The following is a 55,157-nucleotide window of genomic DNA, read 5'->3' on the forward strand; positions in this document are numbered from 1 at the left end:
GGTGGTTTCGACGCAGATCTACAACCACGTCGAATCCCTGGAATACACCCAAGCGCACTGGCTGGCCGGCGCCATGCTGGTGTTCTCCTTCCTGGTTCTGTTGGCGCTCTACTCCAGCGGCAAGACCAAATCGGCCTGGAGTTGACCCATGAACACGGCACTCGAAGTACGCCTGAAGGTGGACTTCCCCGAATTCTGCGTAGATGTCGAGCTGAACCTGCCCGGACGCGGCGTCACCGCGCTGTACGGGCATTCCGGCTCCGGCAAGACCACCTGCCTGCGCTGCATCGCGGGGCTGGAAAAAGCCTCCCAGGCGTTTATCCGGGTCAATGGCGAGGTCTGGCAGGACAGCGACAACGGCATCTTTCTACCGACCCACAAGCGCCCGCTCGGCTACGTGTTTCAGGAAGCCAGCCTGTTCCCGCACCTGACCGTGCGCAGCAATCTGGAATTCGGCCTCAAGCGCATCGCGGCCAGTGAACGCAAGGTCAAGCTCGAACAGGCCAGCAGCCTGCTGGGCATCGATCATCTTCTGGAGCGCCAGCCGGACAAGCTCTCCGGCGGCGAGCGTCAGCGCGTCGGCATCGCCCGCGCCTTGCTCACCAGCCCTCGCCTGCTGCTGCTCGACGAGCCGCTGGCGGCACTGGATGCGCCGCGCAAGCGGGAGATCCTGCCGTATCTGGAGCGGCTGCACGACGAGCTGGACATCCCCATGCTCTACGTCAGCCACTCTCAGGACGAGGTCGCTCGGCTGGCCGATCATCTGGTCTTGCTCAGCAACGGCAAGGCACTGGCCAGTGCACCGATCGGCGAAACCCTGGCGCGGCTGGACCTGCCATTGGCGATGGACGACGACGCCGGGGTGATCGTCGAAGGCACGGTGAATGCCTACGACGATGCCTACCAGTTGCTGACGGTCAATCTGCCGGGCAGCGATCTTGCGATCCGCGTGGCCCACGCCCCTCTGCAAGGCGGCAAACCGCTGCGCCTGAAGGTCCAGGCGCGGGATGTCAGCCTGACCCTGGAGCCTGACAGCCAAAGCAGCATTCTCAATCGCCTGCCGGTGACCGTGATCAGCGAAGCCAACGCCGACAATGCCGCTCATGTACTGGTGCGGCTGGACGCCCAGGGCACTCCGCTGCTGGCGCGCATCACCCGCTATTCGCGGGATCAGTTGCGGCTGCATCCGGGGCAGCGTCTGTGGGCGCAGATCAAGTCGGTGGCGTTGCTGGCGTAGCGACACGCCCTCCCGCCCTGGGTCGCGTCCGACCGAAGCGGCAGTAGCACCAGGCGATCGGGCCGTGTCAGACTAATCGCGTACGAATGGAGAGCAAGATCAAAGGCGCTCTTCCTAACGTCAGATCTGTTTCGACTTCGTCGAGTTACTTGGAAAAGACACCCAAGTAACCAAGGTGTCCTGCTCCTGGTTTGGGTCCTCCTTCGTCGGACTACCTTCACTCCGGCCTCGCTCCGTGGGCCCGGCGCGAAAGGGCCATCCATGGCCCACGCGCCTCTCGCGACATCCTGTCGCTCGTCCCACTCCGCGAGACCTCCGTTCAGCCTGCACCCAAGTCGCGTTTGGCGGCGTCTGGGCTATTGCGCACGAAAATCAAAAGCCAGATCAAAAGCGACCGGCTAACGTGATCGCCCAGCTAACGCCGTCCCCGTAGCAGTCCGGCTTGCCGGCGTCCTGGCGCGCAGCGGCAGTAAAACCATCCGTCTTGGCCGTGTCAGGCACACCGCATGCACAGGGTTTGCTGCCGCTGCGCACCAGACCGCCGGCAAGCCGGACTGCTACGAGGGAATCGTCGATCTCGGGAGAAAAAGATAATCGGCACTGCCGAGCGGCATCATGGTCAATGCAAGGACCAGCCCCGGAGATTGCCACCCATGCCCGATGCCACCTTGATCGAGGACCTGCCCAAGGATCTGCACTACGTCGACGACAGCCAGCCGGGCCTGACACGCAAGATCCTGCGCGGCAAATTCGTCTATTTCGATACACGCGGCGAACGCATTCGCGACGAAGCCGAAATCAAGCGCATCAACGCACTGGTCATCCCGCCCGCCTACACCGATGTGTGGATCTGCGCCGACCCGCGCGGCCACTTGCAGGCCACCGGCCGCGATGCCCGGGGGCGCAAGCAGTACCGCTACCACCCGCGCTGGCGCGAGGTGCGCGACGAGAACAAGTACTCGCGCATGATCGCCTTCGGCCTGGTCCTGCCCAAGGTGCGCAAGCAATTGGAAGCGCAGTTGGCCATGCCCGGCATGGGTCGGGAGAAGATCATGGCGGCGGTGGTCTCGCTGCTGGACCAGACGCTGATCCGCATCGGCAACAGCCAGTACGCCCGCGACAACCGCTCCTACGGCCTGACGACCCTGCGCAACAAGCACGTCGATGTGCATGGCAACAAGATCCTGTTCGAGTTTCGCGGCAAGAGCGGCGTCGAGCATCGGGTCAGTGTTACCGATCGCCGCCTGGCCAACATCATCAAGCGCTGCATGGAGCTGCCTGGGCAGAACCTGTTCCAGTATCTGGACGCCGACGGTGAGCGTCACAGCGTCAGTTCATCGGACATCAACCAGTACCTGCACAACCTGACCGGCGCGGACTTCACCGCCAAGGACTACCGCACCTGGGCCGGCAGCGCCATGGCTCTGGCCACCTTGCGCAAGCTGGACTGGGAACCGGAGGCCGACGCAAAAAAACACATCGTTGCCATGGTCAAGGAGGTCGCGCGCCTGCTGGGCAACACCCCGGCGGTCTGTCGCAAGTGCTACATCCATCCGGCGGTGCTGGAGGCGTTCGTGGTCGGGGAACTGGCTAAACTGCCTCGCTCGCGCCAACGCAAGGGCCTGCGCCTGGAAGAAGCGGCGCTGGCGGGTTTTCTCAAGGGTCTACAGGCCGCCGAAGCCCTGCGCGAGGTGGCCGAAAAGAAAACATGAGCCTGCAACCCGCAGCGCCAACCGTTAAGCTGGCTTCTGAATTCATTCGACCCCGGGCCCCCCGATGACAACTGCGCCACACCTGCCGGACTCCGTCACCGTCACTGCTCCTGCGAACCAACCCGGCTTCGTCAAGGTACGGGGCGCCCGCGAGCACAACCTCAAGGAAGTCGACGTCGATATCCCTCGCGACGCACTGGTGGTGTTCACGGGGGTATCCGGCTCGGGCAAATCATCGCTGGCCTTTTCCACGCTGTATGCCGAAGCCCAACGGCGTTACTTCGAGTCGGTGGCGCCCTATGCCCGGCGGCTGATCGATCAGGTCGGCGTGCCGGACGTCGATTCCATCGAAGGCCTGCCTCCGGCCGTGGCCCTGCAACAGCAGCGCGGCACGCCGAGCACGCGCTCATCGGTGGGCAGCGTGACCACACTGTCGAGCCTGATTCGCATGCTCTATTCCCGCGCAGGCAGCTATCCCGCGGGCCAGCCGATGCTGTACGCCGAAGACTTCTCACCCAACCTGCCACAAGGCGCGTGCCCCGAGTGCCACGGCCTGGGCCGGGTCTATGAGGTGCCGGAAGAACTCATGGTGCCGGACGACTCGCTGACCATCCGCCAGCGCGCCGTGGCGTCCTGGCCGCTGGCCTGGCAGGGGCAGAACCAGCGCGACATCCTGGTGACCCTCGGCTATGACGTCGACATCCCGTGGCGCGACCTGCCGAAAAAGCAGCGCGACTGGATTCTGTTCACCGAAGAGCAACCCACCGCGCCGGTCTACGCAGGCCTGACGCCGGAAGAAACCCGCGTCGCCCTCAAGCGCAAACTCGAACCCAGCTATCAGGGCACCTTCATCGGTGCGCGGCGCTACATCCTGCACACCTTCACTCACTCACAAAGCGCGCTGATGAAAAAGCGTGTCTCGCAGTTCATGCGCGGCAGCCCCTGCCCGCTTTGCGAGGGCAAGCGCCTGAAGCGTGAGGCGTTGTCCGTGACCTTCGCTGGCCTGGACATCGGCGAGCTGTCACAGATGCCCTTGCTGCGCCTGGCCGAAGTGCTGCGCCCGGTGGCCATGGAAAGCGCCTGTGACGATCCGGCCAACCCCGACCTGTCGATCGAGAAACGCCTGGCCGCGCAACGCATCGCTCAGGATCTGCTGGCCCGGGTCAGCACCCTGACCGACCTGGGCCTGGGCTATCTGGCACTGGACCGCAGCACGCCGACGCTGTCCTCAGGCGAATTGCAGCGCCTGCGCCTGGCCACCCAACTGGGCTCGCAGCTGTTCGGGGTGATCTACGTGCTCGACGAACCTTCGGCCGGGCTGCATCCGGCCGACAGCGAAGCGCTGTTCGCTGCGCTTCAGCAACTCAAGGCCGCTGGCAACTCGCTGTTCGTGGTCGAGCACGATCTGGAGACCATGCGCCGCGCCGACTGGCTGGTGGATGTCGGCCCGGCAGCGGGCGAGCACGGAGGACGCGTGCTGTACAGCGGCCCGCCGGCAGGACTGGCGCAGGTCGAAGCCTCGCGCACTCGCCTGCACCTGTTCGCCGAACACAGCCACCTGCGCACCCAGCGGCGCCGGGCCAGGGACTGGCTGCGCCTGTCCGGCATCACTCGCAACAACCTGACCGACCTCAGTGCCGAACTCCCGCTGGGCTGCTTCACCTCGGTGACCGGCATCTCAGGCTCGGGCAAATCCAGCCTGGTCAGCCAGGCCTTGCTCGAACTCGTCGGCGCAGGGCTGGGAAGCCCCAGCGCCACCAGCGATCAGGAAGAACCGAGCCTGGAAGACGATGCGCCACAACCCACTGGGGGCCACATCGCCGGGGGCCTTGAGTCGATCAAGCGCCTGGTGCAGGTCGATCAGAAACCCATCGGCCGAACGCCCCGCTCCAACCTCGCCACCTACACCGGCCTGTTCGACAACGTGCGCAAACTCTTCGCTGCCACCGATGAAGCCAAGGCCGCCGGTTACGACGCCGGCCAGTTCTCCTTCAACGTCGCCAAGGGACGTTGCGAAGTGTGCGAAGGCGAAGGCTTCGTCAGCGTCGAATTGCTGTTCATGCCCAGCGTCTACGCGCCCTGCCAGACCTGCCACGGCGCCCGCTACAACCCGCAGACCCTGGCCGTGCACTGGCACGACCTGAACATCGCCCAGGTGCTGCAACTGACCGTCGACCAGGCCGTCGAGGTGTTCGCCGAGCAACCGGCGGTGCTGCGATCACTGACCGTGCTGCGCGACATCGGCCTGGGTTACCTGCGACTTGGCCAGCCCGCGACCGAGCTGTCCGGCGGCGAGGCCCAGCGCATCAAACTCGCCACCGAGCTGCAACGCAACCCACGCGGCGCCACGCTATACGTACTCGACGAACCCACCACCGGCCTGCACCCCAGCGACGTCGACCGTCTGCTGGTGCAACTCAACGCACTGGTCGACAATGGCCACAGCGTGATCGTCGTCGAACACGAAATGCGCGTCGTCGCTCAGAGTGACTGGGTCATCGACATGGGCCCCGGCGCCGGGGAAGACGGTGGGAAGATCGTTGCCAGCGGGACGCCGGAGAGCGTGGCGAAGAGCAAGAAAAGTAAAACCGCCCCGTTCCTGCGCGCGGTCTTGGCAGGAATTTGAGTGGTTTTTCGGGCAGCTCATGTGAATCACTAAGAAACAGCGCCATTAGACGCCGGCCACCTCAAACCAGCTTGCGGGCGCGCCTGCGCGGTAGCGGATCGGGGCTTGCCGGGCTGGGCCGCGCGATACCGCGGGGGCCCAGCAACTCTTTCGCTCGATCGACGCCCCAGGCGATCGCCTGCGTCATCGTCTCGCCGGGGCGCGACGAGTAGGCCTCTTCAAAGAGCATCACACCCTTTGCGCAATAGACGCCAATGAACAGCTGCGTCGCCAGTTCGGCGCAGTGCCGCACCTGGACGTTGATCAGCGTGCCATCGAGCAGCCTTTCATCATGATCGCGGACATGCACATCGTTTCGCGCCCAGTCCCAGTACTTCTGTCCGCGTGTGCGCATACAACCTCCCGTCCCGAAACCGCGAGTATGCGGGTTGTACGAAGTTAAACGAACAGTTATTTGAAATAATTATGACGTCAGAAGATCGGCGGCACGGTGCGCGGTGGAAAAATGGGCAACCCATTCGAGACGAATCGGCGAAGATCATTGAAACGAGGAAGCCTCAGCAGCACCGGCAAATGGTCTGAATTCAGGTTTAATTTAGACCACTGCTACGCTATGCTCTTGACCAACCACTGGCTGCGCTGCCAGCCACATGTCAAACCGATCGGGCGAAGGAGTGATACCAATGAGAGTCGAGACGATCAGTTACCTGAAACGCCATGCCGCCGATCTCGATCTGGAAGAGCCCATGGTGGTCACTCAGAACGGCGTACCCGCTTATGTCATCGAGTCCTACGCCGAACGTAAAAGCCGCGATGAGGCCATTGCGATCGTCAAAATGCTTGCGATCGGGTCCAGGGAATATGCAGAAGGCAAGCACAGCACTGCGGATGAACTGAAAGCGCGCCTGGCCCAGAAGTTTGGCCAGTGATCAGGTAGTCAGGAAGCTCAATGGTCGATCCACTTACACGCTACACCATACGTTTCACCAACGTCGCCTACCAAAGCATTGAAGACCAGATCGTTTACCTGGCAGCTTACCAGGACCAAGCCGCAGCGCTGTCTTCTGTCAGTGAACTACTCGACGAAATTACGTCCAAGCTCAGCGAGCTTCCCATGCGCTGGGCGGTTAGCGATGAAGCAAGCGCACTGGGGATCCTGCAGTATCGCAAGATGATCATCGGCCGGTACCGCATTTTCTTTGAGATTCACGAAGCACAACGCGACGTCGCCGTGCACCTGGTACTCCGGCAAAAACAAAGCTCAGAACAAGCACTGATCCGCTACTGCTTGATTGGCCCCACTTTCTAAAACTCCCTATGGTTTCCTGTCGTCTTTTGACGATCTGAATTCAGCCCCGGTGCGCGAACGACCTTCGCAATGACGCAGCACGGCGTTCGAAAATACAGGGGCAAGCAGTCGTGCCAACGAAGTGGTCTGAGGAAGGATGGGTGAGTCAAGGAAGCGGAAAACGACTCAGGCGCTTCGGATTGCTCCGTAAGCGCCTGATCTAGATGGTGCCCCGAGCCGGAGTCGAACCGGCACATCCTTTCGGACGACGGATTTTAAGTCCGGTGTGTCTACCAATTTCACCATCAGGGCGGTGTTGCGTATCGATGTTCCGATCAGCATGAGTGCAGACCGTCAGTATCGACAAGAGCTGGGAATATATACATCCCTACCCGGCGAAGCAAGCTTGCAGGGTGTCTAAATGCATCAGAAAACAAATGCTGGCACAAATAAAAAAGCTCTGTAAATCAGTGATCTACAGAGCTCGTTTATAGTGGAGGCCGAGGTCGGAATCGAACCGGCGTAAGCGGATTTGCAATCCGCGGCATAACCATTTTGCTACTCGGCCCCAAACGCTAAATACCCTGACAGCTGACATTTAACGCATTACAAACTGGAGCGGGAAACGAGACTCGAACTCGCGACCCCGACCTTGGCAAGGTCGTGCTCTACCAACTGAGCTATTCCCGCTTGGTGTGGGCGCCATTCTATAGATTCCAGTGACGCCGTCAACCCCTTGATTTAAAAAAACTTATTTTTCTTCTGCAGTGGTACGCAGATGCGGCCATGCAGCCCGCAGGTATTGCACCATCGACCACAGCGTCAGCCCCGCCGCCACCATGAGCAGGATGTAGCCCAGTACCACCCAGAAGGTAAACGCGGGCGGGTTGGCCAGCAGGATCACCAGCGCCAGCATCTGCGCGGCGGTTTTCCATTTGCCCAGGTTAGACACCGCCACCTGGGCGCGGGCGCCGATTTCGGCCATCCATTCGCGCAGTGCGGAAATCACGATTTCGCGACCGATGATGACGGCCGCCGGCAGCGTCAGCCAGAAATTGGCGTGGGCCTGCACCAGCAGCACCAGGGCGACGGCCACCATCAGTTTATCGGCCACAGGATCAAGAAACGCGCCGAATGGCGTGCTCTGCTCCAGGCGTCGCGCCAGGTAGCCGTCGAGCCAGTCGGTGGCGGCCGCCAGGGCGAACACCGAACTGGCTGCCATATAGCTCCAGTGATAAGGCAGGTAGAACAACAGAATGAAGATCGGAATCAGCAGGACACGTAATACGGTAATCAGATTAGGGATATTCATCGGCACAACTGGCTACGAGGTGAGCGGGCATTCTACTCGCTGTGCAGGTTTGCATAAATCGACTCTGCAAGCTTTTTGCTGATTCCAGGCGCCTTGGCGATTTCTTCGACGCTGGCCCGGGACAATTCCTGCAACCCACCGAAGTGTTTGAGCAGGTCGCGGCGCCGGGTCGGGCCCACGCCCGCCACGCCTTCCAGGGTCGAAGTACGTCGTGTTTTGCCTCGCCGTGCGCGGTGGCCGGTGATTGCAAAACGGTGGGCTTCATCGCGAATCTGCTGGATCAGGTGCAGCGCGGGTGAATCGCCCTTGAGCGTGAATTCATGGGCGGCGTCGTTCAGGTACAGGGTTTCGAAACCCGCCTTGCGCGTCGTACCCTTGGCGACACCCAGCAGAATCAGGTCCGGCACCGCCAGTTCATTCATCACGTCGCGCGCCATGTTGAGCTGGCCTTTGCCGCCGTCCACCAGCAGGATGTCCGGCAACTTGCCTTCGCCGTCCTTGATCTTGCCGAAGCGCCGGGTCAGCGCCTGATGCATGGCCGCATAGTCGTCGCCTGCGGTCACGCCTTCGATGTTGTAGCGCCGGTAGTCGGACTTGATCGGCCCTTCCGGACCGAACACCACGCAGGACGCCACGGTGGCCTCGCCGCTGGAGTGACTGATGTCATAGCATTCGAGGCGCTGCGGCGGTTCATCGAGCTTGAGCACGTCGGCCAGGGCCTCGAAACGCGCGGCGATGTGCTGCCGGTTCGCCAGGCGCGCCGCCAGTGCCTGCTCGGCGTTGGTCACCGCCAGTTGCTGCCAGCGCGCCCGTGTGCCGCGCACCCGGTGGCTGATGCTGATTTGTCGTCCGCGGGAAGCGTCGATGGCGTCGATCAGCGCCGGGAAGTCCTCGTTGACCACGTTGACGATGACCTCGCCCGGCAGCTCCCGCTCGCCGCCCCCCAGGAAATACTGAGCCAGGAAGGCCGACATGACTTCACCGACCTCCTCTTCGATGCCCACCTGCGGGAAGAAATTCTTGCTGCCCAGCACTCGCCCGCCACGCACGCTGATCAGGTGCACGCACGCACCACCCGGGTTGACGAAGGCGGCCACGACATCGACATCGCCGGTGCCGCTTTCCATACTCTGCTGATCCTGCACCCTGCGCAGCAGCGCGATCTGGTCGCGCAGTTCGGCGGCGTGCTCGAAATTCAGTTCCATCGCGGCCTTTTCCATCAGCGTGTTCAGTTCGTCACTCAGGGCATTGCTGCGCCCTTCGAGGAACATCACCGAGTGGCGCACGTCGTCGCCATAAGTCTCTGGCTCGACCAGCCCCACGCACGGCGCCTTGCAGCGCTTGATCTGGTACTGCAGGCACGGCCGCGTGCGGTTCTTGTAGAAGCTGTCTTCGCACTGGCGCACGTGAAACGTCTTCTGCAGGATCGCCAGGCTCTCGCGAATCGCACCGGCGCTGGGATACGGCCCGAAGTAGCGCCCTTTGGCCTTCTTTGCACCGCGATGGATGCTCAGGCGCGGGAACAGGCCATCGGACAAATGCACGTACGGGTAGGATTTGTCGTCACGCAGCAGGATGTTATAGGGCGGACGCGATTCCTTGATCAGCGTCTGTTCCAGCAGCAACGCCTCGGTTTCGTTGGCGGTGATGGTGGTCTCGACCTGGGCAATGCGCCCCACCAGCGCGCTGGTCTTGGGTGCGTGGCCGGTCTTGCGAAAGTAGCTTGCAAGGCGCTTCTTGAGGTTCTTGGCCTTGCCCACATAAAGAAGCCGCCCCTCGATATCGAACATGCGATACACGCCGGGTCGGCCACTGCAGGTTGCCAGAAAGGCACTTGGATCGAACGGTTGGGTCATTTCAGTCAGATCGGTCAGGCGCTGGCATCAACCATGCCGTGACGGACAGCCAGCAAAGCCAGTTCGACATCGCTGCCGATGGAGAGCTTTTCGAAGATGCGGTAACGGTAGGTGTTCACGGTCTTGGGCGACAGGCACAGCTTGTCGGAGATGGTCTGCACCTTCTGGCAGCCGACGATCATCAGCGCAATCTGGATTTCCCGCTCCGACAACAGCTCGAAGGGTGAATTGCTGGTCTGCGGCTGGAAGGACTTGAGCGCCAGCTGCTGGGCGATCTGCGGGCTGATGTAGCGCTGCCCGGCGAACACCAGACGGATGGCCTGGACCATCTCGGTCAGCCCTGCGCCCTTGGTCATGTAACCGGCGGCGCCGGCCTGCAGCAAACGGGTCGGGAACGGGTCTTCTTCACAGACCGTCACGGCGACCACCTTGATTTCGGGATGGCTGCGCAGCATCTTGCGGGTGGCTTCCAGGCCGCCGATGCCGGGCATCTTCACATCCATCAGCACCACGTCGGGCTTGAGTTCGCGGGCCTTCTTCAACGACTCCTCGCCCGAGTCTGCCTGCCCGACCACCTGCAGTCCGTCGATGTCCGACAGCATCCGTGTGATACCTGTGCGCACCAGATCATGGTCGTCTACAACCAGCACCCTAATCAAGCAAACACCTCACCAAACGATTTATGACGATTGCTCGCCACCTTAGCAAAAAGAAAATGCAGGACCTAGCGCGAAACATTGTTGCGAAGGCAATGTTTTACCGGCCGTGCCGAGTGATCCATAACGATACCGACAAGCTATCATCATCGACCATGAAACTTGCAAAAAATCTTCAAACGCGCGCTTGCTGCAAAACCGCAGTTTCAGTCTTCCTCTGAAGTGGCTTTCTTGTCTGGCGCATAGGTGGCTTTATATTCAGCCAGGGTCGTGGTCAGGCGCAGGATCGCGTCACGATCTTCCTTGACCAGCGAGCGGTAGCTGCCCAGCACCCACTCCTCGACTTCGCTGAGGTTTTCAACCGGCGCGGGGGTGCGTGTGCCGGTCAAGACGTACAACACATCCACGCCTTTGGCGGCGACCGCAGCCAGGTAATCTGCCTTGGGTGTACGGTCGCCGCTCTCGTACTTGCCCTGCGCATTGGGCTCCACGCCACCAATTTCTCCGAACGCTCGTTGCGACAGCCCCAAGCGCTCGCGTTCTTCCCTAAGCCGGGCACCAATTCCACTCATTTGAATGCATAACCTTGTTGACCCCATCCTTACGAATGGTAGAATCGTGATAAATTTATACTGACTTGAACGGTTTTGAACTATGCCCGGAATACGCACCGCAGCACAAGCCAAGGCCTGGCTCGAAGAGCAAGGCAAATCTGTTCAAGAGTTTGCTCGGGAAAACAGCGTTGATCCGGCCACGACTTATCAGATTCTCTCCGGTCGCAAGAAAGGCCGCAGAGGCGAGTCCCATAAAGTGGCGGTACTGCTGGGCATGAAAGTCGGCGTCATCCCCGTCGAGCAACCGACTAAGGGCGATGACTCGTCACCGAGCGTTATTTAGACGCTTAGTTGTAGGAAGTTTCCTCAAAAGTTGTGGGTTCTATTATCGCCCACAGCGGCAGAATCTGGCAGCAGTGTCATCACGTCGCCGCATGCACGGCGCCAAGTCTGCCTATGCCTTCCATCCAGGTGCCGCGCGCCATCCACCTGCCGCACAGGTGCAGCCAGCCCTGCTCAGGGCGTCGCCACGGCAACGGGCCAATGGACCTCATTGAATTTTCCAATTGAATAACCGCATCTGCCTGAAGTAAGCTCGGCGTCACCTTACGGAGACAGACCATGTTGCCTTCCACCCTTTCCCAGCCTTGCCGCCCAGCCGACGCCACGCGTCCGGTTGCGGATATCGCTGCGTGGAATGTGGCTGCGGTCTGCTCGCCTGCTTCTTATTTTTATGGGTATTGGTTTAGCCACTAGCGCGCCTGATACCCAAACGGCGCCCACGAATAACGGGACGCCCACCAGAGATAACTCTACCCCCGGTCGGCTTCCCGACCGGGGGTTTCGTTTTTCTGGGGCTGGCAAATCGCCCCGCACAACCTGACTAGCGCTTCAAACCGAGGATACCGAAATGAACTACAGCACCTATTACCGCAACGACATCGACTTTGCATGGCGATTTAGCAGCCTCCGTTCGGGACAGTCAGCCGCCTCCGACCGGTCACTTGCAGGTGGCAAATCCGCACTTACCGTCCATACGGCACATTGTCGAACACCCCAGTAGGCCCGCGCGGGACATTGCCCGCCGGCCAGGAAGCCCTGAACATGAATTCGTCCGTCGCAGCTAAAAACCTGTCTGACCTGCCGTCCTCTCCAGTGACCCTGATCGACAGTCACCCTGCCCCACAACGCCTGCCCAGCACCCTGGCGCTGAAAAACCAGTTGCCGCTCGATGCCACGCTGACTGCGCAGATCCAGGCTCATCGCCAATCGGTACGCGCCATCCTCAATGGCGAAGACTCGCGCCTGCTGGTGGTCGTCGGCCCCTGCTCGATCCATGACCCGCAATCGGCCCTCGAATACGCCGAACGCCTGGCCAATCTCGCCACCGAAGTCAGCGACCAGATGCTGCTGGTGATGCGCGCCTACGTCGAAAAGCCCCGCACCACCGTCGGCTGGAAAGGCCTGGCCTACGATCCACATCTGGACGGCAGCGACGACATGGCAGCCGGCCTGACGCTGTCCCGGCACCTGATGCGCGAAATGATTCGCCTGGGCCTGCCGATCGCCACCGAATTGCTGCAACCCATGGCCGCCGGCTACTTCGATGACCTGCTGAGCTGGGTCGCCATTGGCGCACGCACCACCGAATCGCAGATCCACCGGGAAATGGCCAGCGGCCTGCACATGCCCGTCGGCTTCAAGAACGGCACCGACGGCGGTATTGCCGTGGCCTGCGACGCCATTCGTTCCGCTGCTCACGCCCATCGCCATTTCGGCATCGATCGCCATGGCCACCCAGCGATCATCGAGACTCAAGGCAACCCGGATACCCATATCGTGCTGCGCGGCGGCCACAACGGCCCGAACTTCGACGCCGCAAGCGTGGCCAAGGTCAACGCCAGCCTGGACAAGAACCGCATCGCGGCACGGGTCATGGTCGACTGCAGCCACGCCAACAGCGGCAAGGACCCGCTGCGTCAGCCTCAGGTCTTCAATGATGTACTGGCGCAAAAGCTCGCGGGCGACAACACCTTGATTGGCATGATGCTGGAAAGTCATCTGTTCGAAGGCTGCCAGCCGTTGAGCGAGTCGCTGCGTTACGGGGTTTCGGTCACCGACGGCTGCCTGGGCTGGGACGGCACCGAGCAACTGCTGCGCTCGGCTGTCGACAAGCTGCGCTACCGTTAACGGTTGCCGAGTTGATGCGTCGGAACTTTCTCGGGAAAAGCCTCCCTTAATCGGGTAGGCTCTTTCTTTTTTTTGACAGGAGTAATCCACATGGCCAGAGCTACCGCTCGCCACATCCTTGTTTCCACTGAAGAAAAGTGCAACGAACTGAAAGCCCAGATCGAAGGCGGCGCAGATTTCGCCGAAGTCGCCAAGGCCAACTCCAGCTGCCCTTCGAGCCGTCAGGGCGGTGACTTGGGTTCGTTCGGTCCTGGCCAGATGGTCAAGGAATTCGACACCGTCGTGTTCAGCGCGCCAGTGAACGTCGTTCAGGGCCCGGTGAAAACCCAGTTCGGTTATCACCTGCTGGAAGTGACCAGCCGCCAGGACTGATCCAGCCCTGTCTCACGCAAACGGCTCGCCCTCAAAAGCGGGCCGTTTTGCTTTGCGCGCCGTATTGTGTTGCGGTATCGATTCAGGCAAAGAATTTGCTTTAACTTTCGTTCCGTCCACAAGGCCAGTACATTGGCACCATGGTGCAAGCGGTTTATACCGGCTGCGGAGCCGGCGCGTCATGATCCATACGTATTGCCCGGTTACAAAGACTCAACCCTTGCGGTAGCGTGCCACCGCAGGTAACGAATAAAAAATCGAAGGGCTGGCGGCAATCGCCGGTTCATGACCTCAAACCCTGATGCCCGCAAACGGCGTCAGTCAGGATTCGTGTAATGCGTTTTGTTTTTTCATCGCTGATGGCCGCAACACTCCTCCTGCTCTCAGGTCCGCAACCCCTGTCCGCTGCTCCCCAATATGCCCTGACCGTCTACGGCGAAGCGCCGCGTTATCCGGCGGATTTCAAACACTTCGACTACGTCAACGCCGACGCCCCAAAAGGCGGCAGCATGCGCCGCTCGGCACAGGAAATCGGGCAGTTCGACCACATCATGCCGTACATCGACAAGGGCACCGGGGTGTCGCAGGTCAACGGGCTGCTCTACTCGCCGCTGGCGGTCAAATCCCTCGACGAGCCCTACACGGTCTACGGCCTGATCGCCGAAAAAATGGAGCGCGCCGCCGATGGCATGTCGCTGCGCTTTTATCTGAACCCCAAAGCCAGGTTCTCCGACGGCACGCCGATCACCGCCGAAGATGTGCGCTTCACCTATGACCTGCTCATGACCCAGGGCAGCCTTTCGTATCGGACCGAGTTCGGCGACGTCAAAGGCGTCGAGGTCGAGTCCCCGTCAGTGATCCGCTTCGACTTCAAGAGCAACGAGAGCCGCACCCTGCCGCTGGATCTGGCGTCATTGCCGGTATTCCCCGAGCACTGGTGGAAAGAGCGCGACTTTGCCAACGGCGGCGGCTTCGAGGCGCCGGTGGGCAGCGGGCCTTACCGGGTCGGCAAGGTCGATCCGGGGCGCAGCATCACCTTCGAGCGCAATGCGGACTGGTGGGCCAAGGATCTGCCGGTCACCCGCGGCATGTACAATTTCGATCATTTCAGCGTCGAATATTTTGGCGACACCGATGTCGCCCGGCAGGTGCTGCTCGGCGGCGGCTACGACTACAACCGCGAGTACTCGGCCACCGGCTATTCGGTGCGCTACGACAGTCCGGCCCTGACCGAAGGCCGCCTGCAACGGGCGCATCTGGCACCGGGTATGGTGCAGAGTTCCCAGGGGTTCGTGTTCAACCTGGACCGGCCCAAGTTCCAGGACCGTCGCGTGCGTCAGGCGCTGGCGATGCTGTGGGATTTCGAGTGGACCAACCGGCAGATGATGCGCAACGTCTACGTGCGCCAGAACAGCTATTTCTCCAACAGTGATCTGGCGGCAACCGAGTTGCCGACTGCGTCGGAGCTGAAAATCCTCGAACCACTGCGCGACCAGGTGCCGCCTGAAGTCTTCACCACCGTGTTCCACACGCCCAAGACCGATGGCACCGGGTTCATTCGCGACAAACAGCTGCAGGCCTTGGCCCTGCTGGAAGAAGCCGGCTGGATGCCCAAGGGCGACAAGCTGGTGAATGCCGAGGGCGAGCCGCTGAGTTTCACCTTCCTCAATGGCCAGAGTGGTTTTGAAAAGATTCTGCTGCCCTATAAACGCAATCTGGCACAAATCGGCATCGACTTTGAAATCCGCCGCATCGATTCGGCGCAATACCTGAACCGGGTCATGGCGCGGGATTACGACATGATCGTCACAGGCTACGGCGTGTCGACTTCGCCCGGCATGGAGCTGTACAACAACTTCGGCTCCAAGGTGGCCAAGGACTCGGGCTCCAGCAATTACATGGTGTTGCGCGATCCGGCCATCGATACGCTGATCTATGGCCTGGCCAAGGCCGACAGCAAGCCTGCCATGATCGACTACGCCCACGCGCTGGATCGCGTGCTGCAATGGGGCTTCTACTGGATTCCCAACTATTACCCGCCGGGCTCCTCCACCGTGTGGTGGAACCGCTTCGGCATTCCGAAGATTCAAGCCAGCAACAGCGAAGCCATCGACACCTGGTGGGAGCTCAGCCCGCAGGCTTTGAGCAGTGAACAATTCGCCCAACAACGGGGCAACTCGGCCCTGCCCTGGGAGGTGAAGTAATGCTGGGTTATCTGCTGCGGCGCCTGCTGCTGATCATTCCGACCTTGCTGGCCATTCTGCTGGTGAATTTCTTTATTGTGCAGGCCGCGCCCGGCGGACCGGTCGAGCAAGCCATTGCCAAATTGCAGGGCGTGGCGGGCGGCACCATCGGCGCCGGCCACACCGAAACCATGAACGCCGGCCAATCCCGCGCCAGCCGCGGCCTGGATCCCAAGCTGATCAAGGAGATCGAGCACCAGTACGGCTTCGACAAGCCGCTGCACGAGCGCCTGTGGCTGATGCTCAAGAACTACGCACGGCTGGATTTCGGCAACAGCTTCTTCCGCGGCGCCAAGGTCACCGACCTGATCCTGCAGAAGATGCCGGTGTCGATCTCGCTCGGGCTATGGGCGACGCTGATCACCTACCTGGTGTCGATCCCGCTGGGCATTCGCAAGGCGGTCAAGCACGGCAGCCACTTCGACATCTGGAGCAGCACGGCAATCATCATCGGCTATGCCATGCCGGCGTTCCTGTTCGCCATGCTGCTGGTGGTGGTGTTCGCCGGCGGCACGTCGCTGAGCTGGTTCCCGGTGCGCGGGCTGGTCTCGGAGAACTTCGACTCGCTCACAACACTGGGCAAGATCGCCGACTATTTCTGGCACCTGGTATTGCCGGTTGCGTCGCTGGTGATCGGTGGTTTCGCGACGCTGACCATCCTCACCAAGAACTCCTTCCTCAACGAAGTGACCCGCCAGTACGTGACCACCGCCCGGGCCAAGGGCCTGAGTGAGCGCCGCGTGCTCTACGGCCACGTGTTTCGCAATGCGATGCTGCTGGTGGTGGCGGGCATTCCCCAGGCATTCATTACTGTGTTCTTTGCCGGTTCGCTGATGATCGAGGTGATTTTCTCCCTCGACGGCCTCGGCCGCATGAGTTACGAGGCGGCCGTATCAAGGGACTATCCGGTGGTGTTCGGCACGCTGTTCATCTTCACCCTGTTCGGGCTTCTGATAAAACTGGTCGGGGACATCTGCTACACCCTGGTCGACCCCCGTATCGACTTCAGCGCGAGGAATGCCTGATGCGCAGACTGTCTCCGGTGGCTCGCCGACGTTTCGAGCGTTTTCGCAACAACCGCCGTGGCTGGTGGTCGCTGTGGCTGTTTTGCGGGCTGTTCATTATCAGCCTGTGCGGCGAGCTGATCGCCAACGACAAGCCGCTGGTGTTGAGCTACAAACACGAATTGTACTTTCCTGCCTTCAAACGCTACACCGAGGTGGAGTTCGGCGGCCAGTTGCCGTTCCAGCCCGACTACCGCAGCGACTACGTGCGCGAGCTGATCAACAAGGGCGAAGGCTGGATGCTGTTCCCGCCGATTCCCTTCAGCGATGACACGCCCAACTACGACCTGAACAAGCCTGCGCCCAGCCCGCCCTCGGAAATCAACTGGCTGGGCACCGACGATCAGGCGCGGGACGTACTGGCCCGAGTCATCTTCGGCGCGCGGGTATCGATTCTGTTCGCCCTGGCGCTGACCTTCATCAGCGCGCTGATCGGCATCGCCGCAGGCGCGCTGCAGGGCTATTACGGCGGCTGGGTCGACCTGATCGGTCAGCGTTTGCAGGAGGTCTGGTCGGGCTTGCCGGTGCTGTACCTGCTGATCATTCTGTCGGGCTTCGTCGAGCCCAACTTCTGGTGGCTGCTGGGGATCATGGCGCTGTTTTCCTGGCTGGCACTGGTGGACGTGGTGCGTGCCGAGTTTCTGCGCGGGCGCAACCTGGAATATGTCAAGGCGGCCCGCGCGTTGGGCCTGGATGACCGCAAGGTGATCATGCGCCACATCCTGCCCAATGCCATGAACGCCACCCTGAGTTACCTGCCGTTCATTCTCACCGGGGCGATTTCCACCCTCACCGCGCTGGATTTCCTCGGTTTCGGCATGCCCGCCGGCAGCGCTTCGCTGGGCGAACTGATCGGCCAGGGCAAGCAGAACCTGCAGGCGCCGTGGCTCGGCTTCACAGCTTTCTTTACCCTGGCGCTGATTCTGTCGCTGCTGGTGTTCATTGGCGAGGCGCTGCGTGACGCCTTCGACCCGAGGTCCTGACATGTCTGAAAATCTGATTGAAATCCGCGACTTGTCGGTCTCTTTTAATGGAAATACTGTCGTCAGAAATCTGAGCCTGGACATCCCTGCAGGCCAGTGCCTGGCGCTGGTAGGTGAATCGGGGTCGGGCAAATCGGTCACCGCTCATTCGATCCTGCAACTGCTGCCCCAGGCGGGCACGGTCAGCACCGGCAGCATCCGCTATCGCGGCCAGGAACTGCTCGGCGCCGACGGCAAGCTGATGCGGCGCATCCGGGGCAACCAGATCGCGATGATCTTCCAGGAGCCCATGACTTCGCTCAACCCGCTGCACACGGTGGCCAAGCAGATCGGCGAAACCCTGCTGCTGCACAAGGGCCTGAGCGGCAAGGCGGCGCAGGAACGCATTCTCGAATTGCTGGAACTGGTGGGCATCCAGCACCCGAAGAAGCGTCTGAAAGCCTATCCGCACCAACTGTCGGGTGGGCAGCGCCAGCGGGTGATGATCGCCATGGCCCTGGCCTGCGAGCCGGAACTGCTGATCGCCGATGAGCCGACCACCGCACTGGACGTCACGGTACAACGCAAAATCCTGTTGCTGCTCAAGAACTTGCAGAAACGTCTTAACATGTCACTTCTATTGATCAGCCATGACCTGAACCTGGTGCACAGCATCGCCCAGCAGGTCTGCGTGATGCGCGCCGGCGAGATCCTCGAACAGTCCAATTGCCAGACTCTGTTCAAGGCCCCGCAGCACCCCTACAGCCGCTTGCTGCTGGACGCCGAACCCGCAGGCGAGCCGCTTCCCCGGGACACTCGTGAGAAAGTACTTGAAGTCGAAAACCTGCGCGTCTGGTTCTCGCTGGGCGGCGGCATTTTCAATCGCCATCAGGAATACCTCAAGGCAGTCGACGACATCAGCCTGAGCATCGAGCGCGGCAAGACCCTGGGGATTGTCGGTGAGTCGGGTTCGGGCAAATCGACACTTGGTCAGGCAATCCTGCGCCTGCTCGAATCGCGTGGCAGTATCCGCTTCAAGGGGCATTCACTGGACACCCTGAATCACAAACAGATGCGCCCCTGGCGCAAGCAGATGCAAGTGGTGTTTCAGGACCCTTACGGCAGTCTCAGCCCGCGCATGTCGGTGGCGCAGATCATCAGCGAGGGGCTGGAAGTGCACAGCGAACTGGACAAGGTGTGCTGTGAGGCCGAAGTGATTCGTGTACTGGAGGAAGTCGGCATCGATCCGTTGAGCCGGCATCGCTATCCCCATGAGTTTTCCGGCGGGCAACGGCAGCGTATCGCCATTGCCCGGGCGTTGGTGCTCAAACCTGCCCTGATTCTGCTCGACGAACCGACCTCCGCACTGGATCGCACCGTGCAGAAACAGGTCGTTGCGTTGCTGCGTCAGTTGCAGGAAAAACACGGCCTGACTTACCTGTTCATCAGCCATGACCTGGCGGTGGTGCGTGCCCTCGCCCACGACCTGATCGTGGTCAAGGACGGCAAGGTGGTCGAGCACGGCGCCAGCCATGACGTATTCGATGCGCCGCAGCACCCCTACACCAGGGAGCTGCTGGCGGCGGCGCATCCGGGGTTCAATTGAAAGACAGCCAAAACCTGCAGTCTGTGCGGCCAGATGCCGGAGCAACGCAAACTACGGAACCGTGCATGAAAGACAGTGACAGCCTCAAGGACTACCGGCGCGTACGGCGGCTTGCTATCCGTTCGCTGTTCGAGATTATCGAGCAGTCCAGTGAAGGTACTGTAATCGTGGACAAGGAAGCACGGATCGTCTGGATCAACGAGCGCTACGCCAGGCGCTTCGGCCTGGAGGACGCCAGCCGTGCGGTGGGCCAGCCTTGCGAGAAGGTGATTCCCGGCAGCCTCTTGCGCCAGGTGGCCAGCAACGGCCAACCCATCCTGCTGGACATGATGGACACCGCCAAGGATCCGCTGGTGGTCATGCGCCTGCCGATCCACGACGACCTCGGCGGTGTGATCGGCGCCATCGGCTTTGCCCTTTTCGATGAACTGCACTCGCTGTCGCCGCTGCTCAAGCGCTACCAGAGCATGCAGCAGGAACTGGCCTCGACCCGCTCATTGCTGCGCCAGCGCCAGGCCAAGTACAGCTTCGCGCACTTCATCGGCACCAGCGCGGCCAGCCTTGAAGTCAAACGCCGAGCGCGGCGCAGCGCCAGCACCGAATCACCGGTGTTGCTGCTGGGCGAGACCGGCACCGGCAAGGAGCTGCTGGCCCATGCCATCCACAACACGTCGCCGCGGGCGCACAAGCCGTTCGTGAGCATCAACAGCGCGGCCATCCCGGAAACCCTGCTCGAAGCCGAGTTCTTCGGCACAGCGCCCGGCGCCTTCACCGGGGCCGATCGCCGCGGTCGCCAAGGCAAGCTGTTCCTGGCCGAAGGCGGCACCTTGTTTCTCGATGAAATCGGCGACATGCCCCTGCCGCTGCAGAGCAAGCTGTTGCGCGTGCTGCAGGAAAAGGAATACGAGCCAGTGGGCTCCAATCAGATGGTCAAGAGCGACGTGCGGCTGATCGCGGCGACCTCCACCGACCTGGAAGCGGCGATCAAGCGCGGGGAGTTCCGCGCCGACCTGTATTACCGTCTGAGCGTCCTGCCGATTGCCGTGCCGCCGCTGCGCGAGCGTCTCGATGACCTGCCCGCCTTGAGCGAGGCGATTCTGGAAGAGCTGCGCAGCCAGCACGACCTGACCCCTGCTGCACTGGAAACCTTGGGCCAGCACGCCTGGCCGGGCAATATCCGCGAGCTGCGCAATGTGCTGGAGCGCGCGGCCTTGCTCAGTGACGACCCGCACCTTGAGGCCGAGGACATACGGGCGGCCATCGGCACGCTGGTTCCGCTGGCCAGAATCGCGCCAGTACCGGTTGCGCCTGCCAGTCAGGAATCCTACAGCGACGCCCGCCAGCGCTTCGAGCGCGAGCTGATCCAGGCGCGGCTGGCGCAATGCAAGGGCAATGTGGTGCTCGCCGCACAGCAACTGGGGCTGGGGCGCTCGACGCTGTACAAGAAGATGGCGGCGCTGGGGATTGTCGAGTCTCAATAACGAGACAATCAGTCTTCCTTCAGAGACAGCCTGGAACCGCTCTTCGTAGCAGCACGGCTTGCCGGCGGGTGCGGTGTGTCTGTGACGGATATGTCGTCTGACACACCGCCCGCCGGCAAGCCGTGCTGCTACGTTGGGGACGCGCTCGTCTCAAAACAGAGACAGACTGTCTAATTGGCATAAGTAAATCATATGTAAATCAATAACTTAGCGATCTGGCATAAAACTCGCTATACCTCCCGTTGCGCGGCTCGACCGCTTGAATAAGAAAAACAACAGGAGACACTCGATGAGTGTGATCATCGCCCTGGCAGCCCTCGCGCTGCTGATGCTTGCTGCTTACCGTGGTTACAGCGTTATCCTCTTCGCCCCCATCGCCGCCCTCGGCGCGGTGTTGCTGACCGATCCTTCCGCCGTGGCCCCGGCCTTCACTGGCGTGTTCATGGACAAGATGGTGGGCTTCGTCAAACTTTACTTCCCTGTGTTCCTGCTTGGCGCCGTGTTCGGCAAGCTGATCGAGCTGTCCGGGTTTTCCCGATCCATTGTCGCCGCTGCCATCAAGGTGTTGGGCACCCGCCAGGCGATGCTGGTGATCGTGCTGGTCTGCGCCCTGCTCACCTACGGCGGCGTTTCGTTATTCGTGGTGGTATTCGCGGTCTACCCGTTCGCCGCCGAGATGTTCCGCCAGAGCAACATCCCCAAGCGGCTGATTCCGGCGACCATCGCCCTGGGTGCGTTCTCCTTCACCATGGACGCCCTGCCCGGCACGCCGCAGATCCAGAACATCATCCCCTCGACGTTCTTCAACACCACGGCCTGGGCCGCGCCCTGGCTAGGACTGATCGGCACCGCCTTCGTGTTTTGCGCAGGCATGCTGTTCCTCCAGCGCCAGCGCAACAAGGCCCAGCGCGCCGGTGAAGGCTACGGCACCGAGTTGCGCAACGAACCGGAAACCGCCGAAGACATCCAGCTGCCCAATCCATGGATTGCCCTGGCGCCGCTGTTGCTGGTCGGGGTGATGAACCTGCTGTTCACCCAGTGGATTCCCCAGTGGTACGGCAAGACCCACACCCTGTCGCTGCCCGGCATGGCCACTCCGGTGCAGACCGACGTCGCCAAGATCACCGCGATCTGGGCCGTGGAAGCCGCGTTGCTGGTGGGTATCGTGTTCGTGCTGCTGTTTGCCTTTGGCACGGTGAAATCGAAACTGGCCGAAGGCAGCAAGGGCGCGGTGAGTGGCGCGCTGCTGGCGGCGATGAACACCGCCTCCGAGTACGGCTTTGGCGCCGTGATCGCCTCCCTGCCCGGCTTTCTGGTGCTGGCCGACTGGCTCAAGTCCATCCCCAACCCGCTGGTCAACGAAGCGATCACCGTAACCCTGTTGGCCGGGATCACCGGCTCGGCTTCGGGCGGCATGAGTATCGCGCTGGCGGCGATGTCCGACAGTTTCATCAGCGCCGCCCACGCCGCCAACATCCCGCTGGACGTGCTGCACCGGGTGGCCGCCATGGCCAGCGGCGGCATGGACACCCTGCCGCACAACGGCGCGGTTATCACCCTGCTCGCGGTCACCGGGCTGACCCACCGCGAGGCGTACAAGGATATTTTCGGCATCACCATCATCAAGACCCTGGCGGTCTTCGTGGTAATCGCCACGTTCTATGCAACCGGCATCGTATGAGGAATCGAACATGAGTCTGCAAGGCAAAACCGCACTGGTCACCGGCTCCACCAGCGGCATCGGGCTGGGCATCGCCCTGACGCTGGCCAAGGCCGGGGCGAACCTGGTGCTCAACGGTTTCGGCGATGCGTCGGCGGTGATCGAGCAAGTCAAACAGTTCGGCGGCAAGGTCGGCCATCATCCGGCGGACGTCAGCGACGTGGCGCAGATCGCCGACATGATCGCCTACGCCGAACGCGAATTCGGCGGCGTCGACATTCTCGTCAACAATGCCGGCATCCAGCACGTCGACGCGGTCGAGGATTTCCCGGTGGAAAGCTGGGACAAGATCATCGCCATCAACCTGTCATCGGTGTTCCACAGCACCCGCCTGTGCCTGCCCGGCATGAAGGCCAAGGGCTGGGGGCGGATCGTCAACATCGCCTCGGTGCACGGCCTGGTGGGCTCGACCGGCAAGGCGGCCTATGTGGCGGCCAAGCACGGGGTGATCGGGCTGACCAAGGTGGTTGGGCTCGAAACCGCCACCAGCCACGTGACCTGCAACGCCATCTGCCCCGGCTGGGTGCTGACGCCGCTGGTGCAGAAGCAGATCGATGATCGTGGCGCAGAAACCGGCGATATCGAGCAGGCCAAGCACGATCTGCTGGCCGAGAAACAGCCTTCGCTGGAGTTTGTCACGCCTAGCCAGTTGGGTGAGTTGACGCTGTTTCTGTGCAGCGAGGCCGGCGCTCAGGTGCGCGGGGCGGCGTGGAATATCGATGGGGGGTGGTTGGCGCGCTAGAAGAATCACCCTGTGGGAGTGAGCTTGCTCACGAAGAGGCCAGGCAGCCGCGTCCACGGTAACGCCGTACTCCCTATTCGTGAGCAAGCTCACTCCCACAATGTCATGTGAATGCCTTATGACCCGGGCTCATCCCGCTCGTCGACCAACCCCCAATCCTTCACATCCACCTGCGCGGCAGGCTGAGGCGCGGGCGGCGGTGTGGTGATGGTGCTCGGGCCATTCTCGTTGTGCAGCTTGAGGCGCAGCCGTACGTTGTTCGCCGAGTCGGCATTCTTCAACGCTTCCTCTTCGGAAATCGCGCCTTCGACAGCCAGGTCATACAGCGCATTGTCGAAGGTCTTCATGCCCAGGTTGGTGGACTTTTCCATGATCCCCTTGAGCTCGGTCAGCTCATTGCGATGGATCAGGTCGCGAATGGTCGGCGTGCCCAGCATCACCTCCACCGCAGCCCGACGTTTACCGTCTTTGGTTTTCACCAGCCGCTGGGAAACGAACGCCTTGAGGTTGTTGCCCAGGTCATGGAGCAACTGCGGGCGACGCTCTTCGGGGAAGAAGTTGATGATCCGGTCCAGCGCCTGGTTGGCGTTGTTGGCGTGCAGCGTGGAAATCGCCAGGTGGCCGGTGTCGGCAAAAGCCAGCACGTGCTCCATGGTTTCGCGATCGCGGATCTCGCCGATCAGGATCACATCCGGGGCCTGACGCAGGGTGTTTTTCAACGCCGCGTGGAAGCTGCGGGTGTCGACCCCGACTTCACGCTGGTTGATGATCGACTTCTTATGCCGATGAATGAACTCCACCGGGTCCTCGATGGTGATGATATGCCCGCTGGCGTGGCGGTTGCGGTGATCGATCAGCGCCGCCAGCGAGGTGGATTTACCCGATCCGGTAGCGCCGACGAACAGCACCAGGCCGTGCTTTTCCATGACCACATCCAGCAGCACGGGCGGCAGGTGCAGGTCTTCGAATTTGGGAATATCGAGCTTGATGTTGCGCGCGACGATGGACACCTCGTTGCGCTGCTTGAAGATGTTGATGCGGAAACGGCCCACGCCTGACAGCGAAAACGCCAGGTTCATCTCCAGCTCGCGCTCGAAGTCCTGCTTCTGCTCGGCGTCCATGATGCCATCGGCGATCAGCGCCACATCACCCGGCTTGAACGCCTCGCTGCCCAGCGGCTTGAGTACGCCATTGAACTTGGCGCACGGCGGCGCCCCGGTTGAAAGATAGAGATCCGATCCGTCCTGGGTGGCCAGAACCTTCAACAACGCCGGGAAATCCATAAGTCACACCGCACATAAAGGTTGTAAGAAGACTGCAGGTCGACACAAGCTGCGACCATCGACGCGGACCAACGTTCGCGTCCATAAGCCTAGACGCGGACCGCAGGTCCGACCAAGGTGAAGGAAATTACCTGAATTCCTGTGACAAAGGCATAATGCGCGGCTTTTTTATCGAGGCGATGTTCATCATGAAAGCTCAAGCCCGGCACATTCTGGTCAAGACCGCCGAAGAGGCCGAGAAGATCAAACAGCGCATTGCCAACGGCGAAGCGTTCGATGTATTGGCCAAGAAATATTCGACCTGCCCGTCGGGCAAGCGCGGCGGCGACCTGGGCGAAGTGCGCCCGGGGCAGATGGTGCCGGTGATCGATCAGATCATCTTCAAGAAGCCATTGCGCACGGTGCATGGCCCGGTGAAGAGCAAGTTTGGCTATCACCTGGTGCAGGTTTTCTTCAGAGACTAACTCCATTCGCCCCGTAGCAGCACGGCTTGCCGGCGGGGCGGTGTGTCAGACGACATATTTGTCACAGACATATCGCACCCGCCGGCAAGCCGTGCTGCTACGGGGTAAAGGCTTCGATAGGCGACTCAGTTGGGCATCACGCTACGGGGAATCAGCGCCCCGGGGTGCTGAATCACCAGGCTCGCCAGCCGGTGTCCGGCCTCGGCCGCTTCCTGCGGGCCGCCGCCGCGCAGGCGTCTGGCCAGATAACCGGCGCTGAACGAATCCCCCGCCGCCGTGGTGTCGATCACCTTGCTGACCGCTTGCGCCGGGATCTCGTAGCGGCGGTTGTCGGCCCGCACCAGGCAGCTCTGGGCGCCGCGCTTGATCACCACTTCCTTCACGCCCATGTCGCGGTAGGCGCTGAGGATCTGCTCGCTGTCGGTGTAGCCGAACAGCGCCTGCTCGTCTTCTTCGGTGAGCAAGGCGACGTCGACTTCATGCATCACCGAACGATAGGCCTGGCGGGCCTGGTCGACACTGCGCCACAGACGCGGCCGATAATTGTTGTCGAACACCACGCAGGCGCCGCGATCCCGGGCATCGCCCAGGGTCGACAACAGCCGCGCGCGGCCGACTTCACCAAGCACCGCCAAGGTGATGCCGCTGAAATACAGCACATCGTATTCAGGCAGCGCGGCCAGCACCGGGTCAGCGGACGGCGTGGTGAAACACTCACGCACCGCCGCCTCGTTGCGCCAGTACAGGAAACGCCGCTCGCCATTGGCGTCGGTCTGGATGCAGTACAGCCCCGGCAGACGCCCCGGCAGGCGCTGGACGCGGCTCAGGCCGATACCCTCGTCGGCCCAGATCGCGCACATGGCATCGCTGAAGCTGTCATCGCCCAACGCGGTGACGTAATCGACCTGCGCCGCCGAGCCCAGCAGACGCGACAGATAAACCGCCGTGTTCAGCGTGTCACCGCCGAAACTCTGCTTGAGCGTGCCGTTGGCATGCTGCTGCAACTCGATCATGCATTCGCCGATCAGCGCCACGCGCGGGTGGCTGTGGCTTGCCAATTCACTCATCGCCCATCTCCGTCAGAAGCAGGTGTCGAAAGATTCGATCACGGCCAAATCTTCGCCCACCAGGCAACCGGTGCGCCACTTGTCGAACGTCAGGCACGGGTGCGAGGTGCCGAAGGAGATGATGTCGCCCACTTTCAGCTCGCAGTCGGGGGCCACGGTCATGAAGGCGTGCTGATCCATCACCGCAGTCACCTTGCAGGCGCTGACGTCATCGCCCACCGCAGGCACCACGCCGGCCTTGTAGCGCTTGATCGGGTTGGGCATGCCGGCGTCGAACGCCACGTCGCGCTTGCCCAGGGCAATCACTGCAAAACCGGGTTCTGGCATCGACTGCACGTGAGCCCAGACTTCCATGGCCGGTTGCAGGCCTTCGGACAGGTCCTGACGACGGTCGAGCACGCAGCACTGCGCCTCTTTGTAGATGCCGTGGTCGTGGACCACGTAGCTGCCGGGGCGGAGCACGGCAAGGAAACGATCACGGACCTGCTGCTTGTCGAACTCTTCGGCGATCAGGTCGTACCAGGCCGAGCCCGATGCGGTGACGATCGGCCGATCCAACGCGAAGGCACCCTTGTCCTGCAAGGTCACGGCCAGCCGCACCAGGGACGCTGCGAACGCGCGAATCCCGGCAATCGCCTTGTCGCCATGGATCACGCCTTCATAGCCTTCGATGCCGGTGAGTTTGAGCGCCGGTTGCGCGGCGATGGCGTCGGCCAGGGCCATGACTTCCTGCTCGCTGCGGCAGCCGCAACGGCCACCAACAACGCCGTACTCGATCATCACGTTGAGCTGCACGCCCTTGCTGGCAAAGAACTCGCCCAGCGCCTTGACGTTGTCCGGGTGGTCGACCATGCAGTGGAAGTCGAACTGTGTGTCGCTGAGCATCTCGGCGATGATCGCCATGTTCGGCGCGCCGACCAGTTGGTTGGCCATCAGCACGCGGCGCACGCCATGAGCGTAGGCGGCGCGGGTCTGGGTGGCGGTGGCCAAGGTCATGCCCCAGGCGCCGTGCTGCAACTGACGGGTGAACAGCTCAGGCACCATGCTGGTCTTGCCATGGGGCGCCAGCTCGGCGCCGCTGTCACTGACGAACTTCTGCATCCAGCGCAGGTTGTGTTCCAGCGCCTTGTCGTGGATGACCAGCGCAGGCAGGCTGACGTCACGGACCAGTTGATCGCCCGGTTGCGTGGCGCCTTTTTCCAGTGCGGCAATGCTCATGTGTACTCTCCAGAATGCTTGTCTGTTGGCGGCTGGGGCACCGCTCAATCGTTGAATCGTTCAGTCATTGACCCGGCGGGCCAGGCTGTTGGCGCTGTCGATCAGCACCTTGCGGTAATGTTCGTAATGGGCCTTGGCATCGGCCCGCGGCGCGACGATGCACAGGGTCGCGATGCAGATGCCCTGCTTGTCCTTGACCGGCGCGGCGAAACAATGGGTAAAGGTGTCGGCAATGCTGTTGAAGGAGAAAAAGCCTTCCTCGTGGGCCTTGCGGATCTCGCCGATAAAGGTTTCCAGCGGCAGGCGCTGGCCATCCGGCAGGATGAAATCGTCCTCGTCGATCAGATCGATGATCGCCTGATCGCTCAGGTGGCCCAGCAGCAGGCGCCCGGACGCGGTCCAGGGAATGGGCGCGTCTTCGCCGATGTCCGAGGAAATCCGGAAATGCCGGGCGCCTTCCTTCATCAGCGCGACGGTGTACTTGCGCCCGTTGAGCAGGCACATCTGCGCGGTTTCTCGGGTCTGCTCGACGATTTCACCGAGACTGACTTCCGCCTCGCGGGTGAAGTCGAAATGGCGCAGGTGGGCCTGGCCGAGAAAATACAACTGGCGGCCCAGGTACACGTGGCCTTCCTTGCCGACGTTTTCCAGAATTCGCCGCTCCAGCAACGAACCGACCAGCTCGTAGACCGTCGATTTCGGGCTGCCGATACCGCTGGCGATTTCATTCGGCCGCAGCGGCGTGCCCGTCTCCTTGAGGTAATCAAGAATATCGAACGCCCGGTCCAGACCACGGGCACGGCGTTTGATGGTGTCTTCGGTCATGGCGTTGTCCATTGAACTGATGATCTCGTAAAGGAAGGCGGGCAGTTTACAGCCAGCCAATCGAGCACGGACCTGTAGGAGCGAATTCATTCGCGAACGGATTTGCCAGCCGCAGAATTTGCATCGTCTGTACCGCCGATTCGCGAATAAATTCGCTCCTACAGGTTTACGATCGCACAGGCTCGAAACCTACGCCTTCTTCTTGTAGGCGATGCAATCGATCTCGACCTTGCAGTCGACCATCATGTTCGCCTGCACGCAGGCCCGTGCCGGGGCGTGTTCGGGTTTGAAGTATTCGCCGAACACCTTGTTGAAGCTCCAGAAGTCCCGCGGGTCTTCCAGCCACACGCCGACGCGCACCACATCTTCCAGGCCGTAACCGGCCTCGGTGAGGATCGCGACCAGGTTCTTCATCGTCTGGTGGGCCTGCTCGACGATGCCACCCACAATGATTTCACCATCAACGGCCGGCACCTGGCCGGAAACGTGCAACCAACCGTCAGCCTCGACCGCGCGGGCGAATGGACGTGGCTGGCCGCCACCTGCGGTGCTACCTGCGCCGTAACGAGTAATGCTCATGAAAGATCTCCTTTTGATCGAGCGGTTTAAAAACGGATGTTCTTGAGAAATTCTGCCAGGCGCGCCGATTTCGGCTGCTCGAACAGCGTCTTGGGCGGGCCCTGCTCTTCGATACGCCCCTGATTCATGAAGACGATCTGATCCGACACTTCATAGGCGAAACGCATTTCGTGGGTCACCAGCAGCATGGTCATCCCCTCTTCGGCCAGGCCCTTGATCACGCTCAGCACCTCGCCGACCAGCTCCGGGTCCAGCGCCGAGGTCACTTCGTCGAACAGCATCAGGCTGGGGTTCATGGCGATGGCACGGGCGATCGCCACGCGCTGTTGCTGGCCGCCGGACAACTGGCCCGGGTAGTGATTGCGACGCTCCAGCAGGCCCACGCGCTCCAGCCATTTCTCAGCCAGGGCGACCGCCTGATCCTTGGGCAGCTTTTTGACCTTCAACAGGCCCAGCGTGACGTTCTGCAACGCGGTCAGGTGCGGAAACAGGTTGAACTGCTGGAACGCCATCCCGGTCATGGCCCGATGCTGGGCGATCACACGCTCGGCGTGGCGCACGCGCTTGCCGTTCACTTCGCTGTAGCCGATGTCCTGGCCTTCCAGGCGAATGTGCCCGCCCTGGAACTCTTCCAGCAGGTTGACGCAGCGCAACAGTGTGGTCTTGCCCGATCCACTGGAGCCGATCAGCGTGACTACGTTGCCTTTGTTCATCTTCAGGTCGACGCCTTTGAGCACTTCGACCGGGCCATAGGATTTGTGCAGCCCTTCGATGCTGAGCAGCGCCGGGGCGGCTTGTGCGGTTTGAATCTGAGTCATGGCAAGGCCACCCGTTTTTCAATTTGGCGCCCGAGAAGCTCGATGCCGTAGTTGATGACGAAGAAGAGAAATCCGGCGAACAGGTAAAACTCGAGGGTCATGAAATTGCGCGCGATGATCTGCTGGGTGCTGAGCAGCAACTCGGCAACGCCGATCACTGACAGCAGGGTCGAGGCCTTGACGATCTCGGTGGACGAGTTCACCCAGGTCGGCAGAATCTGGCGCAACGCCTGGGGCAGCAGCACATAACTCAGCGACTGGCCGAAGGTCAGGCCGATGGCCTTGCCCGCTTCCAGTTGCCCACGGGGAATGGCCTGCAGCGCACCACGCACGATCTCCGCGACGTGCGAGCCGCAGAACAGGGTCAGGCCCAGGGCGCCGGCCTTGAAGGCGGTGATCTGCCAGCCCAGTGCCGGGGCCATGTAGAAACACGCCAGCACCAACACGAAGACAGGCGTGCCGCGAATCAGGTCCACGTAGCCACGAAATGGCAGACGCGCCCACCACTTGCCATAGGTCAGGATCAGGCCGGCAAACATGCCCAGGATCGTGCCCAGCACAATCGCCAGCCCCGCACATTGAATGCTGGTCACAAAACCCGCCCACAGCGGTTCACGGGCGATCCACAACTCGTGCAGCCAGCCAGGTTGTTCGTACATATTCAGAGCCTCCTAGCGGCGAATCGCCAAGCGCTGTTCGAGGTAGCGCAAGAGCATGGCGATCAGGTAACAGGCCGCGACATACAACGCCGTGGTCACCAGCCAGGTTTCGATCACCCGGTAGCTCTCGACGTTGATCTTGCGCGCGTAATAGGTCAGTTCCGGCACCGCGATGGCGGCGGCCAGCGAGGTGTCCTTGAACAGCGAGATGAAGTTGTTCGACAGCGCCGGGAGCACGTTGCGCAGCATCACCGGCACGATGATGTACGCCCGCACCTGCCACTCACCCAGGCCGATCGCCAACCCCGCTTCGCGCTGGCCCTTGTGGATGCTGAGCAAGCCGGCACGAAATACCTCGGTCAGGTACGCACCGGCATACACCGACAGCGTGACGATGAACGACGGGATCTTGTCCAGCCGAATGCCCAGACTCGGCAAGGCGAAGTAGATCAGCAGGATCAGCACCAGAATCGGCGTGTTGCGAATCACCGTGACATAGACCGACGCCACGATGCGCAATGCGCGATATTTTGACAGCATGGCAAACGCCGCCATCAGGCCGATCACGCAACCGATAGCGATGGAGATCAGAGCCAGTTCAAGCCCTAGCCCAAGGCCCGCCAGCAGGCTGGGGAAATCCCGCCAGACCGCGGCAAAGTTCAACTGATAATTCATGGTCAGCAGTACCTGGGACGGGAAGGCGCCAAGGCCTTCCCTGCCCCGTCAGTTGCGGGTCGTATTACTTGTATTCCATGGGGAAGCCGATCTGCGGTGTAGGCAGATCCGTGCCGAACCACTTCTTGAAGGATTCCGCGTAGGCCGGGAATTCCACGCCGGTCATGGCTTCATGCAGCGCGGTGTTGACGAAGTTCAGCCAGTCCTGATCGCCACGCTTGACGGCGCAGGCGTAGGTTTGCGGGCTCCAGGCAAAGGCCGGGGAACGGTAGCGGCCTGGGTTCTGCACCATCAGGTACTTGACCGACGACTGATCGGTGGCGGCGGCATCGGCGCGGCCGGAGTTGATCGCCTGGTACATCAGGTCGACGCTGTCGTACTGGTCGACCTTGGCCTTGGGCAGCGCCTGATGCACCAGCTCTTCGGCGTAGACGTTCTGCAGCACGGCCACGGTGACGCCGTCGCCTGCAGCTTTCAGGTCGTCGATTTCCTTGTACTTGCTGTTGTTGGGCAGCAGCAGCGCCACACCCTCGCGGTAGTACGGCAGCGTGAAGGCCACCTGCTGTGCGCGGCTTGCGGTAACGGTGATGAACTGGCAACTCATGTCGACCTTGTCGGTCAGCAGGTTGGGAATCCGCGCATCGGACGACTGCACCACGAACTCGACCTTGGACGGGTCGTTGAACAGACCTTTGGCGACGATGCGCGCGATGTCGATATCAAAGCCCTGCAACTTGCCGTCGGCACCCTGGAAGTGCCAGGGCGCGTTGGTGCTGCCGGTGCCCACCACCAGATGGCCGCGCTGCAGCACACTGTCGAGTTTGCTATCCGCCGCTTGGGCGACAGAAACGCAGCTGGCAGCTGCAGCAAGGACAAACGCAAAAGCTTTCACAAAAGAGGGTCCGCGATGCATGGGAGAAGCTCCGTCGAGGTGTTATATTTTCCGCTATAGCGGAACTGAGTTTGTAACAACGGAATAGCGAGCAGAAAGTGTGCCACAGACTCGGCAAAAAGAAAGGGCTTTCAAAAAGCCTGCTGGATCAAAGGGCTAGCAGTGAAATGCCATCATTGGCACTGGACGTTGCACGCGCAGGCCTGCTACGCAAGGCCACAACTGCGGGTAACGAGGCCCCAGTGTTGTGCGTTAAGCCCCACAATCGCGCAGCACGTTGGTCAGATAAGAAGAGAAGCGACAGGTTGGATGAGCCGTTGGTCAGCAACGTCGCACACTGACAGGGTGTCAGCGGCCTAACGTCAGGTAACGCCTGTTCAGAGGAGACGCAGCATGAACACGCACACATTGGCCAGCCTGATCCTGGCCGGGCTGCTCGGCATCAGCCCGGCTTTGACCTTCGCCGCCGAAGCCGGTGGCTCCGCCCTGCCACCCGGGATCAACCCGACAACCCCGGCCGGCGGCAACGGCGGCGACGCCGATGGCCTGGAAAAGAAACCGGCGAACCCGGCTCCACCGGGCAAGGAGAAAAAAGCTTCGACGCCCAAAACCACTGACAAACCCGCCAGCACCGTTCACAAGAAACAGGTCACACCCAAGCAGCCCAAATAGCGGGATGGCGCACAGGTGCGGGTTACACATATGAACTTTATGTGAACCCACACCCGGACGCGGCAGCACTGCCCTAAGATGAAGGCTGTAAATGGATAACAACAAGGGAACGTTGGCACCGTAAATGCTTCGAAGGGATATATGAAGCTTTTGTGACAAAGCTGTGACTATATACAGTCGCCGCGCTTCTCACAGGGTGTACGGTGAAGGGAAAAGAACATGAAAGAACGCGCCACAGTCATTTGCCGACGGGATGACCAGATCCTGTACGTGCGCAAACCCAAGGCCAAATGGACCTTGCCCGGCGGCAAGGTCGAGGCCAACGAGTCCCCCGCCCAGGCTGCAGCCCGTGAGCTTCGCGAAGAAACCGGCCTGATTCTCGAAGACCTTTCCTATGTCACCCGCTTCGAGGGTGGTGAAGTTCTGCACCACGTTTTCGAAGTTTCGGTGACCTTCATGGCCACCCCCACCGCAAAGAATGAGATTGCCGACTGCAAATGGTTTACCGCCAAGCAGTTGGGTGATGTGAAGGTCAATACGGCTGCCAGGTCAATCGTCAGAGCGTTTCTGAGCGACGTGAAGGCGTAGCGAAAACGATCAAAGCGCTTTCAACGCACATCGTCGCGGGTGCATCAGGCTTTTATAGGTGGCTGAAACCGAGATCCAGATCATCGCCAGCGTTCCTGTGATCACTCCCGCCTTGTGTTCACGCAACACGCCCAACTGCTCTGGAGTCGCGGCGTAAGTCATGACACCTGCCAATACGGCGCCCACTGTGCTGGAGCAGGACGTGGCGATGATCAGCGCATGGGTGAGGTCCGGGGTTTGTCGATAGAACAGCGCGCTGGCAATGTAGATCCCAACGGCCACCACGCCGATGAAAAACGAGAACTGAAACTGGGCCTCGCTCATGGCCAGCCCTCCTCTCAGAGATCTCGTGATTTGAGGACGTGAAACGCGTACGCAGCGCCGAGCACAGCGCCGACCGCCGTGCTGCCCATACTGGGGATGAGCATGTTGGCAATGATTGCGCAGCCACAGGTCACCGAGATCATGCGCACGTCCATGAGCCGATCAATCACGGGGCGTGGCGATGTATTGCGGGATTTTCTGCGTGACATGTTCGAGTACCCTTCTTGCCAGGTGAAAGAAGCGCCTTGAGCGCCGATCAGTTGCCACAGAGTCTGGAAGGCCCGGATGCCCTTGACAACACAGGGACAGAGAAAACAGAAACGTCCTACATTCGCGGCGTTTTGACTCGATCCCGCCATACAACTGAAGCCCTACCTGTGCGACAATGGGCGCAATGTCTGGAATCAAATCCCTCTTCCAATAAATCACCAGCTCGGACACGCCGTCCGCATGCTGCTCTCTATTTATGCGCGCAGGCCCGGCCCGGGCCGCGTCTGGGTTGAGATGGAATACACCAGGACTGGACCCAATCTGGTCCCAAACCTGTTCCAGCGCCCTGTAACTCCCTGATAGGTAAAGCAATTGATCTCCACAGCTAATATCACGATGCAGTTCGGCCCTAAACCGCTGTTCGAGAACGTTTCGGTCAAATTCAACAACGGCAATCGTTACGGCCTCATCGGCGCCAACGGCTGTGGCAAATCCACTTTCATGAAGATTCTGGGTGGTGATCTGGAGCCCTCGGGTGGCCAAGTGATGCTCGAGCCGAACGTGCGCCTGGGTAAATTGCGTCAGGATCAGTTCGCCTACGAAGAATTCACCGTGATCGACACCGTGATCATGGGCCACGAGGAGCTGTGGAAGGTCAAGGCCGAGCGCGATCGCATCTACTCGCTGCCGGAAATGACCGAAGAAGACGGCATGGCCGTGGCGGAGCTGGAAACCGAGTTCGCCGAGATGGACGGTTACACCGCCGAATCCCGTGCCGGTGAGCTTCTGCTGGGCCTGGGTATTCCGCTGGAACAGCATTTCGGCCCGATGACCGAAGTCGCGCCGGGCTGGAAGCTGCGCGTTTTGCTGGCCCAGGCGCTGTTCTCGGATCCGGAAGTGTTGCTGCTGGACGAACCGACCAACCACCTGGACATCAACACCATTCGCTGGCTGGAAACCATTCTCACGGCGCGTAACAGCACCATGATCATCATTTCCCACGACCGGCACTTCCTCAACAGCGTCTGCACCCACATGGCCGACCTGGACTACGGCGAGCTGCGCCTGTTCCCGGGCAACTACGACGAGTACATGACCGCCGCGACCCAATCCCGCGAGCAGCTTCTGGCCGACAACGCCAAGAAGAAAGCGCAGATCGCCGAACTGCAGACCTTCGTCAGCCGCTTCTCGGCCAACGCCTCGAAAGCCAAGCAGGCCACCTCTCGCGCCAAGCAGATCGACAAGATTCAGCTGGCCGAGGTCAAGCCGTCGAGCCGTGTCAGCCCGTTCATCCGTTTCGAGCAGACCAAAAAGCTGCACCGTCAGGCAGTGACCATCGAAAAGCTGTCCAAGGCATTCGACGACAAGGTGCTGTTCAAGAACTTCAGCTTCACCGTCGAAGCCGGCGAGCGCGTGGCGATCATCGGCCCGAACGGTATCGGCAAGACCACCCTGCTGCGCACGCTGATGGGTGAACTGGCGCCGGATGCAGGCTCGGTGAAGTGGACCGAAAGCGCGGAGCTGGGCTACTACGCTCAGGACCACGCCCACGACTTCGAAGACGACGTGACCCTGTTCGACTGGATGGGACAGTGGACCACCGGCGAGCAGATGATTCGTGGCACCCTGGGCCGCATGCTGTTCTCCAACGACGAGATCCAGAAGTCGGTCAAGGTCATTTCCGGTGGTGAACAGGGCCGCATGCTGTTCGGCAAGCTGATCCTGCAAAAGCCCAACGTGCTGGTGATGGACGAACCGACCAACCACCTGGACATGGAATCGATCGAGGCGCTGAACCTGGCGCTGGAAAACTACCCGGGCACGCTGATCTTCGTCAGCCACGACCGCGAGTTCGTATCGTCCCTGGCCACCCGCATCATCGAGCTGACCGCCGATGGCGTGACCGACTTCAGCGGCACCTACGACGATTACCTGCGCAGTCAGGGTGTGGTGTTCTGATAGACGTAACAGTGACAATCGAAGCCCTGTCCTTATGACGGGGCTTTTTTGTGGGTGTACCTCGCCGCTCGATAGCGACTTCAAGATCGCCCCGCCGGCAAGCCGTGCTGCTACGCGGTATTGAGTTGTTCGCACAGGGTGCGGCCACACGGGATTTACGTAGCAGCCGGGCTTGCCCGCGGGAGCGATCGTGCAAACACCACATCGACCATCCTGACTGAGCTGAATCCCGGATTAAATCGTTAGCCTGCTTTCATTTCCCGTCGCCTCGGGTGATGATGGCAGCACTCCCACCGCACCAGCGAAGAGACCCATGTCTGCCGCCCTGCCTCCCGACACGCCACCGCGTACCGCCAGTTCAACGGCGATCACCCTGCAAATCGTTTCCATCGTCTTTTATACCTTCATCGCCTTCCTGTGCATCGGCCTGCCGATCGCCGTAATGCCGGGCTATGTGCATGACCAACTGGGTTTCAGCGCCGTGATCGCGGGGCTGGTGATCGGTGCGCAGTACCTGGCGACGCTGCTCAGCCGGCCGTTCGCCGGCGGCATCTGCGACAACATCGGCACCAAGCGCGCCATCGTTTATGGGTTGACCGGGATTGCCATCAGCGGTGCCCTGACGGTGCTGGCGATCCTGCTACAAAGCCATGCCGGCACCAGCCTGACGATACTGGTCATCGCCCGCCTTATTCTCGGTGCGTCCCAGGGTCTGATCGGCGTCGGCACCATCAGCTGGTGCATCGGCCTGGTCGGTGCGGAGCACACTGCGCGTTCGATTTCCTGGAACGGCATCGCCTCCTACGGCGCCATCGCCATCGGCGCGCCGCTGGGCGTGTTGATGGTCGATGCGCTGGGTTTCGTCAGCCTCGGGCTGGTACTGGCGGCGCTGGCCGCAGGTGCCTTGCTGCTGATTCGCAACAAGCCGCCGGTGCCGGTGGTGCGCGGCGAGCGCATGCCGTTCTGGTCGGTGTTCGGCCGGGTCGCGCCCTATGGGCTGGGCCTGACGCTTTCGTCCATCGGCTATGGCACCCTGACCACGTTCATCACCCTGTTCTACGTCAGCCGCAGCTGGCAAGGCGCGGCTTGGTGCCTGACGGTCTTCGGCGTGTGCTTCATCGTCGCCCGGCTGTTCTTCATCAACGCCATCAACCGCTTTGGCGGCTATCGCTCGGCGATCACCTGCATGTCGGTGGAAACCATCGGCCTGGTGCTGCTGTGGCTGGCGCCCAATACCACCGTGGCGCTGATCGGCGCGGGGTTGGCCGGTTTCGGCCTGTCGCTGGTGTATCCGGCCATTGGCGTCGAAGCGATCAAACAGGTGCCCAACAGTAGCCGGGGTGCGGGCCTGGGCGCCTATGCGGTGTTTTTCGACCTGGCGCTGGCGGTTTCCGGCCCGCTGATGGGGGCGATTGCGCTGAACATGGGCTACGACTGGATTTTCTTCTTCGCCGCCCTGTTGTCGGTGCTGGCGTTGGGCCTGACCTTGCTCTTGTCACGGCGCCCAACCGTGGACACTCGCCTCTGACCGGCAAAAAAGCCTGAACTGCCACGCCCGCTGCTGGTCGCAATAGCACATCCCACCGAACAGGAGCGTGCGTGTGATTCCCGATCCGGCTGGCATGGGTGCCTCCCCTTCGCAACTGGCGGGCATGCCCGACGTCCACCGTCTGCGCGTGCTGACGGTCAACACCCACAAGGGTTTCACGGCGCTGAACCGGCGCTTCATTCTGCCGGAGCTGCGCGAAGCGGTCCGTAGCACCGGTGCCGATCTGGTGTTCCTGCAGGAGGTGCTCGGCGGCCATGACCGCCATGCCGCCCGCTACCACGACTGGCCCGTGACCTCGCAGTACGAATTTCTCGCCGACAGCATGTGGAGCGACTTCGCCTATGGCCGCAACGCGGTCTATCCCGATGGCCATCATGGCAATGCGCTGCTCTCCAAGTACCCAATCCTGCACTACCGCAATCTCGACGTTTCCATCACCGGCCCGGAACGCCGCGGCCTGTTGCACTGCGTGCTGCAGGTGCCCGGGCATGCAGAGGTTCACGCCATTTGCGTGCACCTGAGCCTGTTGGAGAGCCATCGCCAGTTGCAACTGGACTTGCTCTGCGCCCTGCTCGACTCGTTGCCGGAACACGCGCCAGTGGTGATTGCAGGCGACTTCAACGACTGGCAGTTGCAGGGCAACAAGCGCCTGGCGCGCTGCGAGTATCTGCACGAAGCCTTCGAGCGAAGCCATGGGCGACTGGCCAAGACCTATCCGGCGCGCTTCCCGTTGCTGCGCCTGGATCGGATCTACCTGCGCAACGCCACCAGCCACAACCCGAAGATTCTCGGGACGCGGCCCTGGACGCATCTGTCCGACCATCTGCCGCTGGCGGTTGAAGTGCACATGTAAGTCACACGGCCAGCATCCGTTGGTCAGCTCAGCGGCCGATTGTTTAAACCAACCCCGACGTACCTCATCCCACATTATGCGAGGCACATGACTCGCTCTTCTCATAACAAGAGGTACGCAATCATGGCTAACACCGGAAAATCGAACCCTGGCAATTTCCAGAACGATCGCCAGAAAGCCAGCGATGCAGGCAAGAAAGGCGGCCAGGCTTCGGGCGGCAGCAATGTTGCCAACGACCGGCAGAAAGCGACCGATGCCAACCGCTCTGACGCGGGGAAAAAAGGTGGCTCGATGCCACAAGGCGGCGCAGGCCGCAAATCCTGATCCACGCTGGATCAGAGAAGCGAGCGAGGGCGAAAGCTCTCGCTCTTTTGTTTCAGGGCTGCCCCTTCAGGGATGCTCGGGATCGATCAGCGGCACCGTGGCGTCACGGTCGAATTGTGAACCGGGGTCTTCGTTGCCCGGATCGTTGTCCACGTCCACTTCTATCTCTTCCTCCTCCGTCGGCACGGCACCCTGGGGCTTTGGCTCCGGCGTGTTCGACTGAATGTGCATGACATTCTCCTCATTGTTCTTGTGGTTTGAGCTTAGCTGGCGCTGACCGTCCAGTGCACCGCGTCATCGGCGAACTGCAGTTGCTCGACCCGATGGGCGATGCCGCACGCCAGCGAGTCCTCGGCACGAATCACCTTCTCTTCGGCCGACAGGCACTTGCCAATGTCCACCGGGTTCACCGCGCCATCGGTTTCGCTCAGGTAGATGTTCACGTAGCGCTGCAGGTCGTTGTCCAGGCTGCGCAGGTATTCGCGGATGCGCGAGTGGTCCACCGAGCTCTGGTTGAAGTACCAGCTCATGGGATGAATCAGGAATCGTGAGTGCGGACAGACGATGCGCTCCTGAGCAGCGAGGTAGATCACGATGCCCATGGATTCGATATTGCCGCTGTTTAGCGCACGAATCGGCACCGTCAGCGACTTGAGAAAGTTGTACAGGGTAAAGCCCAGCGCCGTGCTGCCGCCTGCCGTGGACAGGTTCAGCAGCAGCCCGGTGGCGCCTTTGCCGACGGCCTCCAGGCAGCGGTCGCGAAAATGCTCGGCACTGGCCTGATCGACCCCGCAGTGGAAATGAATGATGTGCTCGGTCATCTACTGCCCTCCGTTTGCCGGATAACGATGCCTGGTCAAAGGTTGGAAGCGCCCTGCCCCTGGAAAGTTGCATGGGCATCCGCGCCGAACTCCTGCCTCGCAGCGCGATCAGTACAGAACGCCGGCTCATCCGGCCTCCATGCCTCCAGACAGGACACCCACATGAGTCTGCACGACAAAATCATTGGCCAGCTGGGCTTTGGTTCCGCCCCGCTGGGCAACATGTTCCGCACCATCAGTGAAGACGAAGCCGCCGCTACCGTGCAGTCGGCCTGGGATCAGGGCATTCGCTACTTCGACACCGCGCCGCTGTATGGCGCAGGTCTTTCCGAGCGGCGACTGGGCCAGGCCCTGGCCGGCCTGCCGCGGGATCAGTACACCCTGAGCACCAAGGTCGGGCGGCTGGTCTCCGACGAGCTGGACGACGCACCTCGCAGCGGCCCGTTCACCGACGGCCTGAAGAACAAAATCCTTACCGACTATTCGGCCGACGCCACCCTGCGCTCGATCGCCGCCAGCCTGGAGCGCCTGAACACCGACCGGCTGGACATCGTCTTCGTCCACGACATCGCCCAGGATGCCCATGGCGACGAATGGATCGAGCATTTCAACATCGCCCGCAAGGGCGCCTTTCGCACCCTCACCCGGCTGCGCGAGGAAGGCGTGATCAAGGCCTGGGGGCTGGGCGTCAACCGTGTCGAGCCTTGCGAGCTGACCCTGGACTTGAGTGAAGCACAGCCTGACGGTTTTCTGCTGGCCGGTCGATATTCGTTGCTCGACCACGACCAGCCGCTGCAACGCCTGTTCAACAAGGCCCGCGAGCACAATGCCGAGTTCGTCGTCGGCGGGCCCTACAGCTCGGGCGTACTGGTAGGCGGCAAGCACTTCGAGTATCAGGAGGCGCCTCAGGCGATGCTGGACAAGGTCGCGCACATTCAGGAAATCGCCCGGCAGTATCAGGTGGACATCAAGGCGGCGGCCTTGCAGTTCGTGCTGGCCAATCCGTTGGTCGCCGCGGTGATTCCCGGGGCCAGCCGTCCGTCGCGAATTGCCGAGGACGTCGCGGCGCTGAATGCGCAGGTGCCGGACGGGTTCTGGCAGGCGATGCGTGATCAGGGGTTTATCGCGGCGCAAGCGCCGGTGCCCATGAAGGGCTGATATTGCTCTTACGGCACACACATTTCCCTGTAGGAGCGAATTCATTCGCGAAAATGGATCAGGCGATGCATTCGGGGTGAGTTCACCATCGCATCGCGAATGAATTCGCTCCTACAGATCTCGCATCCTTCCAGCCATTCGTAATCTTCGGATTGACTCACCGGATGATTCAGCTAGTCTTGCCAGCGCACTGTATACAAAAACAAATACAAATAGCGCCGGAGATTGTTGAACATGCCAGTAGACAACACCCTGGATCCAGCCCTTGCCGCGTCTGCTTCTGCCGCCGACCACCCCGCCCTCAGCCCCCGTCTTCACAATCACGACCTGGCGCCCCGAAAAGCCGAAGGGCGGACATGGGGTGGATACAGTATCTTTGCCTTGTGGACCAATGATGTACACAATCTCGCCAACTACTCCTTCGCCATCGGCCTGTACGCCCTCGGGCTCGGCGGGTGGCAGATCATGCTGTCGCTGGCCATTGGCGCGGCGCTGGTTTATCTGTGCATGAACCTGACCGGCGACATGGGCGTGAAGACCGGCGTGCCATTTCCGGTGATCAGCCGGGTCAGTTTCGGCATCTTCGGTGCACAGATTCCAGCGCTGATCCGCGCGGTCATCGCCATCGCCTGGTTCGGCATCCAGACCTATCTGGCCTCGGTGGTGCTGCGGGTTTTGCTCACGGCGCTGGACCCGGCGCTGGACAGTTACGATCACGACTCCGTGCTGGGGCTGTCGAGCCTGGGCTGGGTCTGCTTCATCAGCATTTGGCTGGTGCAGTTCGTGATTCTGGCCTACGGCATGGAAATGGTGCGCCGCTACGAAGCGTTCGCCGGCCCGGTCATTCTGCTGACCGTGGCCAGCCTGGCGGTGTGGATGTTCACCCAGGCCAACGGGCACATCAGCTGGACCACCAATGCACCGCTGGAAGGCCTGGCGATGTGGCGCAGCATTTTTGCCGGCAGCGCCCTGTGGCTGGCGATCTACGGCACGCTGATTCTCAACTTCTGCGACTTCTCCCGCTCGGCACCGTGCAAGAAGACCATCCGTAAGGGCAATTTCTGGGGCCTGCCGGTCAACGTTTTGTTGTTCGCCTTCATCACTGTGGTCATCTCCGGCGCGCAGTTCTCCATCAACGGCCAGATCATCGAAAGCCCCACCGACATCATCAAGACCATCCCCAACACCTTCTTTCTGGTGCTCGGCTGCCTGGCCTTCCTGATCGTCACGGTGGCGGTGAACATCATGGCCAACTTCGTCGCGCCGGCCTTCGTGATCAGCAGCCTGGCGCCGCGTTATCTCACCTTCCGCCGCGCCGGGATGCTCAGTGCGACGGTTGCTGTGCTGATCCTGCCGTGGAACCTCTACAACAGCCCGCTGGTGATCGTGTATTTTCTCTCGGGTCTGGGCGCCCTGCTCGGCCCGCTGTATGGCGTAATCACCGCCGACTACTGGCTGCTGCGCAAGGGCCGTGTGGACGTGCCGCAGCTGTACACCGAAGATCCGGCCGGGCCGTATCACTATTCCCGCGGGGTCAACCTGCGTGCGGTCTGGGCGTTTATTCCCGCCGCGATCATTTCCACCATCACCGCGCTGATGCCGGCCTTCGAATCGGTGTCACCGTTTTCCTGGCTGATGGGCGCGGCCATCGGCGCGGCGCTGTACCTGCTGCTGGCCGACCGGCGCCAACGTTTCAAGGACGTCAGTGGCGAGGCCATTGCCGTGCAAGACATCAAGCATTGATTGCAAGCGAGAGACTCCACCCATGCGAATTTTGATCGTCAACGTCAACACCACCCAGTCGATGACCCAGACCATCGCCGAGCAGGCGCGCAGCGTCGCCTCGCCCGGTACCGAAATCGTCGGCCTGACCCCGCGCTTCGGCGCGGAATCGGTCGAAGGCAATTTCGAGAGCTACCTGGCGGCCATTGCGGTGATGGACCGCGTGATGTCCTACGACCAGCCGTTCGACGCGGTGATCCAGGCCGGTTACGGCGAGCACGGCCGCGAAGGGTTGCAGGAGTTGCTGGAAGTGCCGGTGGTGGACATCACCGAAGCGGCGGCCAGCCTGGCGATGCTGTTGGGCCACAAGTATTCGGTGGTGACCACGCTGGACCGTGCGGTGCCGCTGATCGAGGATCGTCTGAAACTGGCCGGGGTGTACGAGCGCTGCGCTTCGGTGCGGGCCAGCGGCATGAGCGTGCTGGAGCTTGAAGAAATGCCCGGGCGCGCAATCGAGGCGATTGTCGAACAGGCCGCCCATGCCGTGACCCACGACAAGGCCGAGGTGATCTGCCTGGGCTGCGGCGGCATGGCGGGCCTGGACCAGATGATCCGCGACCGCGCCGGGGTGCCGGTGGTGGATGGCGTGACGGCCGCCGTGGCGTTGGCCGAGTCGCTGATGCGGCTGGGGTTGAAGACCTCCAAGGTGCGCACCTATGCCACGCCGCGTACCAAGAAGGTGATCGGCTGGCCGCTCAGTCTGTGATATCAGCTTCTGCCCGCAGGGCGTAGGAGCTTGGCTTGCCAGCGATCTGGCGCGCAGCGGCAGTAAACCCTGAGCACGCGGTATGTCTGACAATGCCGAGGCGCATGGTTTTGCTGCCGCTGCGCGCCAGATCGCGAGCAAGCTTGCTCCCACGCCCTGCGGGCAGAATCAAAAGCGGATTCGCCCGCTCTCTTCAAATCGTTTAGTATCCCCGCCGCCGGTTTCCACTCGGAATTAATAGGGAATCCGCGAGCCTGACCGCTTCAGGGACAAAGGCTCAAACGGAACTGTCCCCGCAACTGTAGGCGCTGAGCCCTGCTTCACGATCGCCACTGGGTCCTCCCGGGAAGGCCGGAGCATGGCAATGACGCGCCAGTCAGGAGACCTGCCGGCAAGCGTCAATCATTCACCGGCGGGGTGTCCGGGAAGGACATCCGTTCGTGCAGGTTTTCACCCGCGCCAGCCTTTCATGCATCGCATGATCGGGATGTGCTTTCCAGTAGCGATTCGTCGGCAATCAGCCTTACTGGAGATTTGCGTTCATGTCGCTGCGCCGCCTTGCCACCCTGTTCACCGGTCTGACGCTCTCTAGCGCCGCCCTCGCCGCGCCCACCCACTACCCGCTGACGATCGACAACTGCGGCGTGCCGCTGACCTTCGCCCATGCCCCGCAAAAGGCCGTGACCATCGGCCAGGCCGCCACCGAAATGCTTTACGCCCTGGGCCTGAGCCAGCAAGTGGTCGGCACCTCGCTGTGGTTCAACCAGGTACTGGCGCAGTACCAGGACGCCAACAGCCAGATCGAGCGCCTGGCCGACAATGCGCCGAGCTTCGAATCGGTGATCGGCAAACGCCCGGACTTCGTGCCGGTGCAGTTCGAATGGATGGTCGGCCCGCAAGGCGCGGTCGGTACCCGCCAGCAGTTCGCCGACCTGAAGATTCCGGCCTACATCCTGCCGTCTGATTGCGAAGGCAAAGACAATCTGGTCGGCGCCGACGGCACCCGACTCAAGGCGTTCGACATCGAGACCCTGTACAAGAGCGTGCGCCAGCAAGCTGAAATCTTCGACGTGCAGGACCGCGGCCAGGCACTGGTCGCCGACTTCCAGGCGCGCCTGGCCAAGGCGGTCGCTGAGGCGAAATCCCACGACAGCCAGCAGCTCTCGGCGCTGTTCTGGTTCTCCAGCCCTGAGCTCAACGCCGCGCCTTTCGTGGCCGGGCGCAAGGGTATCCCGAATTTCATGCTCGACACCCTGGGCATGCGCAATGTCATCGAATCCGACGAAGAATGGCCGACCGTGGGCTGGGAAACCATCGCCAAGGCCAACCCGAGCATCCTGGTCATCGCGCGCATGGATCGTCGCCGTTTCCCGGCCGACGATCATGAGAAGAAGCTGGCCTTCCTCAAATCCGACCCGGTCACCCGCAACATGGATGCGGTGAAAAACAACCGGATAGTGATCATGGACGCCAGCGCCATGGAATCCAGCGTGCGCCTGTTCGACGGCATCGAGCAGCTCGCCCAGGCCACGGCGGGCCAATGATTCGCAACAGTTTGCTGCGTCTGCTCACTCACGCCCTCTGGGTCAGCGCCGTGCTGTTGGCGGCCGTGATCGCCGGCATCGCCATCGGTGAAACCTCCATCAGCCTGCCGGTGATTTTCCAGGTGCTGGCGAACAAGCTGTGGGCGGCCGGCTACCCGCTGGACCCGATCGACGAAGGCATCGTCTGGAACTACCGCCTGACCCGGGCCATCGTCGCCGCGGCCTGTGGCGCCGGGCTGGCGATTTGTGGCGTGGTGCTGCAGTCGCTGCTGCGCAATGCGCTGGCCGATCCGTATCTGCTGGGGATTTCGGCGGGCGCCTCCACTGGCGCGGTGCTGGTGACCTTGATCGGCTTGGGCGCCGGGGCGATTTCCCTGTCCACCGGTGCCTTTGCCGGGGCCATCGCCGCCTTTGCCCTGGTCGCCCTGCTCGCCCGTTCTTCGAAGGGCCAGTCGACCGCCAGCCAGATCATTCTGGCCGGTATCGCAGGCTCGCAACTGTTCAACGCCCTGACCTCGTTCCTGATCACCAAATCGGCCAATGCCGAGCAGGCGCGCGGCATCATGTTCTGGCTGCTGGGCAACCTCTCCGGCGTGCGCTGGTCGCAGGTGCTGCTGGCCGTCCCGGTGGTGCTGCTCGGCCTGCTGGTCTGCCTGTGGCACCGTCGCGCGCTGGATGCATTCACCTTCGGCAGCGACTCGGCGGCCTCGCTGGGTATTCCGGTGCGCCAGGTTCAAGCCGTGCTGATCGGCGCCGCCGCGCTGGTCACCGCCGTCATGGTCTCGATTGTCGGCTCCATCGGTTTCGTCGGACTGGTGATTCCCCACGCGGTGCGCATGGTTGCCGGCGTCAGGCATGCGCGTCTGTTGCCGCTGAGCGCCTTGAGCGGCGCCCTGTTTCTGATCGCCGCCGATGTGCTGTCGCGCACGCTGATCAAGGGCCAGGTGTTGCCCATTGGCGTGATCACCGCGCTGGTCGGCGCGCCGGTGTTCGCCCTGATCCTCATTCGCGGGAACCGGACACGATGAATGCCAGAACCGAACATGCCACGGCCGTGCTCAGCGGCACCGAACTGGGTTACTCGGTCAAGGGCGCGCAGCTGCTCGACGGCGTGACCCTGAGCATTCGTGCGGGCGAGAACCTGGGCATCGTCGGCCCCAACGGTTCGGGCAAGTCGACGCTGATCCGCCTGCTGGCCGGCATCCTTGCGCCGACCACAGGCGAAGTCCGACTGGGCGAGCAGCGCTTGTCGGCCCTCAAGCGCCGGGACATCGCCCAGCGCCTGGCGGTGGTCGAACAGCAGGCCGAGACCGGCGACGCCATCAGCCTGCTGCAGGCCGTCGAACTGGGCCGCACGCCCTGGCTGTCGGCACTGGCGCCGTGGAGCGATGACGACCGGCAGATCGTCAGCCAGGCCATTGCCGACGTGAACCTCACGCACCTGACCCAGCGGGCCTGGCACACCCTCTCCGGCGGCGAACGCCAGCGCGCCCACATCGCCCGGGCACTGGTCCAGCGACCGCAGATCCTGCTGCTGGACGAGCCGACCAATCATCTGGATATCCAGCAGCAACTGTCGATCCTGTCGCTGGTGCAGCGCTTGCCGGTGACCACGGTGATCGCCCTGCACGATCTGAACCAGGCACTGGCCTGCGATCGCCTGGCAGTCATGGACAGTGGGCGGCTGGTGGCGCTGGGCTCACCTTTCGAGGTGCTGACACCTGAACGCCTTAGGGCCACCTTTGGCGTACAGGGCCACTGGCTGACCGACCCGTCCGATGGCGCACGATTTTTGCGCCTGCGGCCGGCATAAACCTTCCCTTGTGGGAGTGAGCTTGCTCGCGAAGACGTCAGTCCTGCCACTGCAGCATCGACTGACCCACTGCTTTCGCGAGCAAGCTCGCTCCCACAAGTCATCGATCGGTCATGGCTTTACCGTTGACCTGAAACCGTGATCCATGCCTCAAGATCCCCGCCCTTTTGCCGATAGCCGCATACCATCAGACGGATTTGCCTGACCCCCATCGCACTGTCCTGATCGATCCGCTGCCCCGCAGCTTTTTCTCCGCGTGAATCCAATAACAATCAGGAGCGCCGATGAACATCAAACAGAAACTCACCTGGGCCTTTGCCGTCATCGCTTGCGTGCCGATCATCCTCGTCGCGACGATGGTGATCATTAACTTGCGCAACGACGCCGAAAGCGATTTCGTCGACGGCAGCAGCCGGGAGATCCGCCAGGTCGCCAACGCCATGCAGCTGTTCTTCGATGGCATTCGCCAGAACGTCGACTACCTGGCCGCGCACCCGACCGTGACCGGCGCGGGTGAAGGCGTGAAGAGCTACATGAGCGCCGATGCCCCGAGCATCCCGCAGACCGACGCCGACAAAACGCTGTTCAGCCTGTTCGAGAGCCTGGCCAAGAGTCACCCGGACTACTCGTACGTCTCCTACGGCCTGGCCAACGGCAGCTATGCGTTCTGGCCTGGCGATCCGAAGATGGCCAGCTATGACCCGCGCCAGCGCCCCTGGTACAAGACCGCCCAGGCCAACGCCGGCAAGACCCTGCGCACCGAGGCCTATTACTGGGCGGGCGATGACGCGGTGCTGGTCAGTACCGTTCGCGCGGTCAACAACGCCCTGGGCAGCAACGGCGGCGTGGTCAACATCGACGTGTCGCTCAAGCAGCTGACCAGCATCGTCAAGCAGATCAAGCTGGGCGAAAGCGGCTACCTGATGCTGATCGAAAACAACGGCACGGTGCTGGTCGACCCGAAGCAACCGGAGCACAACTTCAAGAAGCTCGGTGAGTTGGGCGAAGGCTTCACGCAGCTGGCCAAGGCCGGCTCCGGCCTGATCAAGGTCGACATCAATGGCGAGCACTTCATGGCCAACGTGTTCCCGTCCGAGCAACTGGGCTGGAGCTTCATCGGCCTGATCAAGCAGGACGAAGTGATGGCCTCGGCCACCCGTCTGACCTGGCTGATCGCGGTGATCGCGGCGGTGTTGGCGGTGGTCTTCGCGATTGTCGGCGCCAGCTTCGCGACCCTGATCGTGCGGCCGATTCGCGGCGTGGCCAGCGGTCTGGAAGGCATCGCCCAGGGCGAAGGCGACCTGACCAAGAGCCTGTCGGTGCGCGGCAAGGATGAAACCGCGCAACTGGCCAACTGGTTCAACCAGTTTCTGGCGGCGATTCGCGGGCTGATCCAGCACATCGGCCATGCGGCGAGCAAGATCCTCGACAGTTCCACCAGTTCCACCCGCGTGTCCAACGACATGGCCGAAGCCGCCGGGCGCCAGCGTGAAGCGGTGGACATGGTGTCGACGGCGTTCCACGAAATGGTCGCCACCGCCAACGAAGTCGCCCGCTCCTGCAGCCAGGCCGCCGAATCGGCCGACAGCGGCCAGCGCCAGGCCCGCGAAGGCCAGCGGCAGATCGACGACGCGGTGACCAGCGTCGACCAGTTGAGCGCAGAGATTTCCCGTTCGGCCAATGACATGTCGCAGCTGGAAAAAGACAGCAACGACATCCAGTCGATCCTCGACACCATTCGCTCGATCGCCGAGCAGACCAACCTCTTGGCACTCAACGCGGCTATCGAAGCCGCACGCGCCGGTGAACAGGGCCGCGGGTTCGCCGTGGTGGCCGATGAAGTGCGTGCGCTGGCCAAGCGCACTGCAGACTCCACCGCCGAGATCGACTCGCTGTTGGGCAACCTGGCCAAACGCACCGCTTCGGTGGCCCAGCAGATGCACGCAAGCCTGGACGTGTCGCAGCAGTCGGTGGCGAAGATCGGTCAGGCGCGCAGCAGCTTCGGGCAGATTCGCGAGTCGGTGGACGTGATCCGCGACATGAACACCCAGATCGCCACGGCTGCCGAACAGCAGCATCAGGTGGCCGAAGACATCAACCGGCACATCAGCCAGATCCATGGCGATGCGCAACTGGTGGCGGAACTGGCAGATTCGGCACGGGGCGACTCGCGCAACCTGGCGGCATTGTCCAACGAGCTCGACAGCCTGGTGCGCAGGTTCAGGACGTGATCGCATAACACAGCAGAATCATTCATCGCCACAGCAGCCGAGCCAGACGCAAGAACCACTGTAGGAGCGAATTCATTCGCGAACATCGGACAGCCGACGCAGATGTGTCGCCTGTACCCGCGCTTCGCGAATAAATTCGCTCCTACAGGTCAGATGGCGTCTGGCGCTTCCGTTACCGGCTTGCATCATCCAAATGCTCCAACCCCGCCAACATCAACTCATGCTGGCGAATGCTGTCCAGGCTCACCGGTTGGGCCTGGCCCTGCACCGCGTGCCACACGACGAAATCGCGCTGCACGTCGAGGAACAGGAAGTAATCGTTGTACAGCTGCGCCTGGGAGAACCGCCGCTGCAGCGCATCGCGCAATTGCTCGGGGCGCAGGGCCCGGCCTTCGATGTGCAGAGCGATGCCCCAGTCGCGGTGCTCGCGGCGGCTGACGAATGCCACCCCGCTTGCCACCGGCCAGATCGCCGCGCGCTCGGCGGCGACATGGGCGTAGAAATCCGCCTTTTCCGATACCCGAATCATGCTCAATCCTTCAGTGGCACAACGGTGAAATCCTGTTCGTGGTCGCGTTCGTCGATCCCTTGGCGCATGTCCGGCGGCCACCAGATCACCAGTTCCCGGTCATTGGAATCGGGACGCTTGCAGGCATAGCCCGAGCAACCCGAGTGGCTCGCGCAACCGGCCAGCGTGGCCAGTGCCAGCAACACCAGTGCATACATACTTCTGTTCATCGCGCCGCCTCCTTGAGCAGTGATGGCCGGTTCTTGCCGGCGCGGGTCGAGACCTGTGGCTGACGCAGGGCAATGTAGATTTCGCTCTCGGCCCCCGGCGCCACCCAGGCATGGGGCCAGGCGCCAACACCCATCACCCAGCGCCCGCCGCAGCGGCCTTCGTCGATGCGCACCGGTTTGTCGGTGTCGTTATGCGCCACCACTACCGCAATGCCCCAATCCTTCTTCGAGAACCACTGCGAACGCTGACGATCAAGCACCAGCCCCTTACCTGGATCACACAGACTGTCAGGCTCGAACGGCAAGGCTTCGCCGCTGTTGAAGCCCACCGGCACCACGCCGTCGAGCAACTGGGTAAACGCGTTCTGCACGTCGCCCCGGGTTGGCACTTCACCGCCGTCACGACGCTGCTGGATGCGCTTCATCTGGTCGTCCACGTCGTGAGGGTTGCTGATCTCGACATAGCGCGACGGATTGACCTGATCGCCGATCAGCCGCGGCGTGAGGATAAACAGCCGCTCGCGCTGGTTGAGTTCGCGGCTGCGGTTCTGGAACAGCAGCTTGCCGATCACCGGAATGTCCCCCAGCAGCGGAATCTTGTTGACCTTGTCGTTGGTCTCCAGGCCATGGAAGCCGCCGATCACCAGCGAGCCGTGCTCGGCGATCACCGCCTGGGTGCTGACGTTGCCCTTGCGCACCGCCGGTTGCTCATCGTTGATGGTCGAGGTGTCGATCTGGCCGTCTTCGATGTCGACGATCAGTTGCACCTGGGACTTGTTGCCCTTGTCCAGCGAGCGCGGGATCACCTGCAAACTGGTGCCGGCGGTGATCGGCTGAATATCGGCGACCCGTTCAGACGTCGCCGTCAGGAATTCAGTGCGGCTGAAGTCGATCACGGCGGGCTGGTTTTCCAGGGTGAGAATCGACGGGTTGCCGATCACCGAGGCCGCGCCGTTGCCTTCCAATGCATGCAGGTCGGCGGCGAACTTGCCCGCGTCCTGAATGAACAGCGTCGAACTGGTGCCCTGGGAAAACAGATTCGCCCCACCGCTGACGCTGCCCGCGTTGAAGTTCCAGCGGCTGGACAGTTCGGCCAGCTCGTTGCGATCGATGTCCAGAATCACCGCGTCGATCTCGATCAGGTTGCGCGGGGTGTCCAGTTGCTTGACCAGTTTCTGGTACATCGCGCGGCGCTTAGGCAGGTCGTAGATCAGTACCGAGTTGTTGCGTACGTCGGCGCTGACGCGGATCTTCGAGCGAGCGCCGGTACCGCTGCCAGAGCTGCCGCGCTTGCCACGGCTGCCCAGCACCCGGTCAATCCCCTGCTCCAGCGCGTCGGTGTCGAACCCGCCGCTCTGTGCGCCGCCATAATTGAGCGCCGAATAGTTGTTGCCGGACATGCCGCTGGCGGTGCTGCCCTGCCCCTGAATCAGACTCACGCCGTTGATGGATTCACCGCGAGAGCGGCTTTCCAGCAGCTCCTGAAGAATGCTCGCGACCCCGGCCACGGTCAGTTGCTGGTCGCGATAGCGGATGGTGCGGTCGGCGGCGTTGGCGAATTTGAGCGGCAGCACCAGCACATCCTGTTTCTCGGCCTTTTCCGGCGCTTCGACCTTCTTGCTGTAGTTGCGCACGAAGTCCACGTACTTGGCCGGGCCGCGCACCAGCACCACGCCTTCGTCGGGCAGCGCGCCCCAGCCGAAGCGCTTGTCCAGCAGGCCGACGTCGGACAGCGCCTGCTGCAGGTCGTCCACCGCCTCGGGAGAGACTTCGATGCGCGCCGAGGTCTGCTCGCTGGTGGGGCTGATGTACAGGGTTTCGTTGTAGACGAACCACTGGAAATGGTGCTCCTGCCCCAGGCGGTCGAGAAACTCCTGAGGATTGCGGGTGCGGATGCGCCCGTCGAGGGTGCCCTGGATCGGCGCCATGTCCAGGCCGATGCCGAACTCCTTGGCAAAATCGCCCAGCGCCGTGGCCAGGTCGGTCTGCCGCGCATCATAGGCGTATGCCGTGTGTTTCCAGGCGTCGGGCACCGCCGCCAGCACCGGTGCCGACAGGCCGATCATCAGCAACGGCAGCCACATAAAGGCCTTGCGCATTTCACACTCCCGCTTGCCAGGTATTGAGGGTTGCGCGTGGCGACGAAGCAGCCGTGGCGTTGCGCATGAAGGTTTGCATGAGGCTGAGCATCGCGGCGCGCTGGTTGGCCAGGCGCTCCAGCAGCGCGAGCACCTGGTGCTCGTCACAGGGATCGGCCAGCCAGCCCAGCAGCACCACGCAGCGGCTCTCGGGGTCGATGCCCAGCGCGCCGTCGCACTGGCAGGCGACACTGGCGCCGCCCTGACCGAGCAACGCCGCAAGATGCTGCGGGTCGCTGGCGTCATAGGGGTCGAGCACGTCCAGGCTCACCCGCACGCCGCTGCCGTGCACTGCCAGCTGCGCGTTGGCGTCATCGATCCAGCAGTCCAGCGGCGTGAGCGGTCGCAGCGCACACCACTGGGCGAGGATCGCCGTGAATTCACTGAATTCCATCGATGATCGCTTTGGTGATGCCGTGTTTGGCGCGCAGGCCTTCGTTGAGGACCATGTTGGCGACGTTGGTCTGCTGCGAGGCGTCGTTGAAGGCTTGCAGGTCTTCCATGGTGCCGCTTTCGGCGGCCGCTTCGGCGGCGTCTTCCATGTTGTCCTGGGCGCGGCTGTACGCGTGGTCGAGGTGGTTTTGCAGGGATTTGAAATTGATCATGGGACAACTCCAGCGTGTGGGTTCAGTCCCTGAGTGGACGTTGCCGGCGCTGCGGTTCCATAAACCCTCGATAAAGCACGCTTATTCGGCGGATTGCCCCAGCAGCCCGCGACGCAGGCTGGCCCAATCGACATCGAACGCGCCGTTGGCGTCGCTCAGGCGCAAGCTGTCGGCGGCCAGCGATGCATCGCCCTTGAGCTGCCAGTGCTCGGCGTAGCGGCTGCCGTCGAGCCACTGCGAGAGGCTGGGCAGCATGTCCGGATGGGCACTGAGCGTCGCCACCGCTTCGACCGGCTGGCTGGCGGCCAGATGCCGCACCAGCGCGCGGCTGCGTTCGGCAAGATCCGCTTCGTCGAGCAAGCGGGCCAGCGCGCCGATGAGCAGTTCTTCGACGGCGTGCATGGCTTGTACTTGCTGGATCTGACGCTGTTGTTCCAGCCCATGAAGAAACCCCTCGGCCCGCTCCCAGAACTGCGCCAGCGCCTGGTCCTGCAGCCGCTGAGCCTGGTGCTGAGCGTCGTCGAGGATTTGCCGGGCCTGGCGCCGGGCGTCGTCGAGCACCTCGGCAGCCCGCTGGCTGTCGGCGATGTCCTCCCGGCGCAGAATGGTTTCGGCCAGCACGGCGGATGACGACAGAACGAGGCGGCGTTTGGCGAGCATGTGGGTTGTTCCCGCAGAGGATTTCAGGGCGTGATGACGCGCCACAAGACAGACTCCCAGAGAGTCTGCAGTTTGTTGGCCGGCATGGGCGACAAGGTTGTGGCAACAGCGTCGGGGGGCCAATTCAGGCGCAGGCGCGACCAGCAGGCGTCCCCAGCCCAGGCGGCCAGCAGCAGACGCGAGTCGTCGATATCCGGCGCCAGCCAGGCACCGGGGCGCAGCGCCTTGGCCACGGCCCGGCACCAGGTCTGGTGGAGTTCATCGGCGGATGATCGCGCCAGGCAGATGCTGTCCGCCAAAGCCAGCGCCTGCTGCTGTTGCTCAGGCTCCAGCGCCAACCATTGCAGCAGTGCAGGCACCGGCATCGGCGGTTGGCTCGGCTCGATACCGACGCTGTGCAGGAACGCGGTGTGCGCGCTGTGAGGCAGTTCGCTGAAAGCGCTTTGCGGTATCGCGCAGGAGGCCATGAAGCGCTCGGTCCACGCCGGGTGCGCGCCTTTCCACGGCGCGCACCACCAGTCAATCCAGCGTGCCTCGACGCTGGTCATCAGGCACGCGCCGGCAGGTTGGAGCGTTCGCCACGGCCAAGGCCAATCCTGGCAAACAGCGCCTGGCGCCAGTCACCACGCAGAATCAGCACCAGCACCGCGATCAGCACCAGCACGCCAAAGGGTGCGGCCCAGACCATGCCCTTCCAGAAGCCGAGGTTTTCACTGTCCAGCAGAAACGGGCCGAAATGCACCAGCCGTTCGGTTTCCTGGAACTCGGCGGCGGGCACGAAGACGATGGCGAATTTCTTCGAATCCAGCGGCTCGCTGGACATGCCGGGAATGCTGCTGGCGACCATCTGCTGAATGCGCCCGCGCACGCTGTCAGGGTCCAGCGCGGCGGTGTGCTTGATGAACACCGCCGCCGACGCCGGTTGCACCGGCTCGCCCGGGGCGATGCGCTCAGGCAGCACCACGTGCACCCGCGCCACGATCACCCCGTCGATCTGCGACAGGGTCGCTTCCAGCTCCTGAGACAGCGCGTAGATGTAGCGCGCACGTTCTTCCAGCGGCGTGGAGATCACCCCTTCCTTCTTGAAGATTTCCCCCAAGCTGGTGCGCGAGCGGCGCGGCAACCCGGCGGCATCCAGCACCCGCACCGCGCGATTGATGTCGCCAGTAGGCACGCTGATCACCACGCCGGTTTTCTCGGTGCGTTTGCGCGCATCGATGTGCTGATCGGCCAGCGAGGCGATCACATCGTTGGAGTCCTGCTCGGACAGGCCGCTGAACAGGTCGGTTTCATCGCTGCAGCCGCCGAGCAGCAGCATCAGGCACATCAGGCCTGCGGTCAGGTATTTCACGCCGGTGCCCTATTGCAGGTTGGTCAGCTTGTCGAGCGCCTGGGCGCTCTTGTTCACGACCTTGGTGGTCATCGCCATCTGCAACGAGTACTGCGACAACGAGCGGCTCATCTGGGCGATGTCCAGCGGGTTGTCGGAGGTGGTGGCGCTTTTCATCCGGCGCAGGGCCTGCTGGGAAAGTTTGTCCATCGAGCCCAGCCGCTCGTGCAAGGCACTGGCGATCTGTTCGCTCAACTGGCTCTGCTGCAGCGCCGGATCGGGGCGCATGGCAGCGTTGAACAGGTCGACATCCGCCTGTGAAGGCCCGCTGACCAGTCCCTGATCAAGATGCTGCTCAAGATCGGGGGATGACGATTTGAGGTGATTGATACTGGAAACGGTCATGGCTGCTCTCCGGCAGGCGGGTCGAGGGTTGCGCGGTTTATCAGGACAGGTTGTTGTTGCCGTTGGTACCACCCAGCAACGCGGTGACGATCGAGCTCGCCGCATCGGCCAGGCTGTTTTGCAGGTCGTGCTGCGCGAACATCGGGTTCTGCTGGCCGCCGTTGCCGTTCTGGCTGGCTTCCAGGCCTTTTTCGATCAACCCGCCAAGCAGCTGGCCCAGATCCTGAGTCACACTATTACCCGAGCTGCCCGAATTGCCGGTGGGCGAACCCACGCCATTGCCCTGATTGGCATTGAGCCCCTGTTGCAGCAAGCCGCTGAGCAACTGCCCCAGATCCTGAGTCGGGCTCTGCCCGCCCGACGGATCGGTGGCGAACGCGTTGTTGCCCAGCGGGCTGCCCGCGCCACTGTCGCCTACGCCGTTTTGTTGCTGGCCCAACTGGGTGCCGAGCATGTCAAGCGCTGCACGGAAACTGTCGGTCTCGTCCTTGTTCAGGTAGTTGTCTTCCTTGAGTTCGTTCTTCCAGGAGCCCGAATCCGGCGCCGGGAATTTGCTCGGATTGTCGTCCATGAACTGCGCGACCTTGTCCAGCAGCGGCATGTCGCTGGAGGAAAACTTCGTTCCATCACCCTGTTTGGAGAGAAG

The 55,157-nt window shown here is 62.1% G+C and carries 58 protein-coding genes, 3 tRNA genes, 1 pseudogene and 1 riboswitch (2 of these 63 only partly in view); of the genes and pseudogenes, 31 read left to right on the forward strand and 31 right to left on the reverse strand.

Annotated features, from left to right (window positions below; all coding sequences use genetic code 11):
• The 4 genes from modB to AC1MEK_RS11245 form a co-directional block, all read left to right on the forward strand.
• Positions 1-145, forward strand: partial view of a molybdate ABC transporter permease subunit gene (modB, locus tag AC1MEK_RS11230; RefSeq protein WP_480396348.1) — the end only. It extends 536 nt beyond the left edge of the window; only the last 145 of its 681 coding nucleotides appear in the window; its start codon lies off the left edge, out of view; it ends in the stop codon at positions 143-145.
• A 3-nt stretch (positions 146-148) separates the two neighbouring features.
• Positions 149-1,237 (forward strand): molybdenum ABC transporter ATP-binding protein, encoded by a 1,089-nt coding sequence (gene modC / locus AC1MEK_RS11235; RefSeq protein ID WP_480396349.1) that lies wholly within the window; start codon positions 149-151, stop codon positions 1,235-1,237.
• A gap of 653 nt (positions 1,238-1,890) precedes the next feature.
• Positions 1,891-2,949 (forward strand): DNA topoisomerase IB, encoded by a 1,059-nt coding sequence (locus AC1MEK_RS11240; RefSeq protein WP_480396350.1) that lies wholly within the window; start codon positions 1,891-1,893, stop codon positions 2,947-2,949.
• Between the two features lie 64 nt (positions 2,950-3,013).
• Positions 3,014-5,575: an excinuclease ABC subunit UvrA gene (locus tag AC1MEK_RS11245; protein WP_480396351.1), complete on the forward strand. Its 2,562-nt coding sequence runs from the start codon at positions 3,014-3,016 to the stop codon at positions 5,573-5,575.
• A 61-nt stretch (positions 5,576-5,636) separates the two neighbouring features.
• On the opposite strand, the gene AC1MEK_RS11250 is transcribed toward AC1MEK_RS11245, so the two are convergent.
• Positions 5,637-5,969, reverse strand: a complete 333-nt coding sequence (locus AC1MEK_RS11250; RefSeq protein ID WP_480396352.1) for a hypothetical protein — start codon at positions 5,967-5,969, stop codon at positions 5,637-5,639.
• Positions 5,970-6,258: 289 nt separating this feature from the next.
• Here AC1MEK_RS11250 and AC1MEK_RS11255 point away from each other — a divergent pair, with 289 nt between their 5' ends.
• Entirely contained in the window at positions 6,259-6,504 is a 246-nt protein-coding gene (locus tag AC1MEK_RS11255; protein ID WP_480396353.1) for a type II toxin-antitoxin system Phd/YefM family antitoxin, read from the forward strand.
• Between the two features lie 20 nt (positions 6,505-6,524).
• Positions 6,525-6,884 (forward strand): type II toxin-antitoxin system RelE/ParE family toxin, encoded by a 360-nt coding sequence (locus AC1MEK_RS11260; RefSeq protein ID WP_480396354.1) that lies wholly within the window; start codon positions 6,525-6,527, stop codon positions 6,882-6,884.
• A 204-nt stretch (positions 6,885-7,088) separates the two neighbouring features.
• Here AC1MEK_RS11260 and AC1MEK_RS11265 read toward each other — a convergent pair.
• The 7 genes from AC1MEK_RS11265 to AC1MEK_RS11295 form a co-directional block, all read right to left on the reverse strand.
• Positions 7,089-7,175 (reverse strand) — tRNA-Leu (locus AC1MEK_RS11265).
• A 182-nt stretch (positions 7,176-7,357) separates the two neighbouring features.
• Positions 7,358-7,431: transfer RNA gene (locus AC1MEK_RS11270), tRNA-Cys, on the reverse strand.
• A 46-nt stretch (positions 7,432-7,477) separates the two neighbouring features.
• Positions 7,478-7,553 (reverse strand) — tRNA-Gly (locus AC1MEK_RS11275).
• A gap of 61 nt (positions 7,554-7,614) precedes the next feature.
• Positions 7,615-8,175 (reverse strand): CDP-diacylglycerol--glycerol-3-phosphate 3-phosphatidyltransferase, encoded by a 561-nt coding sequence (pgsA, locus tag AC1MEK_RS11280; protein ID WP_480396355.1) that lies wholly within the window; start codon positions 8,173-8,175, stop codon positions 7,615-7,617.
• Between the two features lie 32 nt (positions 8,176-8,207).
• Positions 8,208-10,031: an excinuclease ABC subunit UvrC gene (gene uvrC / locus AC1MEK_RS11285; protein WP_480396356.1), complete on the reverse strand. Its 1,824-nt coding sequence runs from the start codon at positions 10,029-10,031 to the stop codon at positions 8,208-8,210.
• A 14-nt stretch (positions 10,032-10,045) separates the two neighbouring features.
• Positions 10,046-10,690, reverse strand: coding sequence for a response regulator transcription factor GacA (gene gacA, locus AC1MEK_RS11290; protein ID WP_480396357.1), 645 nt, complete (start codon positions 10,688-10,690; stop codon positions 10,046-10,048).
• A 203-nt stretch (positions 10,691-10,893) separates the two neighbouring features.
• Positions 10,894-11,259 carry a helix-turn-helix domain-containing protein gene (locus AC1MEK_RS11295; protein ID WP_480396358.1) on the reverse strand — a complete coding sequence of 122 codons (366 nt, stop codon included), beginning with the start codon at positions 11,257-11,259 and terminating at the stop codon, positions 10,894-10,896.
• A gap of 82 nt (positions 11,260-11,341) precedes the next feature.
• On the opposite strand from AC1MEK_RS11295, the gene AC1MEK_RS11300 reads away from it, so the two are divergent.
• From AC1MEK_RS11300 to AC1MEK_RS11345, 10 genes are all read left to right on the forward strand, one after another.
• The gene (locus AC1MEK_RS11300; RefSeq protein ID WP_480396359.1) at positions 11,342-11,584 is read left to right on the forward strand and encodes a DNA-binding protein; all 243 of its coding nucleotides are present in this window, start codon (positions 11,342-11,344) and stop codon (positions 11,582-11,584) included.
• A gap of 761 nt (positions 11,585-12,345) precedes the next feature.
• Positions 12,346-13,431, forward strand: a complete 1,086-nt coding sequence (locus AC1MEK_RS11305) for a 3-deoxy-7-phosphoheptulonate synthase (RefSeq protein WP_480396360.1) — start codon at positions 12,346-12,348, stop codon at positions 13,429-13,431.
• Positions 13,432-13,521: 90 nt separating this feature from the next.
• Positions 13,522-13,803 (forward strand): peptidylprolyl isomerase, encoded by a 282-nt coding sequence (locus tag AC1MEK_RS11310; RefSeq protein ID WP_480396361.1) that lies wholly within the window; start codon positions 13,522-13,524, stop codon positions 13,801-13,803.
• A gap of 335 nt (positions 13,804-14,138) precedes the next feature.
• Positions 14,139-16,007 (forward strand): extracellular solute-binding protein, encoded by a 1,869-nt coding sequence (locus AC1MEK_RS11315; RefSeq protein WP_480396362.1) that lies wholly within the window; start codon positions 14,139-14,141, stop codon positions 16,005-16,007.
• Positions 16,007-17,071 carry a microcin C ABC transporter permease YejB gene (locus AC1MEK_RS11320; protein WP_480396363.1) on the forward strand — a complete coding sequence of 355 codons (1,065 nt, stop codon included), beginning with the start codon at positions 16,007-16,009 and terminating at the stop codon, positions 17,069-17,071. Before AC1MEK_RS11315 ends, AC1MEK_RS11320 begins: the two co-directional genes overlap by 1 nt.
• Positions 17,071-18,093 (forward strand): ABC transporter permease, encoded by a 1,023-nt coding sequence (locus AC1MEK_RS11325; protein ID WP_480396364.1) that lies wholly within the window; start codon positions 17,071-17,073, stop codon positions 18,091-18,093. Before AC1MEK_RS11320 ends, AC1MEK_RS11325 begins: the two co-directional genes overlap by 1 nt.
• A gap of 1 nt (position 18,094) precedes the next feature.
• Entirely contained in the window at positions 18,095-19,678 is a 1,584-nt protein-coding gene (locus AC1MEK_RS11330) for an ABC transporter ATP-binding protein (RefSeq protein ID WP_480396365.1), read from the forward strand.
• A 65-nt stretch (positions 19,679-19,743) separates the two neighbouring features.
• Positions 19,744-21,159, forward strand: a complete 1,416-nt coding sequence (locus AC1MEK_RS11335) for a sigma-54 interaction domain-containing protein (protein WP_480396366.1) — start codon at positions 19,744-19,746, stop codon at positions 21,157-21,159.
• A gap of 289 nt (positions 21,160-21,448) precedes the next feature.
• Positions 21,449-22,840: a GntP family permease gene (locus AC1MEK_RS11340; RefSeq protein ID WP_480396367.1), complete on the forward strand. Its 1,392-nt coding sequence runs from the start codon at positions 21,449-21,451 to the stop codon at positions 22,838-22,840.
• A 10-nt stretch (positions 22,841-22,850) separates the two neighbouring features.
• On the forward strand, positions 22,851-23,621 hold the full coding sequence (locus tag AC1MEK_RS11345) for a 3-hydroxybutyrate dehydrogenase (RefSeq protein WP_480396368.1): 771 nt from the start codon (positions 22,851-22,853) through the stop codon (positions 23,619-23,621).
• A 116-nt stretch (positions 23,622-23,737) separates the two neighbouring features.
• Here the strand turns inward: AC1MEK_RS11345 and AC1MEK_RS11350 are convergent, their stop codons facing one another.
• Positions 23,738-24,904: a PilT/PilU family type 4a pilus ATPase gene (locus AC1MEK_RS11350; protein ID WP_480396369.1), complete on the reverse strand. Its 1,167-nt coding sequence runs from the start codon at positions 24,902-24,904 to the stop codon at positions 23,738-23,740.
• A 188-nt stretch (positions 24,905-25,092) separates the two neighbouring features.
• Here AC1MEK_RS11350 and AC1MEK_RS11355 point away from each other — a divergent pair, with 188 nt between their 5' ends.
• On the forward strand, positions 25,093-25,368 hold the full coding sequence (locus AC1MEK_RS11355; protein WP_480396370.1) for a peptidylprolyl isomerase: 276 nt from the start codon (positions 25,093-25,095) through the stop codon (positions 25,366-25,368).
• Positions 25,369-25,493: 125 nt separating this feature from the next.
• On the opposite strand, the gene kdgK is transcribed toward AC1MEK_RS11355, so the two are convergent.
• The 8 genes from kdgK to AC1MEK_RS11395 all read right to left on the reverse strand — a co-directional run bounded on the left by kdgK (position 25,494) and on the right by AC1MEK_RS11395 (position 32,122).
• Complete coding sequence (kdgK, locus tag AC1MEK_RS11360) at positions 25,494-26,435, reverse strand: 2-dehydro-3-deoxygluconokinase (protein ID WP_480396371.1); 942 nt, start codon at positions 26,433-26,435, stop codon at positions 25,494-25,496.
• Positions 26,436-26,447: 12 nt separating this feature from the next.
• Entirely contained in the window at positions 26,448-27,653 is a 1,206-nt protein-coding gene (locus AC1MEK_RS11365) for an amino acid deaminase (protein ID WP_480396372.1), read from the reverse strand.
• A gap of 60 nt (positions 27,654-27,713) precedes the next feature.
• Positions 27,714-28,478 (reverse strand): IclR family transcriptional regulator, encoded by a 765-nt coding sequence (locus tag AC1MEK_RS11370; protein ID WP_480396373.1) that lies wholly within the window; start codon positions 28,476-28,478, stop codon positions 27,714-27,716.
• A 189-nt stretch (positions 28,479-28,667) separates the two neighbouring features.
• A complete protein-coding gene (locus AC1MEK_RS11375; RefSeq protein ID WP_480396374.1) occupies positions 28,668-29,057 on the reverse strand; it encodes a RidA family protein in 390 nt (129 codons plus the stop codon).
• A 26-nt stretch (positions 29,058-29,083) separates the two neighbouring features.
• The gene (locus AC1MEK_RS11380) at positions 29,084-29,875 is read right to left on the reverse strand and encodes an amino acid ABC transporter ATP-binding protein (protein WP_480396375.1); all 792 of its coding nucleotides are present in this window, start codon (positions 29,873-29,875) and stop codon (positions 29,084-29,086) included.
• Entirely contained in the window at positions 29,872-30,534 is a 663-nt protein-coding gene (locus tag AC1MEK_RS11385) for an amino acid ABC transporter permease (RefSeq protein WP_480396376.1), read from the reverse strand. Before AC1MEK_RS11385 ends, AC1MEK_RS11380 begins: the two co-directional genes overlap by 4 nt.
• Before the next feature lie 12 nt (positions 30,535-30,546).
• Complete coding sequence (locus AC1MEK_RS11390) at positions 30,547-31,209, reverse strand: amino acid ABC transporter permease (RefSeq protein ID WP_274134630.1); 663 nt, start codon at positions 31,207-31,209, stop codon at positions 30,547-30,549.
• Between the two features lie 64 nt (positions 31,210-31,273).
• Positions 31,274-32,122, reverse strand: a complete 849-nt coding sequence (locus tag AC1MEK_RS11395; RefSeq protein ID WP_480396377.1) for a transporter substrate-binding domain-containing protein — start codon at positions 32,120-32,122, stop codon at positions 31,274-31,276.
• Positions 32,123-32,494: 372 nt separating this feature from the next.
• Between AC1MEK_RS11395 and AC1MEK_RS11400 the strand changes: the two genes are divergently transcribed.
• The gene (locus tag AC1MEK_RS11400) at positions 32,495-32,773 is read left to right on the forward strand and encodes a hypothetical protein (protein ID WP_480396378.1); all 279 of its coding nucleotides are present in this window, start codon (positions 32,495-32,497) and stop codon (positions 32,771-32,773) included.
• Between the two features lie 219 nt (positions 32,774-32,992).
• Complete coding sequence (locus tag AC1MEK_RS11405; RefSeq protein ID WP_480396379.1) at positions 32,993-33,361, forward strand: NUDIX hydrolase; 369 nt, start codon at positions 32,993-32,995, stop codon at positions 33,359-33,361.
• Between the two features lie 9 nt (positions 33,362-33,370).
• On the opposite strand, the gene AC1MEK_RS11410 is transcribed toward AC1MEK_RS11405, so the two are convergent.
• Together AC1MEK_RS11410 and AC1MEK_RS11415 are read right to left on the reverse strand one after the other, a co-directional pair.
• Positions 33,371-33,685, reverse strand: coding sequence for a hypothetical protein (locus AC1MEK_RS11410; RefSeq protein WP_480396380.1), 315 nt, complete (start codon positions 33,683-33,685; stop codon positions 33,371-33,373).
• Between the two features lie 14 nt (positions 33,686-33,699).
• A complete protein-coding gene (locus AC1MEK_RS11415) occupies positions 33,700-33,840 on the reverse strand; it encodes a hypothetical protein (protein ID WP_480396381.1) in 141 nt (46 codons plus the stop codon).
• 427 nt (positions 33,841-34,267) lie between these two features.
• On the opposite strand from AC1MEK_RS11415, the gene AC1MEK_RS11420 reads away from it, so the two are divergent.
• From AC1MEK_RS11420 to AC1MEK_RS11435, 4 genes are all read left to right on the forward strand, one after another.
• The gene (locus tag AC1MEK_RS11420) at positions 34,268-35,854 is read left to right on the forward strand and encodes an ABC-F family ATPase (RefSeq protein ID WP_480396382.1); all 1,587 of its coding nucleotides are present in this window, start codon (positions 34,268-34,270) and stop codon (positions 35,852-35,854) included.
• 313 nt (positions 35,855-36,167) lie between these two features.
• Positions 36,168-37,382, forward strand: coding sequence for an MFS transporter (locus AC1MEK_RS11425; protein WP_480396383.1), 1,215 nt, complete (start codon positions 36,168-36,170; stop codon positions 37,380-37,382).
• Positions 37,383-37,476: 94 nt separating this feature from the next.
• Positions 37,477-38,256, forward strand: coding sequence for an endonuclease/exonuclease/phosphatase family protein (locus AC1MEK_RS11430; protein ID WP_480396423.1), 780 nt, complete (start codon positions 37,477-37,479; stop codon positions 38,254-38,256).
• A 123-nt stretch (positions 38,257-38,379) separates the two neighbouring features.
• A complete protein-coding gene (locus AC1MEK_RS11435) occupies positions 38,380-38,580 on the forward strand; it encodes a con-10 family general stress protein (RefSeq protein WP_480396424.1) in 201 nt (66 codons plus the stop codon).
• 66 nt (positions 38,581-38,646) lie between these two features.
• On the opposite strand, the gene AC1MEK_RS11440 is transcribed toward AC1MEK_RS11435, so the two are convergent.
• Complete coding sequence (locus AC1MEK_RS11440) at positions 38,647-38,811, reverse strand: hypothetical protein (protein ID WP_480396384.1); 165 nt, start codon at positions 38,809-38,811, stop codon at positions 38,647-38,649.
• 32 nt (positions 38,812-38,843) lie between these two features.
• A complete protein-coding gene (locus AC1MEK_RS11445) occupies positions 38,844-39,401 on the reverse strand; it encodes an ATP-dependent Clp protease proteolytic subunit (protein WP_480396385.1) in 558 nt (185 codons plus the stop codon).
• Positions 39,402-39,563: 162 nt separating this feature from the next.
• Between AC1MEK_RS11445 and AC1MEK_RS11450 the strand changes: the two genes are divergently transcribed.
• From AC1MEK_RS11450 to AC1MEK_RS11485, 8 genes and pseudogenes are all read left to right on the forward strand, one after another.
• Positions 39,564-40,559, forward strand: coding sequence for an aldo/keto reductase (locus tag AC1MEK_RS11450; protein WP_480396386.1), 996 nt, complete (start codon positions 39,564-39,566; stop codon positions 40,557-40,559).
• A gap of 234 nt (positions 40,560-40,793) precedes the next feature.
• The gene (locus tag AC1MEK_RS11455; RefSeq protein ID WP_480396387.1) at positions 40,794-42,302 is read left to right on the forward strand and encodes an NCS1 family nucleobase:cation symporter-1; all 1,509 of its coding nucleotides are present in this window, start codon (positions 40,794-40,796) and stop codon (positions 42,300-42,302) included.
• Positions 42,303-42,324: 22 nt separating this feature from the next.
• Positions 42,325-43,047: an aspartate/glutamate racemase family protein gene (locus AC1MEK_RS11460; RefSeq protein ID WP_480396388.1), complete on the forward strand. Its 723-nt coding sequence runs from the start codon at positions 42,325-42,327 to the stop codon at positions 43,045-43,047.
• 201 nt (positions 43,048-43,248) lie between these two features.
• A riboswitch (cobalamin riboswitch) is annotated at positions 43,249-43,454 on the forward strand.
• Positions 43,455-43,589: 135 nt separating this feature from the next.
• Entirely contained in the window at positions 43,590-44,591 is a 1,002-nt protein-coding gene (locus AC1MEK_RS11465; RefSeq protein WP_480396389.1) for an ABC transporter substrate-binding protein, read from the forward strand.
• Positions 44,588-45,619, forward strand: coding sequence for a FecCD family ABC transporter permease (locus AC1MEK_RS11470; RefSeq protein ID WP_480396390.1), 1,032 nt, complete (start codon positions 44,588-44,590; stop codon positions 45,617-45,619). Before AC1MEK_RS11465 ends, AC1MEK_RS11470 begins: the two co-directional genes overlap by 4 nt.
• Positions 45,616-46,404 carry an ABC transporter ATP-binding protein gene (locus AC1MEK_RS11475; RefSeq protein WP_480396391.1) on the forward strand — a complete coding sequence of 263 codons (789 nt, stop codon included), beginning with the start codon at positions 45,616-45,618 and terminating at the stop codon, positions 46,402-46,404. Before AC1MEK_RS11470 ends, AC1MEK_RS11475 begins: the two co-directional genes overlap by 4 nt.
• A 356-nt stretch (positions 46,405-46,760) precedes the next feature.
• Positions 46,761-47,777: pseudogene (locus AC1MEK_RS11480) on the forward strand (HAMP domain-containing protein); the annotation flags it as partial.
• A gap of 129 nt (positions 47,778-47,906) precedes the next feature.
• The gene (locus tag AC1MEK_RS11485) at positions 47,907-48,635 is read left to right on the forward strand and encodes a methyl-accepting chemotaxis protein (RefSeq protein WP_480396425.1); all 729 of its coding nucleotides are present in this window, start codon (positions 47,907-47,909) and stop codon (positions 48,633-48,635) included.
• 172 nt (positions 48,636-48,807) lie between these two features.
• Here AC1MEK_RS11485 and AC1MEK_RS11490 read toward each other — a convergent pair whose 3' ends face one another.
• The 10 genes from AC1MEK_RS11490 to AC1MEK_RS11535 all read right to left on the reverse strand — a co-directional run.
• A complete protein-coding gene (locus tag AC1MEK_RS11490) occupies positions 48,808-49,164 on the reverse strand; it encodes a type III secretion protein HrpV (protein WP_480396392.1) in 357 nt (118 codons plus the stop codon).
• 2 nt (positions 49,165-49,166) lie between these two features.
• Complete coding sequence (gene hrpT, locus AC1MEK_RS11495; protein WP_480396393.1) at positions 49,167-49,373, reverse strand: HrpT family type III secretion system protein; 207 nt, start codon at positions 49,371-49,373, stop codon at positions 49,167-49,169.
• Positions 49,370-51,472 (reverse strand): type III secretion system outer membrane ring subunit SctC, encoded by a 2,103-nt coding sequence (gene sctC / locus AC1MEK_RS11500; protein WP_480396394.1) that lies wholly within the window; start codon positions 51,470-51,472, stop codon positions 49,370-49,372. The genes hrpT and sctC overlap by 4 nt, the downstream gene beginning before the upstream one ends.
• Before the next feature lies 1 nt (position 51,473).
• Entirely contained in the window at positions 51,474-51,905 is a 432-nt protein-coding gene (locus tag AC1MEK_RS11505) for a type III secretion protein (RefSeq protein ID WP_480396395.1), read from the reverse strand.
• Positions 51,892-52,116: a type III secretion protein gene (locus AC1MEK_RS11510; protein ID WP_480396396.1), complete on the reverse strand. Its 225-nt coding sequence runs from the start codon at positions 52,114-52,116 to the stop codon at positions 51,892-51,894. The genes AC1MEK_RS11505 and AC1MEK_RS11510 overlap by 14 nt, the downstream gene beginning before the upstream one ends.
• Before the next feature lie 81 nt (positions 52,117-52,197).
• The gene (sctL, locus tag AC1MEK_RS11515; protein ID WP_480396397.1) at positions 52,198-52,776 is read right to left on the reverse strand and encodes a type III secretion system stator protein SctL; all 579 of its coding nucleotides are present in this window, start codon (positions 52,774-52,776) and stop codon (positions 52,198-52,200) included.
• A gap of 23 nt (positions 52,777-52,799) precedes the next feature.
• Positions 52,800-53,324 carry a type III secretion protein gene (locus tag AC1MEK_RS11520; RefSeq protein WP_480396398.1) on the reverse strand — a complete coding sequence of 175 codons (525 nt, stop codon included), beginning with the start codon at positions 53,322-53,324 and terminating at the stop codon, positions 52,800-52,802.
• Positions 53,324-54,127, reverse strand: coding sequence for a type III secretion system inner membrane ring lipoprotein SctJ (gene sctJ, locus AC1MEK_RS11525; RefSeq protein ID WP_480396399.1), 804 nt, complete (start codon positions 54,125-54,127; stop codon positions 53,324-53,326). Before sctJ ends, AC1MEK_RS11520 begins: the two co-directional genes overlap by 1 nt.
• Positions 54,128-54,136: 9 nt before the next feature.
• Complete coding sequence (sctI, locus tag AC1MEK_RS11530; protein ID WP_480396400.1) at positions 54,137-54,511, reverse strand: type III secretion system inner rod subunit SctI; 375 nt, start codon at positions 54,509-54,511, stop codon at positions 54,137-54,139.
• A gap of 40 nt (positions 54,512-54,551) precedes the next feature.
• Positions 54,552-55,157, reverse strand: partial view of a type III secretion system effector HrpZ gene (locus AC1MEK_RS11535; RefSeq protein WP_480396401.1) — the 3' portion only. 393 nt of this gene lie beyond the right edge of the window; the window shows 606 of its 999 coding nt (coding positions 394-999); the start codon falls outside the window, past its right edge; it ends in the stop codon at positions 54,552-54,554.

The organism is Pseudomonas sp. 2, assembly GCF_056627435.1.

Bases quoted from the DNA above. Each gene is read 5' to 3' on its own strand.
- modC (WP_480396349.1), top strand. From the start codon at position 149: ATGAACACGGCACTCGAAGTACGCCTGAAGGTGGACTTCCCCGAATTC.
- AC1MEK_RS11240 (WP_480396350.1), top strand. From the start codon at position 1,891: ATGCCCGATGCCACCTTGATCGAGGACCTGCCCAAGGATCTGCACTAC.
- AC1MEK_RS11245 (WP_480396351.1), top strand. From the start codon at position 3,014: ATGACAACTGCGCCACACCTGCCGGACTCCGTCACCGTCACTGCTCCT.
- AC1MEK_RS11250 (WP_480396352.1), bottom strand. From the start codon at position 5,969: ATGCGCACACGCGGACAGAAGTACTGGGACTGGGCGCGAAACGATGTG.
- AC1MEK_RS11255 (WP_480396353.1), top strand. From the start codon at position 6,259: ATGAGAGTCGAGACGATCAGTTACCTGAAACGCCATGCCGCCGATCTC.
- AC1MEK_RS11260 (WP_480396354.1), top strand. From the start codon at position 6,525: ATGGTCGATCCACTTACACGCTACACCATACGTTTCACCAACGTCGCC.
- pgsA (WP_480396355.1), bottom strand. From the start codon at position 8,175: ATGAATATCCCTAATCTGATTACCGTATTACGTGTCCTGCTGATTCCG.
- uvrC (WP_480396356.1), bottom strand. From the start codon at position 10,031: ATGACCCAACCGTTCGATCCAAGTGCCTTTCTGGCAACCTGCAGTGGC.
- AC1MEK_RS11295 (WP_480396358.1), bottom strand. From the start codon at position 11,259: ATGAGTGGAATTGGTGCCCGGCTTAGGGAAGAACGCGAGCGCTTGGGG.
- AC1MEK_RS11300 (WP_480396359.1), top strand. From the start codon at position 11,342: ATGCCCGGAATACGCACCGCAGCACAAGCCAAGGCCTGGCTCGAAGAG.
- AC1MEK_RS11305 (WP_480396360.1), top strand. From the start codon at position 12,346: ATGAATTCGTCCGTCGCAGCTAAAAACCTGTCTGACCTGCCGTCCTCT.
- AC1MEK_RS11310 (WP_480396361.1), top strand. From the start codon at position 13,522: ATGGCCAGAGCTACCGCTCGCCACATCCTTGTTTCCACTGAAGAAAAG.
- AC1MEK_RS11315 (WP_480396362.1), top strand. From the start codon at position 14,139: ATGCGTTTTGTTTTTTCATCGCTGATGGCCGCAACACTCCTCCTGCTC.
- AC1MEK_RS11320 (WP_480396363.1), top strand. From the start codon at position 16,007: ATGCTGGGTTATCTGCTGCGGCGCCTGCTGCTGATCATTCCGACCTTG.
- AC1MEK_RS11325 (WP_480396364.1), top strand. From the start codon at position 17,071: ATGCGCAGACTGTCTCCGGTGGCTCGCCGACGTTTCGAGCGTTTTCGC.
- AC1MEK_RS11330 (WP_480396365.1), top strand. From the start codon at position 18,095: ATGTCTGAAAATCTGATTGAAATCCGCGACTTGTCGGTCTCTTTTAAT.
- AC1MEK_RS11335 (WP_480396366.1), top strand. From the start codon at position 19,744: ATGAAAGACAGTGACAGCCTCAAGGACTACCGGCGCGTACGGCGGCTT.
- AC1MEK_RS11340 (WP_480396367.1), top strand. From the start codon at position 21,449: ATGAGTGTGATCATCGCCCTGGCAGCCCTCGCGCTGCTGATGCTTGCT.
- AC1MEK_RS11345 (WP_480396368.1), top strand. From the start codon at position 22,851: ATGAGTCTGCAAGGCAAAACCGCACTGGTCACCGGCTCCACCAGCGGC.
- AC1MEK_RS11350 (WP_480396369.1), bottom strand. From the start codon at position 24,904: ATGGATTTCCCGGCGTTGTTGAAGGTTCTGGCCACCCAGGACGGATCG.
- AC1MEK_RS11355 (WP_480396370.1), top strand. From the start codon at position 25,093: ATGAAAGCTCAAGCCCGGCACATTCTGGTCAAGACCGCCGAAGAGGCC.
- kdgK (WP_480396371.1), bottom strand. From the start codon at position 26,435: ATGAGTGAATTGGCAAGCCACAGCCACCCGCGCGTGGCGCTGATCGGC.
- AC1MEK_RS11365 (WP_480396372.1), bottom strand. From the start codon at position 27,653: ATGAGCATTGCCGCACTGGAAAAAGGCGCCACGCAACCGGGCGATCAA.
- AC1MEK_RS11370 (WP_480396373.1), bottom strand. From the start codon at position 28,478: ATGACCGAAGACACCATCAAACGCCGTGCCCGTGGTCTGGACCGGGCG.
- AC1MEK_RS11375 (WP_480396374.1), bottom strand. From the start codon at position 29,057: ATGAGCATTACTCGTTACGGCGCAGGTAGCACCGCAGGTGGCGGCCAG.
- AC1MEK_RS11380 (WP_480396375.1), bottom strand. From the start codon at position 29,875: ATGACTCAGATTCAAACCGCACAAGCCGCCCCGGCGCTGCTCAGCATC.
- AC1MEK_RS11385 (WP_480396376.1), bottom strand. From the start codon at position 30,534: ATGTACGAACAACCTGGCTGGCTGCACGAGTTGTGGATCGCCCGTGAA.
- AC1MEK_RS11390 (WP_274134630.1), bottom strand. From the start codon at position 31,209: ATGAATTATCAGTTGAACTTTGCCGCGGTCTGGCGGGATTTCCCCAGC.
- AC1MEK_RS11395 (WP_480396377.1), bottom strand. From the start codon at position 32,122: ATGCATCGCGGACCCTCTTTTGTGAAAGCTTTTGCGTTTGTCCTTGCT.
- AC1MEK_RS11400 (WP_480396378.1), top strand. From the start codon at position 32,495: ATGAACACGCACACATTGGCCAGCCTGATCCTGGCCGGGCTGCTCGGC.
- AC1MEK_RS11405 (WP_480396379.1), top strand. From the start codon at position 32,993: ATGAAAGAACGCGCCACAGTCATTTGCCGACGGGATGACCAGATCCTG.
- AC1MEK_RS11410 (WP_480396380.1), bottom strand. From the start codon at position 33,685: ATGAGCGAGGCCCAGTTTCAGTTCTCGTTTTTCATCGGCGTGGTGGCC.
- AC1MEK_RS11415 (WP_480396381.1), bottom strand. From the start codon at position 33,840: ATGGACGTGCGCATGATCTCGGTGACCTGTGGCTGCGCAATCATTGCC.
- AC1MEK_RS11425 (WP_480396383.1), top strand. From the start codon at position 36,168: ATGTCTGCCGCCCTGCCTCCCGACACGCCACCGCGTACCGCCAGTTCA.
- AC1MEK_RS11430 (WP_480396423.1), top strand. From the start codon at position 37,477: ATGGGTGCCTCCCCTTCGCAACTGGCGGGCATGCCCGACGTCCACCGT.
- AC1MEK_RS11435 (WP_480396424.1), top strand. From the start codon at position 38,380: ATGGCTAACACCGGAAAATCGAACCCTGGCAATTTCCAGAACGATCGC.
- AC1MEK_RS11440 (WP_480396384.1), bottom strand. From the start codon at position 38,811: ATGCACATTCAGTCGAACACGCCGGAGCCAAAGCCCCAGGGTGCCGTG.
- AC1MEK_RS11445 (WP_480396385.1), bottom strand. From the start codon at position 39,401: ATGACCGAGCACATCATTCATTTCCACTGCGGGGTCGATCAGGCCAGT.
- AC1MEK_RS11450 (WP_480396386.1), top strand. From the start codon at position 39,564: ATGAGTCTGCACGACAAAATCATTGGCCAGCTGGGCTTTGGTTCCGCC.
- AC1MEK_RS11455 (WP_480396387.1), top strand. From the start codon at position 40,794: ATGCCAGTAGACAACACCCTGGATCCAGCCCTTGCCGCGTCTGCTTCT.
- AC1MEK_RS11460 (WP_480396388.1), top strand. From the start codon at position 42,325: ATGCGAATTTTGATCGTCAACGTCAACACCACCCAGTCGATGACCCAG.
- AC1MEK_RS11465 (WP_480396389.1), top strand. From the start codon at position 43,590: ATGTCGCTGCGCCGCCTTGCCACCCTGTTCACCGGTCTGACGCTCTCT.
- AC1MEK_RS11470 (WP_480396390.1), top strand. From the start codon at position 44,588: ATGATTCGCAACAGTTTGCTGCGTCTGCTCACTCACGCCCTCTGGGTC.
- AC1MEK_RS11475 (WP_480396391.1), top strand. From the start codon at position 45,616: ATGAATGCCAGAACCGAACATGCCACGGCCGTGCTCAGCGGCACCGAA.
- AC1MEK_RS11485 (WP_480396425.1), top strand. From the start codon at position 47,907: ATGGTGTCGACGGCGTTCCACGAAATGGTCGCCACCGCCAACGAAGTC.
- AC1MEK_RS11490 (WP_480396392.1), bottom strand. From the start codon at position 49,164: ATGATTCGGGTATCGGAAAAGGCGGATTTCTACGCCCATGTCGCCGCC.
- hrpT (WP_480396393.1), bottom strand. From the start codon at position 49,373: ATGAACAGAAGTATGTATGCACTGGTGTTGCTGGCACTGGCCACGCTG.
- sctC (WP_480396394.1), bottom strand. From the start codon at position 51,472: ATGCGCAAGGCCTTTATGTGGCTGCCGTTGCTGATGATCGGCCTGTCG.
- AC1MEK_RS11505 (WP_480396395.1), bottom strand. From the start codon at position 51,905: ATGGAATTCAGTGAATTCACGGCGATCCTCGCCCAGTGGTGTGCGCTG.
- AC1MEK_RS11510 (WP_480396396.1), bottom strand. From the start codon at position 52,116: ATGATCAATTTCAAATCCCTGCAAAACCACCTCGACCACGCGTACAGC.
- sctL (WP_480396397.1), bottom strand. From the start codon at position 52,776: ATGCTCGCCAAACGCCGCCTCGTTCTGTCGTCATCCGCCGTGCTGGCC.
- AC1MEK_RS11520 (WP_480396398.1), bottom strand. From the start codon at position 53,324: ATGACCAGCGTCGAGGCACGCTGGATTGACTGGTGGTGCGCGCCGTGG.
- sctI (WP_480396400.1), bottom strand. From the start codon at position 54,511: ATGACCGTTTCCAGTATCAATCACCTCAAATCGTCATCCCCCGATCTT.